This is a genomic window from Janthinobacterium amylolyticum (genome assembly GCF_051380655.1).
Lineage (GTDB): Bacteria > Pseudomonadota > Gammaproteobacteria > Burkholderiales > Burkholderiaceae_D > Janthinobacterium.
The window spans coordinates 1-56,572 of the sequence record NZ_JBNYXL010000019.1; the positions used below are offsets into that span (position 1 = coordinate 1).

General features: G+C 62.9%; 50 protein-coding genes. 21 read left to right on the forward strand and 29 right to left on the reverse strand.

The features are described 5' to 3' along the window. Window positions 1-174 precede the first annotated feature (174 nt). The 7 genes from ACQ4WR_RS27540 to ACQ4WR_RS27570 all read left to right on the forward strand — a co-directional run bounded on the left by ACQ4WR_RS27540 (window position 175) and on the right by ACQ4WR_RS27570 (window position 5,273). On the forward strand, window positions 175-1,668 hold the full coding sequence (locus ACQ4WR_RS27540) for a hypothetical protein (protein WP_436491217.1): 1,494 nt from the start codon (window positions 175-177) through the stop codon (window positions 1,666-1,668). A gap of 1 nt (window position 1,669) precedes the next feature. Continuing rightward, the gene (locus ACQ4WR_RS27545) at window positions 1,670-2,500 is read left to right on the forward strand and encodes a hypothetical protein (RefSeq protein WP_436491219.1); all 831 of its coding nucleotides are present in this window, start codon (window positions 1,670-1,672) and stop codon (window positions 2,498-2,500) included. Then, window positions 2,500-3,591 (forward strand): hypothetical protein, encoded by a 1,092-nt coding sequence (locus ACQ4WR_RS27550; RefSeq protein WP_436491221.1) that lies wholly within the window; start codon window positions 2,500-2,502, stop codon window positions 3,589-3,591. The genes ACQ4WR_RS27545 and ACQ4WR_RS27550 overlap by 1 nt, the downstream gene beginning before the upstream one ends. A gap of 263 nt (window positions 3,592-3,854) precedes the next feature. Next, a complete protein-coding gene (locus tag ACQ4WR_RS27555; protein WP_290608213.1) occupies window positions 3,855-4,184 on the forward strand; it encodes a hypothetical protein in 330 nt (109 codons plus the stop codon). Beyond that, complete coding sequence (locus ACQ4WR_RS27560; RefSeq protein ID WP_436491223.1) at window positions 4,181-4,618, forward strand: D-Ala-D-Ala carboxypeptidase family metallohydrolase; 438 nt, start codon at window positions 4,181-4,183, stop codon at window positions 4,616-4,618. Before ACQ4WR_RS27555 ends, ACQ4WR_RS27560 begins: the two co-directional genes overlap by 4 nt. Next, complete coding sequence (locus tag ACQ4WR_RS27565; protein WP_436491225.1) at window positions 4,615-5,010, forward strand: hypothetical protein; 396 nt, start codon at window positions 4,615-4,617, stop codon at window positions 5,008-5,010. The genes ACQ4WR_RS27560 and ACQ4WR_RS27565 overlap by 4 nt, the downstream gene beginning before the upstream one ends. Continuing rightward, window positions 5,007-5,273 (forward strand): hypothetical protein, encoded by a 267-nt coding sequence (locus ACQ4WR_RS27570; protein WP_436491227.1) that lies wholly within the window; start codon window positions 5,007-5,009, stop codon window positions 5,271-5,273. The genes ACQ4WR_RS27565 and ACQ4WR_RS27570 overlap by 4 nt, the downstream gene beginning before the upstream one ends. 238 nt (window positions 5,274-5,511) lie before the next feature. Here the strand turns inward: ACQ4WR_RS27570 and ACQ4WR_RS27575 are convergent, their stop codons facing one another. Next, complete coding sequence (locus tag ACQ4WR_RS27575) at window positions 5,512-5,994, reverse strand: hypothetical protein (protein WP_436491229.1); 483 nt, start codon at window positions 5,992-5,994, stop codon at window positions 5,512-5,514. After that, window positions 5,991-6,749 carry a hypothetical protein gene (locus tag ACQ4WR_RS27580; RefSeq protein WP_436491231.1) on the reverse strand — a complete coding sequence of 253 codons (759 nt, stop codon included), beginning with the start codon at window positions 6,747-6,749 and terminating at the stop codon, window positions 5,991-5,993. The genes ACQ4WR_RS27575 and ACQ4WR_RS27580 overlap by 4 nt, the downstream gene beginning before the upstream one ends. A 195-nt stretch (window positions 6,750-6,944) precedes the next feature. On the opposite strand from ACQ4WR_RS27580, the gene ACQ4WR_RS27585 reads away from it, so the two are divergent. The 5 genes from ACQ4WR_RS27585 to ACQ4WR_RS27605 all read left to right on the forward strand — a co-directional run bounded on the left by ACQ4WR_RS27585 (window position 6,945) and on the right by ACQ4WR_RS27605 (window position 12,772). Next, entirely contained in the window at window positions 6,945-7,628 is a 684-nt protein-coding gene (locus ACQ4WR_RS27585) for an SOS response-associated peptidase (protein ID WP_436491232.1), read from the forward strand. 122 nt (window positions 7,629-7,750) lie between these two features. Next, window positions 7,751-8,173, forward strand: coding sequence for a LexA family protein (locus ACQ4WR_RS27590; RefSeq protein WP_436491234.1), 423 nt, complete (start codon window positions 7,751-7,753; stop codon window positions 8,171-8,173). Window position 8,174: 1 nt separating this feature from the next. Beyond that, on the forward strand, window positions 8,175-9,476 hold the full coding sequence (locus ACQ4WR_RS27595; protein WP_436491236.1) for a Y-family DNA polymerase: 1,302 nt from the start codon (window positions 8,175-8,177) through the stop codon (window positions 9,474-9,476). Window positions 9,477-10,334: 858 nt separating this feature from the next. After that, window positions 10,335-11,516: a hypothetical protein gene (locus ACQ4WR_RS27600; protein WP_436491238.1), complete on the forward strand. Its 1,182-nt coding sequence runs from the start codon at window positions 10,335-10,337 to the stop codon at window positions 11,514-11,516. Then, a complete protein-coding gene (locus ACQ4WR_RS27605; protein ID WP_436491240.1) occupies window positions 11,513-12,772 on the forward strand; it encodes a hypothetical protein in 1,260 nt (419 codons plus the stop codon). The genes ACQ4WR_RS27600 and ACQ4WR_RS27605 overlap by 4 nt, the downstream gene beginning before the upstream one ends. A gap of 170 nt (window positions 12,773-12,942) precedes the next feature. Here ACQ4WR_RS27605 and ACQ4WR_RS27610 read toward each other — a convergent pair whose 3' ends face one another. After that, complete coding sequence (locus ACQ4WR_RS27610; RefSeq protein WP_436491298.1) at window positions 12,943-15,234, reverse strand: TonB-dependent receptor; 2,292 nt, start codon at window positions 15,232-15,234, stop codon at window positions 12,943-12,945. Window positions 15,235-15,728: 494 nt separating this feature from the next. Here ACQ4WR_RS27610 and ACQ4WR_RS27615 point away from each other — a divergent pair, with 494 nt between their 5' ends. After that, window positions 15,729-17,126 (forward strand): HD-GYP domain-containing protein, encoded by a 1,398-nt coding sequence (locus tag ACQ4WR_RS27615; RefSeq protein WP_436491242.1) that lies wholly within the window; start codon window positions 15,729-15,731, stop codon window positions 17,124-17,126. Window positions 17,127-17,138: 12 nt separating this feature from the next. Here ACQ4WR_RS27615 and ACQ4WR_RS27620 read toward each other — a convergent pair whose 3' ends face one another. The 4 genes from ACQ4WR_RS27620 to ACQ4WR_RS27635 all read right to left on the reverse strand — a co-directional run bounded on the left by ACQ4WR_RS27620 (window position 17,139) and on the right by ACQ4WR_RS27635 (window position 18,883). Next, the gene (locus tag ACQ4WR_RS27620) at window positions 17,139-17,534 is read right to left on the reverse strand and encodes a nuclear transport factor 2 family protein (protein ID WP_436491244.1); all 396 of its coding nucleotides are present in this window, start codon (window positions 17,532-17,534) and stop codon (window positions 17,139-17,141) included. Continuing rightward, a complete protein-coding gene (locus ACQ4WR_RS27625; protein ID WP_436491246.1) occupies window positions 17,534-17,746 on the reverse strand; it encodes a hypothetical protein in 213 nt (70 codons plus the stop codon). Before ACQ4WR_RS27625 ends, ACQ4WR_RS27620 begins: the two co-directional genes overlap by 1 nt. A 51-nt stretch (window positions 17,747-17,797) precedes the next feature. After that, window positions 17,798-18,301 (reverse strand): DUF2939 domain-containing protein, encoded by a 504-nt coding sequence (locus ACQ4WR_RS27630; protein ID WP_436491248.1) that lies wholly within the window; start codon window positions 18,299-18,301, stop codon window positions 17,798-17,800. A 135-nt stretch (window positions 18,302-18,436) separates the two neighbouring features. Beyond that, window positions 18,437-18,883, reverse strand: coding sequence for a DUF2939 domain-containing protein (locus ACQ4WR_RS27635; protein WP_102292922.1), 447 nt, complete (start codon window positions 18,881-18,883; stop codon window positions 18,437-18,439). Between the two features lie 112 nt (window positions 18,884-18,995). On the opposite strand from ACQ4WR_RS27635, the gene ACQ4WR_RS27640 reads away from it, so the two are divergent. Then, window positions 18,996-19,835: a hypothetical protein gene (locus tag ACQ4WR_RS27640; RefSeq protein WP_102292921.1), complete on the forward strand. Its 840-nt coding sequence runs from the start codon at window positions 18,996-18,998 to the stop codon at window positions 19,833-19,835. 26 nt (window positions 19,836-19,861) lie between these two features. After that, window positions 19,862-22,093: an acylase gene (locus tag ACQ4WR_RS27645; protein WP_436491250.1), complete on the forward strand. Its 2,232-nt coding sequence runs from the start codon at window positions 19,862-19,864 to the stop codon at window positions 22,091-22,093. 84 nt (window positions 22,094-22,177) lie between these two features. Here ACQ4WR_RS27645 and ACQ4WR_RS27650 read toward each other — a convergent pair whose 3' ends face one another. Both ACQ4WR_RS27650 and ACQ4WR_RS27655 read right to left on the reverse strand, forming a co-directional pair. Continuing rightward, the gene (locus ACQ4WR_RS27650; protein WP_102292919.1) at window positions 22,178-23,359 is read right to left on the reverse strand and encodes a trans-sulfuration enzyme family protein; all 1,182 of its coding nucleotides are present in this window, start codon (window positions 23,357-23,359) and stop codon (window positions 22,178-22,180) included. After that, window positions 23,356-24,747, reverse strand: coding sequence for a pyridoxal-phosphate dependent enzyme (locus ACQ4WR_RS27655; RefSeq protein WP_436491252.1), 1,392 nt, complete (start codon window positions 24,745-24,747; stop codon window positions 23,356-23,358). Before ACQ4WR_RS27655 ends, ACQ4WR_RS27650 begins: the two co-directional genes overlap by 4 nt. 299 nt (window positions 24,748-25,046) lie before the next feature. Between ACQ4WR_RS27655 and ACQ4WR_RS27660 the strand changes: the two genes are divergently transcribed. After that, window positions 25,047-25,595, forward strand: a complete 549-nt coding sequence (locus ACQ4WR_RS27660) for a thymidine kinase (protein WP_092799945.1) — start codon at window positions 25,047-25,049, stop codon at window positions 25,593-25,595. Between the two features lies 1 nt (window position 25,596). Here the strand turns inward: ACQ4WR_RS27660 and ACQ4WR_RS27665 are convergent, their stop codons facing one another. Then, entirely contained in the window at window positions 25,597-25,869 is a 273-nt protein-coding gene (locus ACQ4WR_RS27665; protein WP_102292917.1) for a putative signal transducing protein, read from the reverse strand. 50 nt (window positions 25,870-25,919) lie between these two features. Beyond that, window positions 25,920-27,890 (reverse strand): methyl-accepting chemotaxis protein, encoded by a 1,971-nt coding sequence (locus tag ACQ4WR_RS27670; RefSeq protein WP_436491255.1) that lies wholly within the window; start codon window positions 27,888-27,890, stop codon window positions 25,920-25,922. Window positions 27,891-28,437: 547 nt separating this feature from the next. On the opposite strand from ACQ4WR_RS27670, the gene ACQ4WR_RS27675 reads away from it, so the two are divergent. Further along, window positions 28,438-30,708, forward strand: coding sequence for a carboxy terminal-processing peptidase (locus tag ACQ4WR_RS27675; protein ID WP_102292916.1), 2,271 nt, complete (start codon window positions 28,438-28,440; stop codon window positions 30,706-30,708). Between the two features lie 74 nt (window positions 30,709-30,782). Here the strand turns inward: ACQ4WR_RS27675 and ACQ4WR_RS27680 are convergent, their stop codons facing one another. Then, complete coding sequence (locus ACQ4WR_RS27680; protein WP_436491257.1) at window positions 30,783-31,751, reverse strand: IS1595 family transposase; 969 nt, start codon at window positions 31,749-31,751, stop codon at window positions 30,783-30,785. 257 nt (window positions 31,752-32,008) lie between these two features. Continuing rightward, window positions 32,009-32,935 carry a LysR family transcriptional regulator gene (locus tag ACQ4WR_RS27685; RefSeq protein WP_436491259.1) on the reverse strand — a complete coding sequence of 309 codons (927 nt, stop codon included), beginning with the start codon at window positions 32,933-32,935 and terminating at the stop codon, window positions 32,009-32,011. A 106-nt stretch (window positions 32,936-33,041) separates the two neighbouring features. Between ACQ4WR_RS27685 and ACQ4WR_RS27690 the strand changes: the two genes are divergently transcribed. Further along, complete coding sequence (locus ACQ4WR_RS27690; RefSeq protein ID WP_436491260.1) at window positions 33,042-34,268, forward strand: MFS transporter; 1,227 nt, start codon at window positions 33,042-33,044, stop codon at window positions 34,266-34,268. Window positions 34,269-34,431: 163 nt separating this feature from the next. Here ACQ4WR_RS27690 and ACQ4WR_RS27695 read toward each other — a convergent pair whose 3' ends face one another. Further along, window positions 34,432-35,124 carry a pentapeptide repeat-containing protein gene (locus tag ACQ4WR_RS27695; RefSeq protein ID WP_436491262.1) on the reverse strand — a complete coding sequence of 231 codons (693 nt, stop codon included), beginning with the start codon at window positions 35,122-35,124 and terminating at the stop codon, window positions 34,432-34,434. Between the two features lie 461 nt (window positions 35,125-35,585). Between ACQ4WR_RS27695 and alaC the strand changes: the two genes are divergently transcribed. The 3 genes from alaC (at window position 35,586) to ACQ4WR_RS27710 (ending at window position 37,705) form a co-directional block, all read left to right on the forward strand. After that, window positions 35,586-36,803 carry an alanine transaminase gene (gene alaC, locus ACQ4WR_RS27700; protein WP_436491264.1) on the forward strand — a complete coding sequence of 406 codons (1,218 nt, stop codon included), beginning with the start codon at window positions 35,586-35,588 and terminating at the stop codon, window positions 36,801-36,803. Between the two features lie 287 nt (window positions 36,804-37,090). Continuing rightward, on the forward strand, window positions 37,091-37,267 hold the full coding sequence (locus tag ACQ4WR_RS27705) for a hypothetical protein (RefSeq protein ID WP_436491265.1): 177 nt from the start codon (window positions 37,091-37,093) through the stop codon (window positions 37,265-37,267). Window positions 37,268-37,576: 309 nt separating this feature from the next. Next, window positions 37,577-37,705, forward strand: a complete 129-nt coding sequence (locus ACQ4WR_RS27710) for a hypothetical protein (protein WP_436491267.1) — start codon at window positions 37,577-37,579, stop codon at window positions 37,703-37,705. 72 nt (window positions 37,706-37,777) lie between these two features. Here the strand turns inward: ACQ4WR_RS27710 and glpK are convergent, their stop codons facing one another. From glpK to araD, 15 genes are all read right to left on the reverse strand, one after another. Beyond that, window positions 37,778-39,268 carry a glycerol kinase GlpK gene (glpK, locus tag ACQ4WR_RS27715; RefSeq protein ID WP_436491268.1) on the reverse strand — a complete coding sequence of 497 codons (1,491 nt, stop codon included), beginning with the start codon at window positions 39,266-39,268 and terminating at the stop codon, window positions 37,778-37,780. Then, entirely contained in the window at window positions 39,265-40,824 is a 1,560-nt protein-coding gene (gene glpD / locus ACQ4WR_RS27720) for a glycerol-3-phosphate dehydrogenase (protein ID WP_436491270.1), read from the reverse strand. Before glpD ends, glpK begins: the two co-directional genes overlap by 4 nt. A gap of 31 nt (window positions 40,825-40,855) precedes the next feature. After that, entirely contained in the window at window positions 40,856-41,635 is a 780-nt protein-coding gene (locus ACQ4WR_RS27725; protein ID WP_436491272.1) for a TSUP family transporter, read from the reverse strand. 7 nt (window positions 41,636-41,642) lie between these two features. Further along, entirely contained in the window at window positions 41,643-43,664 is a 2,022-nt protein-coding gene (locus tag ACQ4WR_RS27730) for an alpha-glucosidase (RefSeq protein WP_436491274.1), read from the reverse strand. Between the two features lie 69 nt (window positions 43,665-43,733). Continuing rightward, window positions 43,734-45,149 carry a porin gene (locus ACQ4WR_RS27735; protein WP_436491276.1) on the reverse strand — a complete coding sequence of 472 codons (1,416 nt, stop codon included), beginning with the start codon at window positions 45,147-45,149 and terminating at the stop codon, window positions 43,734-43,736. Between the two features lie 115 nt (window positions 45,150-45,264). Further along, window positions 45,265-46,719, reverse strand: coding sequence for an NAD-dependent succinate-semialdehyde dehydrogenase (locus ACQ4WR_RS27740; protein WP_436491278.1), 1,455 nt, complete (start codon window positions 46,717-46,719; stop codon window positions 45,265-45,267). Window positions 46,720-46,868: 149 nt separating this feature from the next. Beyond that, a complete protein-coding gene (locus ACQ4WR_RS27745; protein WP_436491280.1) occupies window positions 46,869-47,657 on the reverse strand; it encodes an SDR family NAD(P)-dependent oxidoreductase in 789 nt (262 codons plus the stop codon). Window positions 47,658-47,685: 28 nt separating this feature from the next. After that, complete coding sequence (locus tag ACQ4WR_RS27750; protein WP_436491282.1) at window positions 47,686-48,606, reverse strand: SMP-30/gluconolactonase/LRE family protein; 921 nt, start codon at window positions 48,604-48,606, stop codon at window positions 47,686-47,688. Beyond that, window positions 48,599-49,495 carry an aldose 1-epimerase gene (locus tag ACQ4WR_RS27755; RefSeq protein WP_436491284.1) on the reverse strand — a complete coding sequence of 299 codons (897 nt, stop codon included), beginning with the start codon at window positions 49,493-49,495 and terminating at the stop codon, window positions 48,599-48,601. The genes ACQ4WR_RS27750 and ACQ4WR_RS27755 overlap by 8 nt, the downstream gene beginning before the upstream one ends. A gap of 8 nt (window positions 49,496-49,503) precedes the next feature. Next, a complete protein-coding gene (locus tag ACQ4WR_RS27760) occupies window positions 49,504-50,334 on the reverse strand; it encodes a carbohydrate ABC transporter permease (RefSeq protein WP_102298452.1) in 831 nt (276 codons plus the stop codon). Then, the gene (locus ACQ4WR_RS27765; RefSeq protein WP_102298450.1) at window positions 50,331-51,245 is read right to left on the reverse strand and encodes a carbohydrate ABC transporter permease; all 915 of its coding nucleotides are present in this window, start codon (window positions 51,243-51,245) and stop codon (window positions 50,331-50,333) included. Before ACQ4WR_RS27765 ends, ACQ4WR_RS27760 begins: the two co-directional genes overlap by 4 nt. A gap of 105 nt (window positions 51,246-51,350) precedes the next feature. Further along, window positions 51,351-52,601 carry an ABC transporter substrate-binding protein gene (locus tag ACQ4WR_RS27770; protein WP_436491286.1) on the reverse strand — a complete coding sequence of 417 codons (1,251 nt, stop codon included), beginning with the start codon at window positions 52,599-52,601 and terminating at the stop codon, window positions 51,351-51,353. 47 nt (window positions 52,602-52,648) lie between these two features. Continuing rightward, window positions 52,649-53,752, reverse strand: coding sequence for an ABC transporter ATP-binding protein (locus ACQ4WR_RS27775; protein WP_436491288.1), 1,104 nt, complete (start codon window positions 53,750-53,752; stop codon window positions 52,649-52,651). Window positions 53,753-53,827: 75 nt separating this feature from the next. Continuing rightward, complete coding sequence (locus tag ACQ4WR_RS27780; RefSeq protein ID WP_436491290.1) at window positions 53,828-54,640, reverse strand: HpcH/HpaI aldolase family protein; 813 nt, start codon at window positions 54,638-54,640, stop codon at window positions 53,828-53,830. 42 nt (window positions 54,641-54,682) lie between these two features. Next, window positions 54,683-56,419 (reverse strand): L-arabinonate dehydratase, encoded by a 1,737-nt coding sequence (gene araD, locus ACQ4WR_RS27785; RefSeq protein WP_436491292.1) that lies wholly within the window; start codon window positions 56,417-56,419, stop codon window positions 54,683-54,685. Window positions 56,420-56,572: the final 153 nt, after the last annotated feature.

Consider the following 56,572-nt stretch of genomic DNA (forward strand, 5'->3'; position numbering starts at 1 on the left):
GGTGCCGCGCACCATTTATGAACTGGACGGGGAGCCTGAATTGATGATGCTGGAACTGGGGCAGCCCGTACTGCTGCGTGATGTGCGCTTCGGCCTGCAGGATGGCTTGCCGGGCGTAGTGGTACTGCTGTCGCGCTACTGGCTGACAGGCCGCGTCACCGTGGGAGTGCTGGTATGAGGCTCGTTGCGGGTGAGCGCGACAATCTCATCATGAATACCGTGCCGCGCTTCCAGCCGGCCAACGACCGCGTGCTGCTGCTGGCGGCCACGGCGCAGTCCTTCAAGGTGCCCGCCACGGGCGTAGCCAGCCCGGCTGCCATCACGTTCACGGCGGCGCTGCTGAACATGGTGGGGGTGGTTGATATCAGCACCAGCGACGGCAGTGTACTGGAACTGGACGGTAACACCGCCACGCTACGCTATGCGGCCATGGCCAGCAACACGACCACGATCACCGCCCGCATCGTGGCCGATGGCTTGACCTACACCGCCAGCCAGACGGTGAGCAAGATTTTCGACGGCGTGACCGGCAACTCCTCGCGCGTCTGCTACAGCAAGACGAGCCTGTCATCGCTGGCCAGCGCGCCGGCAACGATCAGCACGGCGGGGAATGCATCGTTCCCGCCACTCAACACCTGGGGTGCGGGCACCGTATGGGAAGGCTCGCCGCAAGAGTTCGCCGCGGGCGAATCGCTGTACCGGTCTGACGGGATTTTCAATCCGGCCAGCGGTACCACCAAGTGGAGCGCGCCATACCTGAATGCCTTGAAAGTGGGGAGGCTGAGCGCGATCAGCGCGGATATCGGCGAGATCACGGCCGGCACCTTGAGGGCCGTCACGATTTTTGGCGGGCCCGGCTATCTCACCAAGGACTATGCCTGGCCAAGCAATGGCCTGGGCGGGTTCCATTTGAGCGCGGCGGGCCTGCTGATGGGGTGCTACAGCACAGGCAAGTACTTCCAAGCCACGGCCGATGGGAACGTCTACATGCCCGGCGTGAAGGTAGAGAACGGTCTGGCCACCTTCTCGGGCAACATTACCACCGGCACCGGTACTGGCTTTCGCATCGAGATGGGGCCGACCGATCCCATCTATGCAATGTGGGCGGGCGCAGGCGCAAAAAACGACGTCAATGCCGTTTTCTACTTGAAGCGAGATGGCGCAGGATACTTCGGCGGGGCGTTGACGGCCGGGACGTTGAGAACTGCCGTTACCAGCCCTGAGATAAACCCGAATGCCCAACTGGTCAACGGGCCTTTTGGCTCGAATGGCGGGTTGATCACGGTGATCTGCAGCTTTGCGTGGAGCCGCACCCTCGGCTCTACGCGCGCCACGTACACGGCGGGCGCCGGAAATACCCAGGCAGTGGTCAGGCTGTACCGGGGGCTTGCAGGTGGCCCAACGGATACCTTGCTGGCAACCTCTACTTTTACAGGCCCGCCGGCGGCTATCGAAAACACGATCATTTTTGAAGAGATGTCTACGTGCAGCCTGGGCGTGTCCGGCTCTTTTACTTTTACAGATGATGCGCGCAGTAATGCTGACCATACCTACCGTGTAACGGTGGCCATGGTGGAGCAAGCCGTAACGATCGGCAGTCGTCCTGGCGCTGATCGCCCCCCGTTGAATGCAGTGTTTCAGCGTTTATCCAATACCACTGCGGAATAGCATGACTAGTTTACGCATCATCCACGACAATGCGGCCGACCGCGCGGCGCTTGCCGCATCAAGTCAGGCCGGCGCGCTGGGCCCGGCCAATCTGCAGCGCGAGCGCAAGTCGGCGGTGCTGCGCTCGGTAGGCACGGCGCAGACCATCACCGCCACACTGCCGCTGGGCGAGATTGTAGGCGGCGTGGTGCTGCCGTTCTGCAATCTCACCTCGAACGCCACAATCCGCGTGCGCGGCTTTGCCGAGCCTGGCGACGCGGTGCCGGTGATCGATACCGGCAAGGTGCTGGCATGCGCCTATGCGCCGCTGGGCGGCTGGGACTGGGGTGCCACCGCGTTGGCCGTCAACGCCTTTTCGTTCGGCGGCGGCACCTATGCGCGCGCCTGGTTCCCACGTCGGACGGCGCGCCACTTCGTTATCGATCTTGCCGATCCGGGCAACCCGACCGGTTACATCGAGTGCTCGCGCCTGGTGATGGGCAACTACTGGGAGCCTGACGTTAACGCCAGCTACGGCGCCAGCGTGACGCCCGTCGATACATCGAGCCAATACCGCAAGGGGTCAGGAGAGCAAGGCGTGGAGGCCGGCAGCGCGTATCGCAAGCTGACGCTCGCGCTTGAGCACATGACGCCGCTTGATCGCGCCGCCGTGTGGCGCCTGGTGCGCGGCAGCGGCAAGCGCAGACCGATCCTGGTGAGCCTGTTTCCAGATAATGCCGATCCCGAACTGGAGCAAACCCACCAGCTGTATGGCCGCCTCAGCGACCTGGCCGCCATTTCGACGCCGTATTTTGACACCTATGCAACATCGCTTGATATCGAGGAATTGTGATGGAAGACATTTTTTACCCAGGCATGCCCGATTGGCTCAACGCGCTCAATCAGCTGGCGAAGGGGCAGTTGGCTCCAATTCAGGTCGATTGGAATGCAATGCCTGGCTCCATCAAGGCGATCTTGAACAAGCCGGATCTGACGTTGAAGGTAGATTCCCGAAACCCAGTCCTGAGCGGCGTGATTGGCGGGGACATGTCGAACGTGGTGCACGATGCTAGGGTGCTGTTTCGGACGACAGCAGCTAACGCTGCAACAACACTGGGTGTGGCCCCGAATGGCACCGGGCTGGCGGCTAGCATCAACTTATATGCCGAAGATCATCCGGCAAACTGCTCTGTGGCCCAGGTGTCCATGATCGCCGGTGACTGCATGCGCCTTAGTTCCGCGATGGTGGGAGCAGGGGCATATTTGCCGATGAAGTTTTTTACCAGCGGCGTAGAGCGCGCCCGCTTCGGGATCAATGGTGAATTTCTGTTTGGCACAACGGTCAGTGGCGCCCCTATCTCCAACAGGACAAACGGATACCGGATCGATCCAACGACAAAAGCGATGTCCATTCGGGCGACGTCATCGCACGAATTCGGAGTTCCAGGCAGTAGCGGTTCGCATATCCAGTTTTACACCGACAACGGTACGGCATTCGTCGGTGCCGGCAACATTTTCTCCAGCGGAAACACGACCAGCTACGCCTCCACCTCGGATTATCGCTTGAAGAGTGGTGTATATCGTCTAATTAATTGCCGAGAGTCGATGCGCAACCTTCCGCCCGAAGGCTGGACATGGCCAGATGGATCTCCTGGTGAAGGATGGCTGGCACATAAGGCACAGGAGTTCTGCCCTCAAGCTGTTATCGGCGTGAAAGACGCCATGAAGGAGGTAACGCGGTACGACGCGGAGGGCAACCCAGTCGTGTCGCTTGAACCAGATTATCAGTCAATGGACAAAACTTTTTTCATCCCGCGCATGTACGGAGCGCAGCTTGAAATGGATGCCGCCCTGCTGGCGGCCGAGCTGGCGATCGAGCAAATGCGTGCGCTGCTGGATGCGGCCTTGGCGCGCATTGATGCGCTGGAAGCCCGGACCGCGTAAATGCAGCACCGCACCACAGGCCGCCTTCGGGCGGCTTTTTTATTTCCTGCAATTGCAAAAATACTGTCTCACTTTTCCCTAGAAATGAGACGGCCATGCTCGTACTGTCAGCAATAGATATTCCTCCACACCTAAGAATTAAACCCACTACCTGAAAGGCATCCATGGCCATCGAAACAACCGCCGCCGGCGGCGCACTGATCAAAATTTTTGGTATTCCGGTTCTGGCCGGCGCTGCCGCAACCTCACTGGGATTCATGTTCATGTGGCCAAAAACTGCCAAGGAAGCGGGCGTGCGCTTCTTCGTCACCATTCTTTTTTCCGCCCTGATGGGCCCGGCCTTGGTCGTGGTCGTGCGCAACTGGATGCCGGGCCTGTTCGACAGCGCGCGCGCCGTCGCCGTGCTGTACGGCAGCGACCCGGCCCTGGGCTTCCTGTTCATTGCCGCGCCGCTGATGGTGGCCGCCGGCTTGCCTGCCTGGTGGGTGCTGGGCGCCACGGTGCGCTGGCTGGACAAGCGCCGCGACAAGGACATCGGCGAGCTGGCGCGCGACGCGGCCGCGATCGTCAAGGATGTGCGAGGTGGCCTGTGAACCTGAGCACACATTTCAGCCTGGCAGAATTGGTTGCCTCACAGGTGGCCACCCGCAAAGGCATCGACAATACGCCGACGGCGGCCGTTGTCGCGAACCTCACGCGCCTGGCCGCGCTGCTGGAGCAGGTGCGCATGCTGGTCGGTGCGCCCATTGCAATTTCCAGCGGCTACCGCTCGCCCGCGCTTAACAAGGCGGTGGGCGGCGCGGGCAATAGCGCACACGTGCTGGGCTTGGCCGCCGATATCAGCACGGCCAAACTCGCGCCCAAGGCGCTGGCCTTGCTGATCCGGCAAAGCGGCATCGCCTTCGACCAGCTGATCTATGAGGGCACCTGGGTGCACATCGCGTTGTCGGCCGGCGCGCCGCGGCGCCAGGTGCTGACGGCCAAGTTTGCCGGTGGTGGTGTCAGCTACGTGGCGGGCATCGTATGAGCGCATTGGGCACGCTGGCAGGCGCTGCAGTCAGCGGCATCTGGAAGGCGGCCGCCATCGTGCTGGCCACCGCGCTGCTGCTCGTGGCCAGTTCCACTTGCACCGGTTGGTGGCTGGCCGCCGGCGACCGTGACGCCGCGCGCGCTGCGCTGGTGCAGGAGCAGGGCGTCAGCGCTGCGTTGCGCTACTCGATCAGCGAGCAAAACCGCGCCATCGATGGCATGGCCAAGGCAACCCTGGTGGCGCAGGAGCGTGGCGCGGCGGCGCAGGCGGCATCTGCTGCCAAGGGCAAGAAGTATGACGCGGCCCTGGCGCAGATCGCTAGCGCGCGTGCGACGACCTGCGATGAGGCTATGCCGGCCGTCAGGCTGCTGCTGGAGGGCGTGCGATGAAATGGATGCTTGTATTGGTGCTGGTCGGCTGCGGCAGCGCGCCGCCGGCGCCGCAGCACGTCGACGTTCCCGTCTTTACACCATGTGTTAAGACGATGTCGCAGCGGCCGGCCTATGAGTTCGACCAGTTGACGCCAGCGGCAACGGATGGCGAGATCGTCTTGGCGCTGGCACGGGACTGGACGCGCGGCCGGAAGTATGAAATGGAACTGGAGGCAGTAATTGCGGGTTGCGTTTTGCTAGGGGAAAAAGCAGAGCGCTGAGTGCATATTTAACCCCGCCTTCTGTGCAAGTGCTGGACCTGCCGCCCCGGCCGGACCCAGTGGCGCCGAAGGAGGCGCTGCAGCCGATTCCGCCGGCGGGCTACTTCCTGACGCGGTGGCGCGAGCTATTCAAGCCTTGATCCTGTAGACGGAGGAAGTTGCCGTGACGGGGCTGGCATGCCAGGCGGTCTTGACCGCAGTGGGATGATAAAAATGCCCGCATTTGCGGGCATTTTAACTACTTGATGCGCGTCAGCGTTGGCCTGCATCCCTTTTCTGGGGAAGTTGGTGGCAACGTGCCATGTTCAACTGGGGCTTCTGGAATGTGCGCTCCGAGGAGTTCGTTAAGTACGCCTTTGGCATGTGCAATGCAGTTGTCTGCATCAATCCGAGCGATTGCCTTGGCGCGAAAATAGTCTGCCTTAATGCGCTGATCATGCAATGTTTTCATCAGGTAACCGATTTTCATAGACTTTAGGAAATCCGGGTCGGTTCTTTTGAGGCTCGGCTTACAAAGTTGTTCAATCAGATCGCGGTGCATTCCGCCTTTGCTCTCTGCTCGTAGTGTGCCAGGTGCCGTAAGTCCTTCGTGAAATCCTTTCCCGTCTTCATAAATCGCATAGTACGAGCGGGAGCAAACGCCACGCCAATCAGCTTCATTTGTCGAAAGGGTATGATTTTTTTCAACTGAGACAATGATTTCTTGCGACGTGACGGTCATGAAGTCGCCCCGCCAAAACTTACGTGAAAACCGTCCGGCATGTCAATCTCACGATAAAACAACCGTTCAACGAACTTCATGTACACGTTTACCGCATCAGTCGCACTTGATGCGATCCGATAGGTTAGGTGCACTGCGCGTTCTTCCCCACCGCTATTGACGATCGCGACCTCTGGTCCAGTACCGAGGAACAAGAAGCCATGTTCTGCAAGTACGTCGCCTGCAACTTCCATAACTTTACCCGCACTGGCATCAGAAATGCCTAGTTCGTTAAGCACGTCGTCGATCATGAATATCTCCTCTAAAGTTAAGGAGGCAGCATCGGTGCTCCCACTGACGAGGTGCATACGTTCAGCCTCGCGAGCAAAGCTCGCGACCTTACGAAACGCGCCAATAGGTTGCGCAAACTCTGTGTGTGCCCAAAACATCCCGTTTCGGGGGTCTCCCAGCTGCGCGTAAATTTCTTGCGCCGCTGCACATCGACTATAGTTTGCCAAAAGATTTAAGTTCTTGGTTAAGTTTTTGTGAGTGCGTTGATCTAGCGCATCAAGCGCGCTATCCAGGTCCCCACAAAGGTGAAGCAATATTGCCCGCAACTCTAGCCCTTTGTCTCGATCTGAGCTATCGAGCTTGTCAATTTCAGCGAAGATATCTAAGGCTACTTGTGAAGTATGGTCAAGAAATTTACCTTCATCCACAGATGCAAGAATCATTTCAAGTATTTCGTTGCAAGTGGTCTGCGGTTTGAGTGTCATTTTTGTACTATATTTGCTTAGGTTCTTGAAGTATTCTACGCGTATTCGTAGAAAGTGCTTGCAAATCTTAACATTTTTGAGCAAGGATCACTGTTTTTGCCACGCCAGTGTTGAGATTGCAAGAGGTTCGACAAAAATTTAAACGACCTCCTTGCCTGTAGTTTTTGTGCCCATCCATCGAAATTTGGAGGTCAAATGTGCGCTGACTACACCCCAAGCCGTAAAGAGCAGATCGAAGAAAGCTTTCGGACGGGATACCCGCTGCTCGACTTGCCGCCCGAAGCATGGCCCGGCTACATGGCGCCCATCCTTCGCGGCTCCTATGACGCGCCCGGCGAGCTGGAAATCGCTCCCGCCATGTTCGGCATGGTGCCGCATTGGGCAGACCACAAGCTGGCCCATCAGACTTACAACGCGCGCACCGAGACAGTGGCCAGCAAACCATCCTTCCGCAGCGCCTGGAAGCGCAAGCAGTTCTGCATCATCCCGGCCGCCAATTTTTTCGAGCCCAATTACGAAACCGGCAAACCCGTGCGTTGGCGTATCGAGCGCGCCGACGGTGGCCCGGTGGCCATTGCCGGCATCTGGGAATATCGGCCGGCCAACCAGCTGCTCTCGTTTTCAATGCTGACGATCAATGCCGACGGGCATCCGCTGATGAAGCGCTTTCACAAGCCGGACGACGAAAAACGCATGGTGATGATCCTGGACCCGGACCAATATCAGGGCTGGCTGAACGGCTCGCTGGTGTCCGAAGAGGATGTTTATCGGCAGTATCCAGCGGAGCTGCTTGTCGCGCAGCCCGACCCGTTGCCACCTCGGACAAGAGCGAAACCGACCGCGAAGGCTGACTCGGCGCCGCCCGACTCACTTTTCTAGAAACAATTTTATCCTTCCTGTTTCTTGCTTCGGTCGATATACTGTATAAAAACACAGTATATTGGCCAGCCATGAATGCAACATTATTAATACTTCAATCTAGCCAGCCCGGCGTGTCGCAGGTGCCTTCGCCGCTTGCGCAGTACCCGATCCCCAGTGCGCGGCCGGAGATTTCGCACCGCATATCAGCCGGGTTCCCGTCGCCGGCCGCCGACTATACAGAGGACGGCCTGGACCTGAATGCGCTGCTGGTGCAGCACAAGGCCGCCTCGTTCTTTTTCACGGTCGAGGGCGACTCGATGCGCGATGCCGGCATACTGGACGGCGACAAGGTAGTGGTCGACCGCTCCGTCGCGCCATTGCACGGCCATATTGTTATTGCCGTCATCGATGCCGAATACACTCTCAAGCGCCTGTATTGCCAGCGGGGCAGGGTAGAACTGCGTCCAGACAACCCTGCATACAAGTCGATCTGCCTGGCTGAAGGTAGCGAGCTGCAGATCTGGGGCGTGGTGACCGGCGTCGTGCGCAAGCTGCGGGTCTGAAATGGGCGACCCGACTAAGCAGATTTTTGCGCTTGTCGACGTCAACAATATGTACGTCAGCTGTGAGCGTGCTTTCAATCCCCGTTTGCGCGACCGCCCGGTGGTGGTCCTATCTAACAACGACGGCTGTGCGGTGGCCAGGTCGAACGAGGTGAAGGCCTTGGGCGTTGCGATGGGAGCACCCTGGTTCCAGATGCGCGACCTGGCGCACCAGCACGGAATTGTGGGGCTTTCCTCAAATTACACACTCTACGCGGACATGAGCAACCGCATCATGACCATCCTGCGGACCTATAGCCCTAATGTCGAGGTCTATTCGATCGATGAATCGTTTCTCAGCCTGAACGGCCTGGGCGGCCTGTGGGCTTCGCCGGCAGCCATGGGGCAGGATATCCGCGCCAAGGTGGCGCAGTGGACCGGCCTTCCCGTATGTGTGGGTGTGGGCGAGTCGAAAACCTTGGCCAAGCTGGCCAACCATGTGGCAAAGAAGTTCCCGCTGTTCGACAGCGTTGCCGACTTCACGACCATGTCGGAGGCCCGTACCGCCTGGCTGCTGCAGCGTATTGACGTCGGGGAGGTGTGGGGTGTCGGCCGGCGCATTAGCGCCAAGCTGCGCGCCATGGGAATCAACACGGTGCAGGATTTGAAGGACGCACCACCCAGCATCATGCGGGCCCACTTCGGCGTCGTGCTCGAGCGCACGTGTAATGAGCTGCGCGGAATTTCCTGCCTGGAGCTGGAAGAGGTGGCACCGCCGCGCAAGGAAATTGTGTCGTCGCGCTCCTTCGGCACAATGGTCATGACGTGCGCCGAGCTGGGCGAATCGATATCCACCTACGCCGCGCGCGCCGGCGAGAAGCTACGCGGCCAGCACTCCCTGTGCGGTGCCGTGCATGTTTTCGTGCAAACGAATCGGTTCCGTGAAAAGGACGAGCAGTACAGCAATGGCATTACGATTCCCTTGGTTGAGCCCAGCGCGGATAACCGCGTGCTGGCCGGAGCGGCGCTGCACGGCCTGGCCATGATTTTCCGCGAGGGCTTCAAGTACAAGAAAGCTGGAATTATGCTGATGGATCTGCAGGCGGACACGCGGCGCCAAGGCGTCTTGTTTGATGCTGCCCCGGATCGTGCGCGTTCAGTACGCGCCATGGCGGCGCTTGATGCCCTGAATGAACGGTTCGGGCGCGATACGGTACACCTGGGCTCGGCCGGCCTAATACGGCGCTGGGCTATGTTGTCGGAAAACCGGACGCCGCGGTACACCACGAACTGGATGGAGTTGCCGAAAGTGAAGGCGCAGTAAGGTCCGGACTATAGATTCGATTGGTTTGACTTTTGGTAGATGATGTCCGAATGTTTCGGGCGAACCGGAATGCGATTACTATCTTGCTTGGTGAAAATTCGACCTTCTCTCGATGGCGTGTATAGTGGGTATCCTCGCGTGTATGTAACACGTTTGATTTATTGGAATCGAATCTGCGCCTCCCCGAAATGTCCCCATGATGCGCTGTAAGTCGCATTATTGCGGGTGATTGGATTCCGGCTCCGGGCACCAAGCGCGCATACAGATTGCAACGATCATGGCCACTTTTTCAAGTGGCTATTTTTTTGCGTGTCAGCAGCCTTGCCGCGAAATTCACCGGTGTCTGCCTGTATTCCTGGCCGCCATTTCCAGCGGCGCGCGGAGCGCTGCATCACGTCTGCTGGCCGCACGGACGACCTGCTTGCGCTGTGCCGTAACGTATCGATTTGGATGCGATCTGCCGCCGAAATATTTCCATGTCGGCAGCGAAAAATTGCCCTACCGGCGATGTTGATTTACATCAATATTAAATGTTCGCTGCGTGACAAAGCGTGTGTATGCACAAAAACTCAGGTGCTATATTGAGTTGCGTGTTAGCCAAACAGCCAAGCACGGCTTTCAATTTTAAGTGTTATTAGAATTGCGGAGTCACGGCTTTTCCAACCCTTGAACAACGTTTTTTCCGAACAGTTACTCGTACGGTGCCTTCGTTCGCCCCTACGCCGCAGACAGGAGCGCCAACGGCCAATGCATGGGGGCTGACAGGGGGATGAGCAGCAATTCCTTAGCATGTAATTCGACAAGATGACGAACTGGTTTGTGCAGATTCTTTCTAAACATTTTATGGAGAAATCGAACATGAGTACGTATCTCGACTTGCAGAATGGTTTTTATAACGCTTTCAGCCAAGGCCTGGGTTTTGCCCCTGGCATCCCGTTTCAAATGGTGCAGCCATCGCCGCCGCTGGTTGACGGTGCGAAAGCCGATCAGATGCTGTGGAATTACTTCAATAATATTCCGCCATATTCCTTGACTCAAAACTATATCGCCAGCGGCGGCAACCAGTTCACTTCCGACTACAGTGGCCTGTTTTCAGCCCTGCAGGGGGCACCCAACAGCTTTGAGCAGGACATCGGACCCAAGTGCAATACGGCCTGGAACGCCTACACGGCCGTGTTGCCGATTACAACGCCGCTGTCGCAATTTCCCGTCATCTTCCGCAGCTGGGCCATGCGCAATGGCTATTCCAGCGTGGCCAATGTGGGCGCCTCCGATCTGGCGCAGCTGCTGCTCGATCCGATCAGCAGCGCGCAGATGGCGCTGATGCTCTACAAGCCTAACGGCGCAAATACGCCGACCTGGGACGTCGGTTTTGCCGACATGACGCAGCAGTTGAGCGTGGCGCCTACGCGCAAATTCCTGCTGAACAGCTCGACGATGAATTCGGATGTTTCCAACAGCTGGAGCAAAAGTTCGAACAGCGGCTTCTTCGGTTTGTGGGGCGGCAGCAGCAGTTCCTCGTCGCAAAGTGCGACCTTCGCCGCGAGCGGCGTCACCGTCGATGCCAGCTTTGACCATGTGATGCAATTTAGCGCCGTGCCGGGCGACTGGTACAACTCGTCGGCCATGAGCCTGGCCTTCTCGAACAAGGACGGCGCACCGTGGGATAGTTCCAAGCCCATTAATTGGAACAATACCTTCGGCCAGAACGGCAACATGCAGCGCTTCGCCGCCAACCTGGTCATTGCTTCCGGCATGAAGGTGCTCGTGACCTCCGCCGCCAGTTTCAGCAAGGATGACCAGACGGCGATCAACAACAACTCCGGTGCGGGCATGTGGCCTTTCTACAATACCAACTCGTCCTCGGGTTCCAGCACCGATGTCACCTTCAACAACCAGGGCAACATGACGGTGACCATCACCAGCCTGCCGAATGTGCCGATCGTGCTCGGCGTCATTGTCGAACCTGCCGCCGTCTTTGTCGGACAGGAAGGCGCGCAAGCGTACAAGCAGCATCTGGCCCGCCTGCTCAAGGCTTGATCCACGTTTCACCCGGTATTCCCCGCAAGGAGATTGCCGGGTGCCTGGATGCCCGCGGCCGCGTCTGGCCGCTGCGGGCAGTCCTCTTCTTTGCTGGAAGCCGTGCCATGACTACTTCGAATTTACCATTGCCACAGTCTCCGATGTGCCAGCTTCAGGGACGCTGGTACCAGCGGGCCGCCGTGTGCCTGCGGCAAAATGCGCCGCAGTTTCAGCTTGCCCAGCCTGCGCACCCGGTGGCAAGTGACACCCAGCTATGGGCTTGCCTCAATACCGTTCCGCCGCATACCGAGACGTTCAATTCGGTGTTGCGGCGCGCGGAGCCTTTTTTTGATGAATACGCCAGCATTGTCGGCCAGTTCAATTTTCCCACATCGCAGTTCGCCAGCGATATCGGCCAGGCCAATTACACTGCCTGGAACGCCTATGTGAACGGCTTGACGCCGCCGCCGACGCCGCAGCAATTGCCGGCGTTGTTCCATATGTGGGCCATCCGCAACGGCGCCGGCGCCGTTGCCGCGAAGGGCGTGGCCGACTTGACGGTGATGGCCATGTGTAATACCGCAAAGCAGGCGCTGGAACCCTACCAGGGGAGCCATCCACTGCCCGTCGACTACATGGAAGGCATCGACGAAGTGCGTCAGCTGCTGGCCTATGCGCCCGCTGCGCAGATCGATTTTGACGGCAGCGCGCCACCGCCGTCGATGCCCGCCTGGTCGCGCGACAGCGACGACTATCTGTTCGGCCTGTGGCGTGGCAATGATCCCCGTTCGCGTATCAGCCAGCTTTTTTCCCGTTCCAACGTCACCGTGCAAGCGGATTTCGGCGCGCACCTGCAATGGACGTCGCCCGCAGGCGCCTGGTATGACTCTGCGCTGCTGCAAAATGCCTATGCGAACACGGCGTCGCCGCCATGGACCGAGGGCGGAACGCCGGGCTGGGGCGATATGTTTGGTCCGTTCGGCGCACTACGGCGCGCCGTGGCCAACCTGACGATCGTCGATGCCATGCATTGTGTCGTCGAGTGCGATGCGCATTTCAATTGGCAGGACCAGCTGCGCATCGCCTTCAATGTTGCCCGCGGAACCTGGCCATTCTTTCAGCCGGCGGGTGCTGGCGTCAGCACCACGGCGACGTTTGACAGCCATGGCCGCCTGAAGCTGGAGACGCATACGCAGGCAGGCAGCCCGATCGTGATCGCTGCGAATGTGCTGGATATTTCCGCTTTCCTGGGTATGGGCGGGCAGTCTGAATAGCAAGCCGTTGTTTGGCTTGTGCTGAACGCGTCCGGAAATGCCTGTGCAGGCAGGCGCATGGGGGATGCGCACAGGCAAGCGGCTGCGCCGCGAGTTGCCCATGCGACGCAGTGCAAACACTGCCTTCGATGGGCGACTCGCGGCGTACCGCTCAGGACTGCGGGAACGTGTCAGAACGTCGCCTTGAACTGCACCCCATACGTGCGCGGCTCGTTGACGATGCCGGTCAGGTTGTCGAAATCAATTGCGCCCAGCGACTGGATCTGGTTGGTGATGTTGCGGCCGTAGGCGGCGATTTCGTATTTGTCCCATTTGTAGCCAACGCGCAGGCCGCCTTCCAGCAATTCCTTGGCCTTGTATTCCTTCGCTTGGTACAGGAAGAAATTGTAGCTGGTGCGGTAGGACCAGTCCGTGTAGGCGAAGAATTCGCCGTTGGCCACGGGGATGCTGTACTTCAGGGTGAAGTTGCCTTGCCATTCCGGCGCGCGCGGCAGCGGGTTGCCGTCGATGTAGGCCGTGCCTTTGAAAGGGCCCAGCGGGTCGGTGACGGTGCAGCCGCTGGCCGGCTTGTTCTGCGCATTGCCGCAGCTTTGCACGAACAGGCTCTTGTCCTTGATTTCCGTATGGTTGTAGCTGCCGCCCAGGGTCATGCTGAGCGAGTCGCTGAGGTTGGCCTGGAAGTCCAGTTCCACGCCCTGGCCCACGGCCTTGTCGGCGTTGATCAACTGGTTCATGTTGACGGCGCCGCTGCCGGCCGTCAATTGCTTGTCTTTTACCCGGTACTGGAACACGGCCAGGCTGAGGCGGGCGCGCTTGTCGAACAGGTCTTGCTTGATGCCCGCTTCGACGGACAGCACTTTTTCGGCGCCGGCAAAGGAAGGGCGGTCGGCCAGGCCGTTCAGGCGGCCCTGCATCGACGGCGCGCGGTAGCCGGTGGCGATGCGCGCGTAGGCGTTGGTCTGCGGCGTCAGCACATAGGTGCCGCTCAAGTCCCAGCTGACGTTGTGCGACGTATCGTTCAGCTTGAACGGGCCGGCCGTGGTCGCCTCCACGCGCTTGGCCGAGAAATCCTTCTTGTCCGTTGTGTAGCGCAGGCCGGCGCGCAGTTTCAGGGCATCCGACACCGTGTAGTTCAGCGAGCCGAAGGCCGCGTACGATTTTGAACTCTGGTTTTGCGTCGCATAGTTCGGGCTTTGCGGGTTGCCCGGCGCCAGGCTGTCGAAGCTGATGCTGTCGATCTGGATGTCTTCCTTGAAATAGAACAGGCCGCCTATCCATTGCAGCGGGCCCTTAGCGCTCGATTCGGCGCGGAATTCCTGCGAAATCTGTTTATGGTTGGGAATCACGTCAGCTGTTTCCACGACGAAGGGGATGAAGCCCGGGCCCATCGGCGGCGCATACACGGCGCCATAGCCGCCATCGACGTCGGCGCGGCTGTAGAAATCGAGTTTTTCGTAGCCGGTGATCGAGTGCAGGGTCACGCCGGGCAAGTCCCATTTCAGGCGCATGCTGCCGCCCTTGGTTTTCAGGTGCTGGCGATTGATGCCGTCCGTCGGGTAGTTATCGTAATCAAAGCCGTCGACCAGGTCGTTCGTGCCCTGCTTGAGGATGTTGGCGCGGAAGAGGGTGGCCGTGCCATCGAGGTTGCGCGCGTGCACGTTGAACAGGGCGGTCAGGTCGCGCGTGGGCTTGACCAGCACCTGCAGGCGGGCGGCGCTGTCTTCATAGCCTTCGAAGTCGCGCGTGCCGGTGGCGCGTGGATTGTGCACGCGGTCGTCGCGGCGTTGCGTCTGGCCGGAAAAGCGCAGGGCCAGCGTATCGCTGACGGGCACGTTGAAAGCGCCTTCCAGGTTTTTCACGCCATCCTTGCCGAAACCTCCGCTCAGGTAGCCTTCCGTCCTGAACACGGGCTTGGCCGAATCGAACTTGATCACGCCGGCCGGCGAGTTGCGGCCGAACAGGGTGCCTTGCGGGCCGCGCAGCACTTCCACCTGGTCCACGTCAAACACGGGAAAACCTTTCAGCATGGCGTTTTCCTGCACCACGTCGTCCATCACCAGGCCCACCGGCTGCGAGGCATTCAAGTCGAAGTCGGTATTGCCCAAGCCGCGAATATAGAAGCGCGGGAAAGTGCGGCCATAGTCCGATTCGACGGAAACGCTGGGCGAGCGGCTATTGAGAAAGCGGATGTCGGCGCCGCCGGCCGTCAGGGTTTCGAGCTTGTCACCCTTCAGGGTGGCGATCGACATGGGCACGTCCTTGATGTTTTCCGCGCGCCGCTGCGCCGTGACGATGACGGTTTCCAGCTGGCCGGGGCCCGCTTGCGCGGCGGATGCCGGCGGGGCTTCGGCGGCCGTTGCAGCAGCGCTTTCCTGCGTCTGCGCCAGCGCCTGCAAGGGGAATGCGGCCGTAACGGCCAGGGCGATCAGGGTGCGGCGTACTGTGCTGGCATGCGGTGTCATCATGAAACGGCTCCTTGGTATGGGTGCTACGGCAGGTACTGGCGGCTGTTTTCGGCCAGGCGAAAAATCATGCTAGCACGACATTTTTTGCCATTCATGCCATTTCTGTGTGTCGTCAATTCATATCAATTTCCTCTGAATCAGCTAGTAAAATCGTATTTGTCGTCAATATCGTGCAGGCGCATAGTGGAGTGCCGGCAGGCTTGCGATCGCGCGAGCGAGTACGCCGACGCTGCCGCCTTTCCCTGTAGCAGCGCAAACGGGAGAGCGCCAGGGGCAAGTAACGCTGCCGCGTCCTGCTGAAAATACAACAGCTGCCGTGTTTTTTTGCGCTACCGCGATGTTGTTGCAGCACCACACGACTGTGCCGCTGTGCATGCGTCAGCGCATGATGCGCGGCCCCGCCGCCGTTGAATTATTGCCTTGAGGCATATGCCAACGTCCAGTTCGCGTAGAATATAAATTATTCCAAATGGGAAATGTATATTTCTATCATGTCAATATTATCTACAGACGTGCCAGCCGTTGACGGCATCAAGTTATCCGAGCTGATCGCCGCCCTGAGCCAGGCGCTCGACATCACCGAAGGCCAGCCGGAAGGCCACTGCATCCGCTGCTGCTGGATTGGCATGCATGTGGGGCGCGAGCTGGGCATGCCGGAGGACGACTTGTGGAAGCTGTATTACACCTTGCTGCTCAAGGACCTGGGCTGCAGCAGCAATGCGGCGCGCATCTGCGAGCTGTACCTGACGGACGACCTGGCGTTCAAGCAAGGTTTCAAGACGGTGGGCGACAGTTTGCCGCAGGTGCTCAAATTCGTGCTCAAGCACACGGGCCTGAAGGCGGGCCTGGCCGAGCGCTTCCGCGCCGTGATGACGATCTTGCGCGACGGTCCGCACATCGCGCAGGAGCTGATCGCCACGCGCTGCCAGCGCGGCGCCGACATCGCTCGCCTGCTGCGCTTCCCGGAAGCGGTGGCGCAAGGCATCTACAGCCTCGACGAACACCACAACGGGCAGGGCAAGCCGGAAAAGCTGGCCGGCCAGGCAATTCCCCTGTTTTCGCGCATCGCCTTGCTGACGCAGGTGATCGACGTGTTCCATACGGCCGATGGCGCGCGCGCCGCGCAGGCCGAAGTGCGCCAGCGCAGCGGCACCTGGTTCGATCCGCAGCTGGTGCAGGCCTTCGAGCGGGTGGCGCAGTCGGGCGCCTTCTGGTCCATGCTGCGCGCGCAGGACATCGGCGCGGCCGTGGCGGCGCTGGAGCCGGCAAGCCGTTGCGTGCCGGTGGACGAGGATTATCTTGACGATATCGCCGCCGCGTTCGGCCAGGTGGTCGACTCGAAAAGCCCGTACACCAGCGGCCACAGCGAGCGCGTGGCGCTGTACACGGACATGATCGCCGAGTCCATGGGCGTGACGCCGGAACGGCGCCGCTGGCTCAAGCGGGGCGCCTTGCTGCATGACGTGGGAAAACTCGGGGTCAGCAATAGCGTGCTGGACAAGGCAGGCAAGCTCGATGCGGAAGAATGGCTGGCGGTGCAGCAGCATGCGCGCTACACGGAAACGATCTTGTCGCGCATCGATGCGTTTGCGGAACTGGCGATCGTCGCGGCCGCGCACCACGAACGGCTCGACGGCAAGGGCTATCCGCGCGGCTTGACGGCGGACGATATCAGCCTGGAAACGCGCATCATCACCACGGCCGATATTTTCGACGCCATCACGGCTGACCGCCCTTACCGTGGGCCGATCCCGATCCCCAAGGCGCTCGAGATCATGGCCGAAACGGTGGGCACGGCCATCGATGCCGAGTGTTTTGCTGCCCTACAAGATGCGCTGGCGCGCCTGCCGGCACTGACGCAGCAGGGCACCGAGCGCCAGGCTGCCTGAGCGGGCGCAGCCTCAGCCGACAATAGGCGTGCCCTGGTGAAACGCCATTTGCCAGCGGCCGTCGCGCCGTTTCCATAGCGAACTGCGCAGGCTGGCGCCGGCGGGCAGGGCGCCCACGGCAAGCCGCTGCGAACGGTAAGTGACCAAGGCGACATCCTCGGCCAGCAGTTGCGCCTGGAAGTCCTCGATGCCGCGCGGGCAAAATACGTCATCGGGCAGGTCGGCCAGGGTGGCCGCGCGCGTCCAGACATTGCCGGAACTGCCGAATTCGAAGAACTCGTCAGCCAGCAGCGCCCCCAGCCTGGCGCTGTCGGCGCGCACGGCCTGACTTTGCAGGGCCGCTTCCAGCGCCTGCAAATGCGCCGCCAGCGCCGTGCTGTCCTGCACGCCGTCAGCTGTGCGATCCATCAGATAGGAAACGCACCCGCGCCCGAGACATTCAGGCTGGCCACCTTGTCGCTGGCAAAGTACTTGATTTGCCCCAGGCCGATGGCGTAGCAGCCGTCGGCCAGCACGGTGATGGGCCCTGTCAGCTTCTCGCCGCTGACGAGGGTGACGACCCAGGGCGTGGTGGCCGGTTTGCCCGCATGGGCCAGTGCGTGGTGTACCAGGTCAGACATGCTGCCTCCGTAGGAATGGGGATGGGCAGATGATAGCAGCGCGCAGGCGTTTCAGGCGTCGGCCAGCAGATTCCTGGGCAAGGCCACCGAGGTCAGCTTCCAGCCCCATACGCCATCGCGGGTCAGGGTCAGTTCGCCGATATGGCTCTTGCTATGGGCGCGCTGGACGACAACGCTGTCCCAGGAGGTGTAGTGGAGCTTGTATTCGGGCTTGGTGTTGCGCTTGCGGCCGCTGATGTCGCTGACCTTGGCAATGGGTTTTTCGTAGCGGTCGTTGAGTTTCATCAAGGCGACGATGCCTTCAGGCATCAGCATGGTGTCGAGCAGGGGCGCGATGACGTCCGGGCTGATGTCCTCGGCCACTTCCGGCGCGGAAAATAGCGTTTGCAACTGGCTGCCCAGGCTGGCACGCAGCTGGGCCTGGTCGATATGCGGCGCCAGCGCTTGCGTATCCTCGTCCATGGTGGCCGTGCGGATCTTGTTCATGGTGAAATACGGGCTGCCATAGAAGAGCCCGGCCAAGGCGACCAGTGCCACTACGGCGAGAAGCATCATTTTTTTCATCGTGCAATCTCTTGGATACCTGGCGACCCGCTGCGCCTGAAGTGTTGGCATTCTACATAATATTTCCAAAAATCAATATAGCGGTTTAGCCAAGATGGCATAAATGTTGTTTTAGATCAATTTTCCTTACAGCAGTTCCGGTGGCAGGATGATTTCCGTCAGCTGCCAGTCCCAGATGCCATGGCGTCGCAGCACGAACTGGCTGGCGGCCGGGCCGGCTCCCTTGCGCCGCAGCACCACCTCGTTCCATGAGCGGTAAGCCATGCCGAAATCGTGGCGCTGGCCGTCCGCGCCTTGCTTGCCATGCAGGATCAGCACCGTGATGCCGGGCGGCGAGAGGATGGTGTCGAGCGTCTCCTTGAGTTCTTCCGCGTTGCCTGCTTCACCGGCTGCCAGCAGCTGGCGCGTCACGCTGGCGCGCACGGCGGGCAGGTTGGCATGCTGCGCCAGGTTTTCCAGGCGCACCGACTTGGCCGCGATGCTGATGCGGTACATGGCGATATACGGGCTGACCCAGGTAAAGCCGATGGCGGCAACGGCGAAGATGATGGCGGTGGCGTACTTTCTTTTCATGGTCTCGGAGTGGGAGTGGGCTGTGCCGCCGTGATTTTACCCGGCCATGGCGGGCAGATGGTGTAGCATTCGTGCCGGCGCGGACCATCGCGCCGCAATATTGAGGACAACCATGAATATCACTATCAATCAGGTGCTGCAGTCGTACATCGACCCGCTCACCGCCAGCGAGTACGCGGCGCTCGAGCGCAGCCTGCTGGCCGAGGGCTGCCGCGACGCGCTGGTGCTGTGGAACGACGTGCTGATCGACGGGCACAACCGCTACGCCATCTGCCGCCAGCACGGCATCGAATTCAAGACCATCCAGAACACCAGCTTTAGCTCGCTCGACGACGTCATGCTGTGGATGATCGACAATCATCTGGCGCGCCGCAGCGTGTCGGACTTCCAGCGCGGCGTGCTGGCCTTGCGCAAGAAGGAAATCGTCGCCTCGCGCAGCCCGGCACCTGTCAGTGCCGCCGATGCGCCCGAAGGCGAGAACGCGCCGAAGCCCCCCATGAGCACGCGCGAAGAAGTGGCCAAGGCGGCGCGCCTGAGCAGCAACCAGATCAGCCAGATCGAGAAGATCCAGAAAGCGGCATCGCCGGAACTGGTGGAAGCCGTCCGCTCGGGCACGATTTCCATCAATGCGGCGGCCACCGTGGCGTCCTTGCCGCCGGAAGAGCAGGTGGCGGCTGTCGCCGGCGGCAAGAAGCTGCTGCGCCAGGCAGCCAAGGAAATCCGCGAACAGCGCGCCGCCACGCGCACGCCGCGCGAGCCGAAGACGCCCCACGTGCCGCAGGATACGCCGGAAACGGGCAACGAGCCGTGGGCCGAGAATGCGGCCCAGGCGCCATCCGAGACGGAACGCCTGCGCGGCGAGATCGCCAGCCTGAAACAGAAGGTGGCGCAGCTGCAGGCGGAAAACGTGGAACTCAACCAGCGTATCGCCACGCTGATCGACGCTTCCTGACTGTTGACCTGATTCTGGAGTAGTGCATGCTGCACAGCCGTACCCTGTTCGCCGCCATCGCCTGCGGCATCGTTGCCAGCACGCCCGCGCTGGCAACGCCCGCCGTTTCCGCCTCGGCGTCTGCCGTCGACCTGGCCCGCTGGCGGGCGCAGGCCGCCAATGTCAGCATCGCCCGCGATACCTGGGGCGTGCCCCACGTGACGGGCAACAGCGATGCGGACGCCGTTTTTGGCCTGATGTACGCGCAGGCGGAAGACGATTTCCCGCGCGTGGAACGCAATTACATCAACGCCATGGGACGGCTGGCGGAAGTGGAGGGCGAGGGGGAGCTGTACCGCGACCTGCGCATGAAGCTCTTCATTGATCCGGCCGACCTGCAGGCGCAGTACCGCGCCAGCCCGCCATGGCTGCAAAAGCTGATGGATGCCTTTGCCGATGGCCTGAACTTTTACCTGGCCACGCACCCGCAAGTCAAACCCAAGTTGATCACGCATTTCGAGCCGTGGATGGCCTTGAGCTTCAGCGAGGGCAGCATCGGCGGCGATATCGAGTCGGTCAACCTGGCGCAGCTCGAAGCGTTCTATGGCCAGCAGATCAAGCCTGCCAAGGTGGCGCTGGCCAGCCTGGAGGCGGGATTGGCGTCGGGACTGGATCCCGAGCCGAGCGGCTCGAACGGCTTTGCCATCGCGCCCGCCATCACGAAAAATGGCCACGCGCTGCTGATGATCAATCCGCATACCTCGTTCTACTTCCGCCCCGAAGTGCACATGACGAGCGGCGAAGGCCTGAACGCGTATGGCGCCGTTACGTGGGGCCAGTTCTTTGTCTACCAGGGCTTCAATGAGCGCCTCGGCTGGATGCATACCTCGGGCGGCGGCGACGTCATCGACGAATACCTGGAAAGCATCGTGGAACACGATGGCGCCTGGTTCTACCGCTATGACGGCGCCCTGCGTCCCCTGAAGGCCGTGCCCATCGCCTTGCCCTACAAGCTGGCGAACGGCGCTATGGGCCAGAAAACCGTCACCGTCTACTACAGCCATCACGGCCCCATCGTGCGCGCGCAGGATGGAAAGTGGGTGGCCGTGCGCCTGATGAACGAACCGTTGAAGGCACTGACGCAATCGTACACGCGCACCAAGGCGCGCGATTACGCGGCCTTTTACAAGACCATGGAGCTGCGCACGAATTCGTCGAACAATACGGTGTACGCGGATGCGGATGGCAATATCGCTTATTTTCACGGTAATTTCATCCCCGTGCGCGACCCGCGCTTCAACTGGAAGCAGCCCGTCGACGGCAGCGACCCCGCCACCGAGTGGCAAGGGCTGCACACGGTGGCGCAAACCATCACCTTGTTCAATCCGAAGAATGGCTGGATCCAGAATACGAATAACTGGCCGTATTCGGCGGCCGGCGCCAACAGCCCGCGCGAGCAGGATTATCCCGCCTACATGTCCGTGTATGGCGAAAACGCGCGCGGCCTGCATGCGGTGAAAGTCTTCCAGAACAGGACAGGATTCACGCTCGACAGCCTGATCGCCGCCTCGTATGACAGCGAGCTGACGGCGTTTGAATCCTTGCTGCCGCCGCTGTTCGCGGCGTACGATGCGCTGCCGGCGGCCACGCCGCAAAAGCGGGCGCTGGCCGAGAAAATCGCGTTGCTGCGGGCGTGGGACTTGCGCTATGCGCTCGATTCCACCGCTACCACGCTGGCTGTTTTCTGGGGCCAGGAACTGGCCGAGCTGACAGGCAAACCGGCGCGGGAACTGGGCGTGCCGGTGGTCGACTTCATGGCCACCGACAAGGTCAGCGCGGACCAGCGCCTGGCCGCGCTGGCGACGGCGGCGGATAAACTGCAGCGCGACTTCGGCAACTGGCAAACCCCATGGGGCGAGATCAACCGCTTCCAGCGCCTGACGGGCGACGTGGTGCAGCTGTTCGACGACGCCAAGCCCAGCTTGCCCGTGCCGTATGCGTCGGGGAACTGGGGTGCGCTGGCCGCGTATGGCCAGAGCAGCAAGAGCACCACGCGCAGGATATACGGCGAACGTGGCAACAGCTTTGTCGCGGCCGTGGAGTTCGGTCCGCGCATCAAGGCAAAAAGTATTCTTGCCGGTGGCCAGAGCGGCGACCCGACATCGCCGCATTTCAACGACCAGGCGGCCATGTATGCGCGCGGCGCGTTCAAGGAGGTGCTGTTTTATCCCGAGGATGTGAGCAAGCACCTGGAACGCAGGTACCGGCCGGGGGACTGAGGGCACCCCCCAGCAAAAGCCGGGGCCGTACCCTCCGGCATGCCGCAGGTCGGATTAGCGCAGCGTAATCCGACAATCACCTCTTCAAATCGCGTCCAGCGCCGTGCGCAAATCGTGGCGCAGATCCTCGATATCCTCGATCCCCACCGACAGGCGGATCAAGCCATCGCCGATGCCCAGTTTTGCCCGCTGTTCCGGCGGGATGCTGGCGTGCGTCATCAGGGCCGGATGCTCGATCAGGCTTTCCACGCCGCCCAGGCTTTCGGCCAGGGCGAATACTTCGCAGCGCTCCAGGAAACGGCGCGCACCGGCCAGATCCGTGTCCAGGTCGATCGAGATGATGCCGCCGAAACCGTCCATCTGGCGCTGCGCCAGCGCGTGCTGCGGGTGCGATGCCAGTCCCGGATAAAACACTTTCTTCACTTCCTTTTGCTGCTCCAGCCACTGCGCCAGCGCCAGGGCGCTCTGGCAGTGGCGCTGCATGCGGATGGCCAGGGTTTTCACGCCGCGCAGCGCCAGGAAGCTGTCGAACGGACCGGCGATCGCGCCCACCGAGTTTTGCAAAAAGCCCAGCTGCTCGCGCCATTCCGCCTGGCGTGCTTCCGCGCCGACGATGGCAATGCCTCCGATGATGTCCGAGTGGCCGTTCAGATACTTGGTGGTCGAGTGCACGACGATATCGAAGCCATGCTCCAGCGGGCGCTGCACCAGCGGGCTGGCGAAGGTGTTGTCGGCCACGGCGATGATGCCCCGTGCGCGGCAGATGTCGGCGATGGCCCGCAAGTCGGCCAGCTTGAGCATGGGATTCGTCGGCGTTTCGACCCACACCATCTTCGTTTCCGGGCGCAGCGCGGCCAGCAGGTTCTCGGGATTGGTCAGATCCACGTAGGTGAACTGGTGGCCGGCCGAGCGGCGGCGCACGCGCTCGAACAGACGGTAGGTGCCGCCGTACATATCGTCGCCAGCGACGATATGGCTGCCCGCGTCCAGCAGTTCCAGCACGGACGAAATGGCGGCCAGGCCGGAGGCGAAGGCAAAGGCCGCGCTGCCGCCTTCCAGGTCGGCCACGCAGCGCTCGAGCGCCCAGCGCGTGGGGTTGTGCGAGCGGCCATAGTCGAGGCCCTTGTGCACGCCGGGACTGTCCTGCACGAAGGTGGAGGTGGCGTAAATGGGCGGCATGATGGCGCCCGTCGACGGGTCGGGCGACTGGCCGGCGTGGATGACGCGCGTGGCGAGGTGGTTCTTGCGGGTGGTTTCCTGGCTCAAGATAGTGTCCTGCGTAAGTGGTTGAGAAGGTCGAATCGGGTGATCAGGCCATAAAAGGCGTCAGCGTCGGCGACGACGGCGGTCAGGCCCCGGTCCAGGGTGGCGCGCAGGGCGGGCAGGCCGCTGGACGGCGCCAGGGTTTCCAGTTGCGTCGTCATGGTGGCGCCCACCAGGCCGGCGAAATGCGCGGCGTCGCTGGAGACATGCAGCAGCAGGTCCGATTCGTCGAGGATGCCGACCAGTTTTCCGCCATCGATGACGGGCAGTTGCGCCAGGTCGCTGGCACGCATGCGGTTGAAGGCCGTGAGCAGGGTGTCGCCTGGCGCCACGCTGACCACGTCGCCCTCGTCGTAGCGGCGTCCGATCAAGTCGCGCAAGTCGCCCGACACGGCGCGCTGCAACAGGCCCTGGTCGCGCATCCAGCCATCGTTGTAGACTTTCGACAGGTAGCGCGTGCCCGTGTCGCAGACGAAGGTGACGACGCGCTTGGGTGTCGTCTGTTCGCGGCAGTATTTGAGGGCGGCGGCCAGCAGGGTGCCGGTGGACGAGCCGCCCAGGATGCCTTCCGCGCGCAAGAGGGCGCGCGCGGAATCAAAACTTTCCTGGTCGCTGATGCTGTAGGCACGGGTGACGCTGTCCATGTCGGCGATCGAGGGAATGAAGTCTTCGCCGATGCCTTCCACGGCCCAGGAGCCGCTTGTATCCGACACTTTGCCGGACTCGATGTATGCGGTGAGGATGGAGCCTTGCGGGTCGGCCAGCACGAATTCCAGTTTCGGCTGGGCCTTGCGGAAGTAGCGCGTCAGGCCCGTCAGGGTGCCGGACGAACCGACGCCGACGACGATGGCGTCGACGTCATGGCCGCTCTGCTCCCAGATTTCAGGGGCCGTCGTCGTTTCGTGGGCAAGCGGGTTGGCGGGATTGTTGAACTGGTCGGCGAAGAAGGCGCCCGGCAGTTCGCGCGCCAGGCGCGCCGCGTAATCCTGGTAATACTCGGGATGGCCCTTGCCCACGTCCGAGCGCGTGGTGCGCACGTCGGCGCCCAGGGCTTTCAGGTGCAGCACTTTTTCCGTCGACATCTTGTCGGGCACGACGAGAATCACATGGTAGCCCTTGATGCGGCCCACCAGCGCCAGGCCGATGCCGGTATTGCCGGCCGTCGCCTCGATGATGGTGCCGCCCGGCTGCAGGCGGCCATCGGCTTCGGCCGCTTCGATGATGGACAGGCCGATGCGGTCCTTGATGGAACCGCCCGGATTCTGCGATTCCAGTTTCAGGAACAGCTGGCACAGGCCCGTGTCGAGCCTGGTCACTTCGACCAGTGGGGTATTGCCGATCAGCTTGTATAGCGCCGGCGGCGAGGGTGGGGTTGGCATTCGGTCATTCATGGTGGCTCCTGTCAGCGAAACAGCCGCTCCGGATTGTGTCCCGAGCCGCTTTCCGTGCAAAAGGGCGGAGTGTAGGCTTGAGGACATGGCCTGCGAACGAATGTTTTAATGCTTGCATATGCGGCTTTTGCATATGGCTGGAAGTGTGCATCGTCCCAGTATGCGCTGTTTTCCCCCGTTTTGCCTCGGCAATGGCGCATGTATTAAGCTGCCGCAAGCCTGCCATTGCGATTTATAATCACGCCTCGAAAAGGTGCTGAAGAGTATCCTGAAAAACCAGACAAACAGGGCAGGCGGCAGTGGCAAAACTTTATTTCCGGTATTCCGCGATGAACGCGGGCAAGTCGACGGCCTTGTTGCAGGTCGCGCACAACTATGAAGAGCAGGGCCAGCAGGTGCGCCTGTACACGGCCGCCATCGACAGCCGCTACGGCGTGGGCCGCGTCACTTCGCGCCTGGGTCCGCAGCGCCAGGTCGACATCTTCCATGCCGACACGAATTTTCTCGATGAGATTCCCCAAGTGGCCTGCCTGCTGGTGGACGAGGCGCAGTTTCTCAGCACGGCCCAGGTGCAGCAGCTGCACCAGCTGGCGCAGGTGAAGGGCGTGCCCGTCATCTGCTACGGCTTGCGCACGGATTTCAAGGGCGAACCGTTCCCCGGCTCGGCCTATCTGCTGGCGCTGGCCGATGATATCGAAGAGTTGAAGAATATTTGTACGTGCGGCAAGAAGGCCACGATGAACATCCGCGTGGATGAACAGGGCCGCCGCATCAAGGAAGGCGAGCAGATCAGTATCGGCGGCAACGAAGCGTACCGCCAGGCGTGCGGGCGCTGTTTCTACTCCTGATTTACTCCACGACCGGCACGCCCACGTCGGCATCGTCCGACAGCGCCAGGTCGCCCCGCTCGAAGGCGGCCAGGATCTCGTTGGCGCGCGCCACATCGTGTTCGCGCACCATCACGCGGGCGCCGCCGATGGCGGCCGCCAGCAGCATGTCGGCCTGCATGTGCTGGTCGTCAGTCAGCAGCACGTCGATGCCGGCGGCGGCAAGGCAGCCACGGATCACGTGCGCGTCCGTGGGGATCATCAGCCGGGCAATCAAAACATAGTCGTCGTGCATGGTCTCTCCTGGAGAGGTGGATTCTTCCCCATCTTAGCACCCGTCACCACTTAGAGCTTGAACACGCCCACCACCTGCGTCAGTTCATGCGCCTGCTCCTGCAGGGCGTCGGCGGCCGCGGCCGCTTCTTCCACCAGGGCCGCATTCTGCTGGGTCACCTGGTCCATCTGGGCGATGGCCTGGTTGACTTGCTCGATGCCGCTGCGCTGCTCTTCGCTCGCTTGCGCGATCTCGGCCATGATGCCGCTCACCTGCTGCACGCTGGCCACCACCGTATCCATGGTGGCGCTGGCCTGGCTCACTTGCGCGTGGCCCAGGTCCACCGTGCTGGCGGACGCCTGGATCAGGTCCTTGATGTCTTTCGCCGCTGCCGTCGAGCGCTGCGCCAGGGTGCGCACTTCCGTGGCAACGACGGCAAAGCCGCGTCCCTGCTCGCCGGCGCGGGCCGCTTCCACGGCCGCGTTCAAGGCCAGGATGTTGGTCTGGAAGGCGATGCCGTCGATGACGCCGATGATGTCGGCGATCTTGCCCGACGAACTGCGGATGGCGTCCATGGTGCTGGCCACCTGCGTCACAGCCGCGCCGCCCTTGGCTGCCAGGCCGGATGATTCGTGCGCAAGGCGGCTCGCCTGCTGGGCGTGCTCGACGTTCTGGCGCACGGTGGAGCTGAGTTCTTCCATCGAGGCGGCCGTTTCTTCCAGCGAGCTGGCCTGCTGCTCCGTGCGGCTCGACAGATCCAGGTTGCCGCTGGCGATTTCGCCCGAGGCCGTGGCGATCTGCCCGGCGCTGCCGCGCACATTGCTGACCACTTGCGACAGGTTGTCGCTGATGCGGTTCATGGCGCGCAGCAGGCGGCCGATTTCATCCAGGCTGGTCGTGTCGAGGTGCACGGTCAGGTCGCCTGCAGCGATCTGCTCGGCGGCGGCCTCGGCGCCGGCCAGCGGGCGCGACACGAGGGTGCGCACCAGCCAGTACAGCAGCAGGGCGAAGACGAGCAGGGAGACGAAGCCGGCGATGGCCAGCTGGTTGCGCAGCTGGCGCGCCTCCGCCGTGATTTCATCTGTAAACGTGCCGCCGGCGATGATCCATTGCCAATCCTTGAACTGGCGGTAATACAGCTGCTTTTCGCGCGCGCTGGCAGCCGTTTCGCCCGGTGCCGTCCACGTATAGCGCATGGCGCCGTTCTTTTGCGCCAGCATGTCCTGGATGAACAGGCGGCCGTCGCTGGCCTTGAAGTCGAGCGCGCTCTTGCCTTCGCTGTTCGGGTGCAGCACCAGATGGCCGTAGTTGGCGCCCGGCGCCGTGTCGACAATGTAGATGTAGCCCGTCTGGCCGATCTTGACCTGGCGAATCTTCTCTTTCAGCATGGCCAAATTCTTGCTGATGTCGAGGCCAATGAACAGAACGCCCACCACCTTGCCGCCCGCGTCGCGCACGGGGTCGTACTGCGTGATGTATTGCTTGCCAAACAAGGTTGCCATGCCGATGAAGCGCTGGCCGGCGCGCAGCGGCGCATAGCTGGGGTGGCTGTGGTCGAGCTGGGTGCCGATGGCGCGCGTGCCATCCTGTTTTTTCAGCGAGGTGCTGATGCGGATGAATTCATCGCCGTCGGCGGCAAAGATGGTGGCGATCACGCCCGTTTGCGCCGTGTAGCGGTCGACCAGGGCCGTGTCCAGGTTCAGGACCTTGCCGCCGTTGGCCAGGGCGGGCGTGGCCTTGCCGGCGACGGCCACCATGCTGCCATGGTCGACCGTGAATGGACCGGGAAATTCGGCCGCGAACAGGCGCGCGAAGCTGCCTGCCTCGTTGACCATGGCCGTATGGAACACTTCCGTCGTCGTCATGACGCTGTTGAGTTCACTGGTGACGGCCGCTTCGGCACGCTGTTCCAGCACGCGGCTGGTGGTGATGCTGATCATTGCCGTCAGGCTGGCGAGGATCAGGCTGACGAGCGCGAACGTGAAAATGGTGATCTTGCCGCCGACACTCCAGTGGCGGGGGGAGAACGAGATTGTAGGCATATCGGTTATTGAGTCTGGCTAAGGGTAATCAGCTCGGCCATTCCTGGTCATGACATGACACGCGGGGAGGAGATCTGGTGGAGGAATGCGCTTGCAACGGCGGCGTGCTGGCTGGGTGACTGCATGCGGGCACGCTGAATTTCAGGGGGCGATGATAACATGTAGCTTGCGTTTCGCTACTAAGTATTTCCCGCAGGAATCATTTTTTCGCTTAAAAACATCATCCATATCAAGGAATCCGCAGATGCTCTATTGACTTTTTGGATTCTGCCAAGACGATTGATTTTGTGATGCCGTTGCCAGCCTTCGGCGCGGTGCCTGAGCCGCAGCAAATTCTCACGGATGTTTCACTTTGTAATGAATGAAACGCCATCCTTAATCCGCGTTTAAGCTTCCAGGAAGAAACTGATATTCCATGGGAGACTGCCTGCCCGTATCCTGTAGAATAATATGCAGACCAGTCGTGTATTCCCCTTACTGTCTTGCTGGCTGGCGCGAGGTTCGCTGCGCCGCCTGGAATTGATTTAACTAATTTTCGGAGAAGCCGATGAAGAAGCAAATGATGCTGGTCACCCTGGTGCTTGCCCTGTCAGCCCAAGCTGGCGCAGCCCAGACGGACAAGAGCGCCGCTCCTCCGCCCCCCATGAAGCCGCTGGCCCAGCAAACGCAGGCTGCCCTGTGGGCATCGCGCGTGTTGACGCGCGTCCATTACAAGGCCGTGCCGCTCGATGATGCCATGTCGGAAAAGATCTTTGACCGCTACTTCAAGTCGCTGGACGCGGAAAAGCTGTTCTTCGTGCAGGCCGACATCGACCGTTTCGCGCCGCTGCGCACCAAGCTCGATGACGCCATCACCAATGAAGACCTGACGGCGCCGTTCGCCATCTACAATCTGTACCAGCAGCGTTTCGACGAGCGCATGGCGTATGCACGTGAATTGCTGAAGACCAAATTCGACTTCACGGCCGACGAGAGCTATCAGCTGGACCGCGAAAAAGCTGCCTGGCCAAAGAACGACGACGAGGTGCGCGACCTGTGGCGCAAGCGCGTCAAGAATGACTGGCTGCGCCTGAAGCTGGCGGGCAAGGAAGACAAGGCCATCCGCGAAACGCTGGACAAGCGCTATGAAAGCTACACCACCCGTTCGCGCAAGCTCAACAGCGAGGACGTGTTCCAGATCTTCATGAATGCGTACGCCATGTCGATCGAACCGCATACCAACTACCTGGGTCCGCGCGCCTCGGAAAATTTCGATATCGCCATGCGCTTGTCGCTGGAGGGCATCGGCGCCGTGCTGCAGACGCGCGACGAATACACGGTGGTGCGCGAAGTCGTGCCAGGCAGCCCGGCCGGCTTGTCGGGCAAGCTGAAAGTGGGCGACCGCATCGTCGGCGTGGGGCAGGGCGACAGCGGCCCCATCACCGAAGTGCTGGGCATGCGCATCGACGACGTCGTGCAGCTGATCCGAGGCGCCAAGGATTCGGTGGTGCGCCTGGATATCCTGCCGGCCGATGCGGGTCCGGACGCCAAGCACGTGATCCTGCCGCTGGTGCGCAAGAAAATCAGCATGGAAGAACAGGCGGCGAAGAAATCCATCATCGAAGTGCGCGATAACGGCGTCAAGCGCCGCATCGGCGTCATTTCCCTGCCCACCTTCTACCAGGACTTCGAGGCGCGCCGCCGTGGCGACAAGGATTTCAAGAGCGCCACGCGCGACGTGAACCGCCTGCTGGGCGAATTGAAAAAGGACAAGGTTGACAACGTCCTCATCGACTTGCGCAACAACGGCGGCGGGTCGCTGAACGAAGCCGTCGAGCTGACAGGCCTGTTCATCGACAAGGGCCCGGTGGTGATGCAGCGCAATGCCGAAGGCAAGGTAGACGTGGAAAGCGATACCAATGCCGGCCTGGCCTGGGATGGTCCGATGGGCGTGCTGATCAATCGCGGCTCCGCTTCCGCTTCCGAGATTTTCGCCGCCGCCATCCAGGACTACGGCCGTGGCCTGGTCATCGGCGAAGGCAGTTTCGGCAAGGGCACGGTGCAGACCTTGTTCAGCCTCGACCGCTTTGGCGGCAGCGAGAAAGCCCGTTTCGGCGAGCTGAAAATGACCATCGCGCAATTTTTCCGCATTAATGGCGGCACCACGCAATTGCGCGGCGTCACGCCCGACATCAAGCTGCCGACCATGTCGGACACGGAAAACTTCGGCGAGTCGAGCTACGACAATGCCTTGCCGTGGGTGGCCATCAAGCCGGCGTCCTATATGCCAACGGGTGACCTGAAGGATATCGTGCCGCTGCTGGACAAGAAGCATGAAGCGCGTGTGGCCAAGGACAAGGATTTCCAGTACTTGCAGGATGACATCGCCCTGGTGCTCAAGCAGCGCAAGGAAAACCAGATCTCGCTGAACGAAGCCGTGCGCCGCAAGGAGCGCGATGCCCAGGAAGCGCGCGCCAAGGCCCGTGAAAAACGCCTGATCGCGCAGATCTCGAATCCATCCGACGACCTGGTGGTGATCCCCGACCCGAAAGACGTGCTCAAGGGCGCGAAAGCGGCCAGCAAGACGGCCAAGCAGATCGCCGCCGTGAAGGGCGCCTTGCGCACCGATGACGGCTTGCAGGGCGACGAGCGCGCGCTGAGCGCCGAACTCGACGCCGAGACGGCCGCGAAGAGCGCCAAGGACGTGCTGCTGAACGAAACGGCGCGCATCCTGGCCGATGAAGTGGCGCTGATCAAGGCCGATACCCGCCTGGCGGCGAAAGTGCTGCCATATGGCGCCGATGCCAAGGCGGCGCCGGTGGCGGCGACGGCGAAGTAAGCTGCCGGCAGGCGGCCGCTTCAGGCAGAAGCCGGGACTGGACCTTTCGGGTCTGGCCCCGGCTTTTTTATTGGCTATGTCCTCGTCAGGTGTGGGAAATCACCGAGCGTGGCTTTCAGCAAGGTTTCTGCTGAGCGGATGCGTTTGGCATCGAGTATCCAGCGCCAGCCCAGATAATGGTGCAGGTAGCGCGTCGCCACGCCTTGAAACGGACGCAGCCATTGCCTGAGACGGCTGTGATAGGCGTTGACGTTTTGCACGTGGGCCGCGCCCCGCACGCGCATGCCGGCACGCAGATTGACGGCCTGATGGCTGATGCCCGCCTCGCGGGCAAAAGCGGCATAGGCCGCATGGCCATCCGTAACCAGCAGCACATCCTGGTCCATGACGGGCGGCAAACAGCGATGCAGCTGCGCCTTCGTCAATGCCCCCATGCCGGTAACGAAATCGAGGGTTTGTCCCGTGCGGTCGCGCGCCACCAGGATGCAGACCTGTTCATGCGACATGCCGCGCAAGGTCGCGTGGCCTCCGCGGCGGCGTGCCGGACGCGTCATCGTGCGCGCGCCCTTTTGCGATTCCAGCACATACAGTTCGTCGGCCTCGGCAATGCCATGCAGGCAGTGCGGCCGGTCCGTTTTTGCCAGGCTTAAAAACCGGTGGCGCCAGCGAAACGTGGTGTTGCGGTGCAGGCCCAGTCGGCTGGCCGCGCGGCGCACCGAGACAGAGTCGAGCAGGCAGTCGGCATATTCGAGCCATTGCGCCTTGTGGCGCAGGCGCGCCAGCGGCGTGCCCGTCAAGGCATTGAAGGTGCGGCCGCAGGGCACGCAGCGGTAGCGCTGCAGGCCCTGCGCATGGCCATGCCGGTGCACATGCGCCGAATGGCAGGCTGGGCAGGCCAGGCGCTGGCGCGCCACCTCCTCGATCAGGGCGATGGTTGCCTGCTGCGGCGCGCTGCCACGCAGCAGGGCAATACCGGCCTGGCGCTGGCGTGCGCTCAGGCAGGAAAACTGCGCGATAAAGATCGTCCATTCGGCTGACAACATGATCGGCTCCCTGCATGGTGAATATGCAGAGTCAGACCACGCGACCACAGGAAAATTCCGGCCTGTCCCCCACTTGCCGATGACAGAGCCTTTTTATTTTCCGGCCAGTTTCGATAGTTATCTGTTTCGCTTATTTCTATTATTCCAACAATCAATTGGCATGATATGCCGCGATGCAGCATAATTCACTTGTCTCCTCTATTCTCCTCCAAGAAAATAGATTTAGCCCGCTCTCCGTAGCGGGCTTTTTTTTTGCCTTACAGCTGGCGTGGCGGCAATTGCACGTCCGGTTGCGCCGCCAGCAGGGCTGTCAGCCAGCCCGCAAAGGCCTGCAGCTTGGGCGTGGCCAGCCGGCCTTGCGGCGTCAGCAGGGACATCGGCATGGGCGTGGGCGGGCAATCCGGCAGTACGGCCACCAGCGCGCCGCTGTCGAGATGCGCGCGCACCTGGTACTGGGCCGCCTGCGCCACGCCCAGCCCTTGCAGGGCGCAATCGACGCTGGCGTCCGCGTCGTTGACGGCGATGGGGCCGGCCATCTGCACGCGCACCACTTCCTTGCCTTCTTGAAAATCCCAGTCAAAGGCGCGCCCCGTACGGCCCGAGTAATGCATGATGCCCTGGTGCGCGGCCAGGTCGGCCAGCGTGTGCGGCGTGCCGTGCCGCGCCAGATAGGCGGGCGCGGCGCACGTCATGAAGCGCATCAGGCCGATCTGTCTGCCGATAAAGGCGGAGTCTTGCAAGGTGCCGACGCGCAAGGCGCAATCGATGCCTTCCTGCGTCAGGTCGACCAGGCGGTCAGTCAGGCTCAGCTGTAACTGCACTTCCGGATAGGCGGCGTGAAATTGCGCGATATGGGGAATGACGAGGCGGCGGCCAACCGTGCTGGGCAGGTTGATGCGCAACAAGCCGCGCGGCTTTTTTGCTTCCGGTCCCCGAAACGCCAGTTCCGCCGTGTCCACGGCGCGCAGGATGTCGATGCAATGGCGAAAGTAATCGGCCCCTTCCGGCGTCAGCGACAAGCGGCGCGTGGTTCGCTGTAGCAATTGCGTGCCCAGGTAGGCTTCCAGCTTTTGCAAGGTGGCCGTCAGCGCGGCGCGCGGCAGATTCAAGGTCTCGGCCGCCTTGGAAAAACTGTTGGCCTCGACGATGCGCACGAAGGTCTGCATGGCTTTGATCTTGTCCATGGGGATTGTTCATCTTATGTGAAAAGTATAGGGGGATTATGCCCTAATTATCTTTGCCGCCCCTTTGCCTAGAATAGCCACATCCCTAACGAAGCGAGGAAACAACATGAACAAGGCCTCATCCCGCGCAGTGCCATCCGCACCCGCCGACATTTCACCCGGCATGGTGCTGCTGCTCGCCATCGCCTCCGGCCTGATTGTCGCCAACCTGTATTACGCGCAAACCCTGGTTGGCCCCATCAGTGCCTCCACGGGCCTGTCGGCCAAGGCTGCCGGGCTGATCGTCACCCTGACGCAAGTGGGCTATACCCTGGGCCTGCTGTTTGTCGTGCCCCTGGGAGACTTGCTGGAAAACCGCCGCCTGATCATCACGGCCCTGCTGGTGACGGCCACGGCCTTGCTGGTGGCGGCTTTCTCCACCGGCGCCATCGTCTTCCTGGCCGCCGCGCTGGCGATCGGCCTCGGTTCCGTGGCGGCGCAAGTGATCGTGCCGTTTGCCGCCCACCTGTCGCAGGAAGCGACGCGGGGCCAGACGGTGGGCAAGGTGGTCAGTGGCTTGTTGCTGGGCATCATGCTGGCCCGTCCCGTGGCGTCGCTGGTGGCGGCCCATGCCAGCTGGCATGTGGTGTTCGGCGGCGCCGCCTTGCTGATGCTGGCGCTGGCAGCCGTGCTGCGCCGTGCCTTGCCCGTGCGCCAGCCGGTGTCGAGCATGCCGTATCCGGCCCTGATGGCTTCGCTGTGGCACTTGTTGCTGGGCACGCCCGTGCTGCGCCGCCGTGCCGCTTATCATGCTGGCTTGTTTGGCGCCTTCAGCCTGTTCTGGACTGTCACGCCGCTGGTGCTGGCCAGCCCGGCATTTGGCCTGTCGCAAACGGGCATTGCCATCTTTGCCCTGGTGGGCATGGCGGGCGCTGTCGCTTCGCCCATCGCCGGCCGCCTGGCTGATGCGGGCCATACCTTGCCGGCCACGGCCGCCGCGCTGGCGCTCGGTATCGTTGCCTTTGCCTTGCCCATGTTTGCGCCAGCGTCGAAACATGTGGCGCTGGGACTGCTGGTCATCGCTTCCATCGTGCTCGACATGGGCGTGGCGGCCAACCTGGTGCTGGGCCAGCGGGCCATTTTCAGCCTGGGCGCGGAAGTGCGGGGCCGCTTGAACGGCCTGTATTTCGCGCTGTTCTTTGCCGGCGGCGCGGCCGGCTCGGCCGTCGGCGCCTGGATGTATGCGAGCCATGGCTGGCAGGCGACCTTGCTGACCGGCATGGCCTTCCCGGGACTGGCCGCGCTGGTGTGGCTGGGAGAATTCTTGCCGCAAGCCACGCGCCGCACGGCTTGAAACCCTGATGGCGTCTCATTATCACGGATGACTATTTCTATCATCATGAATATAAAGTGGCGTGATATGCCGCAATGCCGCAAGATGCACTTGTCTCCTCTATCTCCTCCAAGGAAATAGATTCAGCCCGCTCCCGCAGCGGGCTTTTTTTTGCCTGTTGAAATCAAATCACCACCAGATCGAGCGCGCGCATGAAGTTGGCCGCCTGCGCATGCGTGATCACGGCGCCTTTCAGCAGGGCGGCGTCATTCAATTTGAAGCCGTCGATGTCGGCGCCGCGCAAGTCCGCGCCCTGGAACTTCGCCAGCTTGATGGTGGCATTGCGCAGGCTGCCGCCTTCGAAGACGGCCTCGCGGAAATCGCAGCCGGCCAGGTAGGCGTCGGAAAAATCCAGTTGTTTTAATGTCGCCTTGCGGAACGAGAATCCCCGCAAATCGGCGCCCACCAGCAGGCTGTCTTCGAAGGTCAGGCCCAGGTGCGCCGCTTCCTCGAACGAGGCGCCCGTCAGCTTGCAGCCGCAGTAGGTGACCGAGGCCAGCTTGGAACGCCGCCACTTCGTGTTGTTCAGGTCGCAGCCTTCAAACGTCGCGTCGACGGCGTCGACGGATTCGAAGTCGGCGCTGCCCGCGCGGCAGCGGCGCCAGGTGCTGCGCGCCAGTTTGCTGGCGAACAAGTTGGTTTCGGCAAAGGTACAGCGCTCGAAGGTGCAGCCTTGCAAATCCAGGCGCGACAAGTCTTCGCCATCAAACGCGCAATCGATGAAGTGGCGCAGCGATAGCGCCAGCTGCTGTTCCATGCCGGCACGGTCGAGGGTGATGCCAGTTACTGCGGTGTCGTGTGTTGCCATCCGTCTCATTCCTAAAGTAAAAAAACAGGGGAGGGATGGCGCGGCGGAAAAGCAGCACGAACCAGACCGCCTCCCCGGCTGGTGGTACAGCCAAGGGTCAGCGCCGTGGGTCCGCGTGGGCGGGAGCATGCCGGACTGTGCCGGGCACTTACCGGGTTACCAACCGGTGCGCTCATTTTCGATCAGCGCGTATTGTAGCGTGTCCGAATCGCCCTTGCCAGTTCTTGCAAAGCCGGGTTAGTATCGTTGCAGGCACACTTGGAGCCTATCCCGGCAGATGAATACATCCTTTGCTAGCGCCCCTCAGAAGCGGGGACTGCGTTGCTCGTCGTCGCGTGGTTCGCCACGCGTCCTCCTCACGCCTAGTCCGCGCATCTGATGAACTGCTAGCAGAGGACGCTCCCTGCCGGGACAGGCTCTTGCGCCAACGTCGCTCGGACGGATCCGGGCGCTTACGTAAAGAGATAACCATGACCGACAGCCAAGCTCCGCGCAGCTTTTCGCGCATCAATCGCCTTCCCCCCTACGTTTTCAATATCACCGCCGAGCTCAAGATGGCCGCGCGCCGCCGTGGCGAGGACATCATCGACATGTCGATGGGCAATCCCGATGGCGCCACGCCGGCGCACATCGTGGACAAGCTGATCGACACCGTCAAACGTCCCGACACGCATGGCTATTCCGCTTCAAAAGGCGTACCCCGCCTGCGCCGCGCCATTTCGCACTGGTACAAGAAACGCTACGACGTCGACATCGACCCGGACAGCGAAGCCATCGTCACCATCGGCTCGAAAGAGGGCCTGGCGCATTTGATGCTGGCCACCCTGGACCGTGGCGACACGGTGCTGGTGCCGAATCCCAGCTACCCGATCCACATCTGGGGCGCCGTCATCGCGGGCGCCGACATCCGCTCCGTGCGCATGGGACCGGGCGTGGATTTCTTTGCCGAGCTGGAACGGGCGATCAGGGAAAGCTACCCGAAACCGAAAATGATGGTGCTGGGCTTCCCGTCCAACCCGACGGCGCAATGCGTGGAACTGGAATTTTTCGAGCGCGTGGTGGCGCTGGCCAAGCAGCACAATATTCTGGTGGTGCATGACCTGGCGTATGCCGACATTACCTTCGACGGCTGGAAGGCGCCGTCCATCATGCAGGTGCCGGGCGCGCGCGACGTGGCCGTCGAGTTTTTCACCATGTCGAAAAGCTACAACATGGCGGGCTGGCGCATCGGCTTCATGGTCGGCAATGCGGAACTGGTGGCGGCCCTGGCGCGCATCAAGAGCTATCACGACTACGGCAGTTTTACGCCCGTGCAAGTGGCGGCCATCGCCGCGCTGGAAGGTGATCAAAGCTGCGTGACGGACATCTGCGCGCAATACCAGCGTCGCCGCGACGTGCTGGTGAAAGGTTTGCATGAGGCAGGGTGGATGGTGGAAAAGCCGAAAGCATCGATGTACATCTGGGCGCACATCCCGGAAGCGTACCGCCACCTGGGCTCGCTGGAGTTCGCCAAGCTGCTGCTGCAAAAGGCCAAGGTCAGCGTGTCGCCGGGCATCGGTTTCGGCGAATATGGCGATGAATACGTACGCTTTGCCCTGATCGAAAACGAGGCCCGTGTGCGGCAAGCGCTGCGCGGCATCAAGAATATGTTGCGTTCTGGCGACGGGAAAATGGAAGTAGCGGCATAAAAGTTGCCGCATGGAATTGCTTGTTGCCCGTAATATCACTGCTGCGTATTTCTGACATCACGAATATAAAGTGGTTTTATATGCTGCAACGCGGCATCATGCATCTGTCTCCTCTATCTCCTCCAAGGAAATAGATTCAGCCCGCTCCCGCAGCGGGCTTTTTTTTGTGCGGCGCTGGCGCTTTCACAAGACCGCCTGCGCATGACTTTTATCAAAGTCCACTTCGTTGATACTGCCACCGTTTCAAGTTGCACATCTTGTCGCGTCAAGTGTGTCCATGGGGCGTCATGAACGACTGGCCTCTGGTGAATCTGTTTGTCCCAACCCTGTTACCCCTCGTGTTTTTGAGCGCCTTCTTTCTTTTTGACCTGTCCACAACGGAAAAGGCGCAGGCCAATCCATTGGTGGCCATCAAGGATGGCCAGTTGTCGTGGGTAGGGCATGTGCGTCAACGGACTGTATGAATTGCAGCATCCTGCGGCCGGCCAGGCGGTATCGCAGCTGTGGAGCACGAACGCCTTCCGGCTGGCGGCCGCCGTGCTGATATTTCATGCGCTGATCGCGGCGGCAGGCCCCGTTTTTCGACGAAAAAGTGCGGCTTCACCGGGTGGCTGAAATCGCTGCGGCACAATTGCGTGCTGCTTGCCTCGCCGATCCTCACCATCGCGGCCGGAGGCTTATACCCGGGCATTCACTTGACAACACAGGGATAAGGTGACTGGCCTGAAGTACAAGGAATTAAATACAAGGAATTAAGTACAAGGAGTTCGACCATGGCGCGATTGTTACATCAATTCTTGCAAGATGAAGAGCGCAGCCGCAATCTGGTCGCGGCGATCGGCATGGGCGCGGGCGTGATACTGCTTACCTTGTCGATACTCAATACCTTCCTTGCCCGTTAATTTGCCCAGCTTGCCAGGTATCGCCGCCGCCCGCGGGCGGCGTGCTGACTTGCAGGCCGCCGCAAGCGTCAATTATCCCTCCCCATTCCCCGTAAACCGCCGCACCGCCACTTCCCACTGCTGCATCAGGCTGGCAGCCTGGTCGCGTCCGATGGTGGGCAGGAAGGTTCTTTCCGCGCGCCAGTGCGATGCCAGCTCGTCGGTGCTTTGATACACGCCGATGGCCAGGCCCGCCAGGTAGGCCGCGCCCAGGGCCGTTGTTTCGATCACTTGCGGGCGCACCACGGGAATGCCCAGCAGGTCGGCCTGGAATTGCAGCAGCAGGTTGTTGGCGCAGGCGCCGCCGTCCACGCGCAGCTCGGTGATCGGTGCTTGCGCGTCGCGCGTCATGGCGCCCAGCAGGGCGGCGCTCTGGAAGGCGATCGCTTCCAATGCCGCGCGGGCGATGTGGCCCACCGTGCTGCCGCGGCTCAAGCCCAGGATGGCGCCCTTGGCGGACGGCACCCAGTAGGGCGCACCGAGTCCCGTGAACGACGGCACGAAGACCACGCCGCCCGAGTCGGGCACGGAGGCGGCCAGGCCTTCCGCTTCGCCCGCGTGGCCGATGGCACCCAGGCCGTCGCGCAGCCATTGCACCACGGCGCCGCCGATGAAGACGCTGCCTTCGAGCGCATACGCGGGCTGCGTGCCCACCTGGCAGGCGGCCGTGCTGATCAGGCCATGCTGCGATTGCGCGCATTGGTCGCCCGTATTCAGCAGCAAAAAGCAGCCGGTGCCATAGGTGTTCTTCGCCATGCCCGGCTTGAAGCAGGTCTGGCCGAACAGCGCCGCCTGCTGGTCGCCGGCGATGCCGCCGATGATGACGGGGCTGCCCAGCACCTCCGCATCCGTTTCGCCATACACGTGGCTCGACGGGTGGACGGATGGCAGCAGGCTGGCGGGAATGCCCAGCCAGTCGAGCAGCTGGGCATCCCAGCAGCCTTCATGCAGGTTCCACAGCATGGTGCGCGAAGCGTTGCTGACGTCGCTCACGTGCAGGCGGCCGCCCGTCATTTTCCACGCCAGCCAGGTATCGATGGTGCCGAAGGCCAGTTCGCCGCGCATGGCCCGCGCGCGGGCGCCGGGCACGGCGTCGAGTATCCAGCGCAGCTTGGTGCCGGAAAAATACGGATCGAGCACCAGGCCTGTTTTCGCGTGGATGGCGCCGGCCAGGCCGCGCGCGCGCAAGTCCTCGCACAGCGCTTCCGTGCGGCGGTCTTGCCAGACGATGGCGTTGTAGACGGGTTCGCCCGTGGCGCGGTCCCACACCACCGTCGTTTCGCGCTGGTTGGTGATGCCCAGCGCGCCCAGCGCATCGGCCCGCAAGCCCGTCTTGGCCAGCACTTCGCGGCAGGTCTCGATCTGGCTGTGCCAGATTTCCATCGGGTCGTGCTCGATCCAGCCCGGCTGCGGGAACAGCTGGCGAAATTCGCGCTGCGCCACGGCGACGATGGCGCCTGTTTCATCGAAGACCATGCTGCGCGAACTGGAGGTGCCCTGGTCGAGGGCCAGCAAATACGTCATGCCGCCACCTCCTGCGCCAGATGCACCGCCAGCCACTGCTGCAGGCGCGCCACGTCGGCCGGCGCGCAGCGCAAGCCCAGTTTGCTGCGCCGCCACAGGATGTCGTCGCTGCTTCTGGCCCATTCCACCTCGATCAGATAGCACGCTTCGGCCTCGTACAGGCCCGGCGCCAGCTGCGCGCCCAGGTCGGCCAGCGAGGCGGCGCCCGTCAGCAGGCGTGTGGCGCGGCTGCCGTAGGCGCGCGCATAGCGGCGCGCCAGCGCGGGCGGCAGCCACGCGTGGTCGCGCTGGAAGCGGGCGAGGAAGGCGTCGAAATCATGGCTGTCCACCAGTCGGTTCGCCTGCTGCAGGTCGCCGCCGGGCAGCGGCGCCTCGGCCGTCCATGCCGCGGCGGCATTGTCCAGCAGGGGCACCAGCAAGCCCAGTGCTTCCTCTGCCAGCTTGCGGTAGGTGGTGATCTTGCCGCCCCAGATATTGAGCAGCGGCGCGCCCGTCGCCGCCTCGCCGCGCGCCACTTCCAGCAGGTAGTCGCGCGTGACGGCCGAGGCGTTCTGCGCGCTGTCGTCGAGCAGCGGGCGCACGCCGGAATACGTCCACACGACGTCGGCGGAGCCGATCTCGCGCTTGAAATAGCGGTTCGCGGCCTGGCACAGGTAATCGATTTCCATCTGGCTGATTTTGACCTGGCTCACGTCCCCCTTGTATTCCTCGTCCGTAGTGCCGATCAGGGTAAAGTCGTCCTGGTAGGGGATGGCGAAGATGATGCGCTGGTCGGGATTCTGGAAAATGTAGGCATGCGGATGCTCGAACAGGCGCGGCACGATGATGTGGCTGCCCTTGATCAGGCGCAGGCCCTGCGTCTTGCCGCCGCCGGCCGCGCCGGCAAATTGCGCCGTCCACGGTCCTGCCGCGTTGACGATGGCGCGTGCGCGCAGGGTCTTGCGCTGGCCATCCTCGGCTTGCAGGGTGGCTTGCCAGGCGCCGCCATCGCGGCGCGCATCGACGCAGGCCGTGCGCGTGAGGATGTGCGCGCCGTGTTCCTGCGCGTCGAGCGCGTTGAGCACCACTAGGCGGGCGTCGTCGACCCAGCCGTCGGAATACACGAAGCCCTTGCGGTAGCCCGTTTTCAGGGGCGCGCCGGCCGCGTGCTTGTCCAGGGCGATGCCTTGCGAGGCAGGCAGAAATGCCCGTTTGGCCAGGTGGTCGTACAGGAACAGGCCAGCGCGTATCATCCAGGCGGGGCGCTGGGCGGCGTCGTGCGGCATGACGAAGCGCATCGGCCACATGATGTGGGGCGCGGCGCGCAGCAGCACTTCGCGTTCCTGCAGTGCCTTGCGCACCAGCTTGAATTCATAGTACTCGAGGTAGCGCAGGCCGCCGTGTATCAGCTTGGTGGACGCGGACGAGGTGTGCTGCGCCAGGTCGTGCTGTTCGCACAGCACCACGCGCAGGCCGCGGCCGGCCGCGTCGCGCGCGATGCCGGCGCCATTGATGCCGCCGCCGACGACCAGCAGGTCGCAGTCGGGGGGCAGGGAAGAAAAGCGGGAAGCGGACATGGAGGGCTCGTCTGGTAAAAGTATAAAAAGGCTAAAAAACGGCGCCGCCGCAGGCCAGCAGCGACAGCACGGGCGGCAGCACCAGGGCCAGGCCGGCGATCAGCAGCAGCACGAAGACGGTGCGGCGCACCTGTTCGATAGGCAGGCGCGAAGGGTGGCGGCGCGCCAGCCACGTCAGGCCCATCACCAGCGGCAAGGCTTCCACGGTCAGCCACACGGCCGTCATGCTGAACTGGCCATGCGCCAGCACCAGGGCCAGGCGCAGCACGGCGTTCGCCGCAAACAGCACGATGAGAAAATGGCGTATCGTCTCGGCCGCCCACGGCTGGCGGTACAGGTGGTAGACCATGGGCGGGCCGGCGCTGGCGAACAGGCCGCCCATCACGCCGGACACGCCGCTGAAGAACAGGAAGGCGGGCAGGCTGGACTGCCGCGCGCGCGCGCTGGCGCGCAGCACCAGCATGAAGGCGCAGACTACAATGGCGCAGCCTAGCAGGAAGCGCAGCAGGGTCACTTGCTGCGCGCTGAACCAGCCCAGCAGCACCACGCCCGCAGCCACGCCCAGCAAGCTGGCGGCCAGCGACGGCGCGAACACGGGCCAGGCCAGCTGCGGCCGCGAACGGCCAAACGTGATGGCCGCATTGGCCAGCACCAGCACGCTGACGACGTTGGCCACATCGGCCAGGCTGGCCAGGTGCAGCACGGCCGTCAGTCCCAGCAGGATCAGGCCGAAGGCAAAGCCCGTCAGGTTCTGCGCCACGCTGGCCAGCGCCACGCAGGCCAGGAATAGCAGGTGCGACGCCACGCTCATGCCACGCTCATTTCGCCAGCGACAGGAAAAAGTCCTGCTGCGCGCAGCCGCGCCGCACGAAGACGGGTGGCTGGCCCAGCGGCGCATCGACTTCCACGCGCTGGCCGCCGTCGAAGGCCGTGCCGCTCCACAGGTGGATCCAGGCATCGCCTTGCGGCAGGTAGGCGCTCCAGCGCGCGGCGCCGGCCGCGTGCACGGGCGCCACCAGCAGGTCGGGGCCGAACAGGTACTGGTCCTGGATGGCGTAGGTGGCGCGGTCGTGTTCATAGTGCAGGAACAGCGGGCGCTGCAGCGGCAGGCCGCGCGCCACGGCATCCTCGGCCAGCGCGCGGATGGTCGGTGCCAGCGCCACGTGCAGCCGCGTCATGCTGGCGAAGTGGCGGAACACCTGTTCATCCTGGTAGAACTGGAAGTTTTCGTCGGGGCGGTTGCCTTCGTGCGTGCGCATCATCGACGTGAAGACGGCCATTTCCGTCCAGCGCTGGAACAGTTCGGCCGTGCGCAGGTTGCCGAACAAGCTCGTATAGCCGCCGATATCGCTGTGGTGGTAGGCATTGCCCAGGAGGCCAGACGACAGGGCGCCGCAGATCACCGTTTGCAAGCCGTCATGGCGGCTGAAGTCGACCGACTGGTCGCCCGCCCACAGCAGCGGGCAGTGCGCCTGCACGCCCGTGTAGCCGGCGCGCATGAAGAAGGTGGCGTCGCCCGTCTTGCCGGCCCGCTCGATGGCGCGCGCATTGACTTCGGCCCACAGGGTCGGCCACGCATTGTGCATCAGGCGCGCGTCGGCGCCATTGTACAGGCGCAGGTCGATCGGCAGGTACTCGCCGAAATCGGCCATCCAGCCGGACAGGCCGAAATCGAGCATTTCCTGGCGCAGTATGCGTTCCTCGAACCACAGCGCGGCGGCCGGATTGGTGAAGTCGACGACGCCGCAATCGAATTCGCCGAAGTCCACCAGGTAGGCGCCGCCATCCATGGCTGTCGCCAGGAAGCCCTGTTGCATCGCTTCCTGGTACAGGGTGCCGTCGTTGCACAGATAAGGGTTGACGTAGCCGAGGAAGCGGATGTCCTGCTTGCCCAGGTCGGCGATCCAGTTCTTCAGGTCAGGGTAGCGCTGCGGCTGCCAGCGCCAGTCCCAGAACAAGCGCTTGCCGAACGAGGTCTGGCGCAAGCCGACCCAGTCCTCGCACCACAGGGCGCTGACGGGCAAGCCGTGCTGCTGCGCCTGCGCGAGGATGGCGCGCGCGTGCTCTTCGCCGCCTTTCAGGCCCAGCATGGCGCCATTTTGCAGCCAGGCGGGCAATTGCGGCTGGCGGCCGAAGCGCTGCGAGACGACGCCGACCAGGTCGGCGAAGGTCTCGGCCAGCATGAATTCCAGGCGCTCGGGCATGGCCCAGAACTGCAGTTCGTGGAAATCGGACTGGCGGAAATCGAAGTCCGCATACGCCGTCGTTTCCGCATGCAGGCAATAGCGCTGCGACGAGATGAAGCTCGGCTGCGGATAATTCGTGTGATAGTAGTCGCCGCCCGACTTGGACGTCACGTCCGCCTGCCACGTCAGGTGCGTCGACTTGTCGCGGCCCACGCCAGGCTCCGACGTCCACAGGGGGAAGTGGCGGCCGCGCAGGTCGAAATACGACATCTGCTCGCCGCAGCCCCACACATGCTCGTCCTGTTCCGCCGGCAGGCGCAGCCACAAACGGTTCCAGCCCGGCGCCGCGTAGCGCACCACCAGGTGCAGGCCATGCGGCGTCGCCTGCACGGCCAGCACCAGTTGCGCAGCGTCTCCCGCATGGCGCGCAAAGCTCAGGGTGGTGGCGCCATCGGCCTCGGTGACGGTCAGCCCGCGCAGGGCGCTGCGCTCTTCGACGTAATCCTCGATTTCGAAGTTGCCGCGGTACATTTCCATGCTTTCGCGGCCCTGGCCGACGAACACGCATGGCGCAGCGGCGCTGTGGCGCAGCAGCAAGCGGCCGGCGCAGCGCAGGGCAAGGCTGTCATTTTCCTGGTGTAGTGTGAACTGCATGGCGATCAACTCCTGTGAAAACCGGCCGCCCGCGGGGTGGCGCGTGGCGGGCCGGGGTTACTGCACTAATTAAAAGACGAGGAACATGCCGGCGGTCAGCTCGACGGGGCTGTAGCCGAAGTAGTTATTGTCCCCCCGGAACTGCAATACGCCCAGCTTGGCATGGCTGTTGTTGGCGATGCGCGTGGCGTAGGCGTAGAACGACAGGGTAGGCTGGAAGTTGTACAGGTAGCCCAGCGAGTAGGCCGTCGATTTCGGCTTGCCCACGCCATCGCCCGTGTTGGTGCCGAACGCGCCCCTGGCGTTGGCGCCGTCATAGCTGATGTGCGCCAGGCTGCCTTCGATGCGGTGCTTGCCGATGTCATACGCGCCCGAGACGCCAAAGGCGTCAGCCGCATAACCGCCCGCGTTCGACACGCGGTAGGAGGTGTAGGAGCCGCCCAGGGTAAAGTCGTGCCACTTGTAGCGCGCGCCGACGATATCGGTGACCTGGTTGCGCTTGACGAAGTTCGGCGTACCGGCCGTGCTGATATCGTTGCTCTGCTGGTAATCCATGTGCGCATAGCCGAGGAACAGGTCGCCCTTTTTGTACAGCACGTTGGCGGCCCAGCTGCGGCCATCGTTTTCCAGGTCGGTGGCGGAAGACGCCTGCTGGCCGGCCGAATACGACACTTCCGCCGAGATATTGTTCCAGGTGGGGCTGCGGTAGCGCAGGGCGTTGCCATAAAACAGGGCCGTGCCCGAGTTGTTGCCCGCCAAACTCGTCGTCTTGCTGGCGTTATTCGTCACGGGGTCCTTCAGGTAGCGGCCCAGCGATTCGGGGCGCGTGAGCGAGAACAGGGCGCTGAAGTCATTCGCGCCATAGTTGTGCGCCGAGGCCAGGTCAGCGCCCAGCGAGACCCAGAATGGCGCCATGTACATGGTGCCGCCTTCGACCGAGCCCCAGGTGGTCGACGCAAAGCCGACGGTGGAGCCGCGGTTGAACAGCACGGACGAGGTGGTGTTGTTCTGTGTGCCGCCGCCCGCGTTGCCATTGAACAGGTTCAGACCTGTCTCGACGCCGAAGATGGCCTTGTATTCATCGCTGAAGACCCAGGCGCCCGTCAGGCCCAGGCGGCTGGCCATCTCGCCCTGGTTCAGGCGGTGGTTCGTCAGCTGGCGCCCGCCGGCATCCTTGCCGCGCGAGACCGTATAGCCGATGTCGCCACGGCCGTACAGCTTCCAGTTGAAGCCAGTGGCGGACTTTATCGGGGCTGCCGCCGATGATGCCGGTGTGGCCGTCATCGCTGCCGTGGGGGCGGCTGCCGCTGGTGCAGGCTGGGCCGCCTTCGCCTCCATCTGCGCCACTCTTTCCTGCAGCTGGGCCAGCATGGCTTTCATGTCGCTCAGTTCATCGGCGCGTGCGTTAGCGCTAACAAATGACGCCGAGAAAAGCGCGCCGGTGATGGCCGCGGCCACGGTGGTCTTGCGTAATGTCGTCTGCATGATCTTGTCTCCTGTATTTTTTATATGGAATTCGTTGCTGATCCCTGCTTGCTACGGTGCTGCCAGGCTGCTGCCTGGCACTTGCACGGCAGCCTGTCTTGCTACATTAAAATAATCAAATTCCTCCCATGCACAGATATTTGATATCGAGGAAGTCGTCCATGCCGTAATGCGAACCTTCGCGGCCCATGCCCGAATGCTTGACGCCGCCGAACGGCGCCATTTCATTGGCGATCATGCCCGTGTTGATGCCGACCATGCCCACTTCCAGTTCCTCGGCCACGCGCCAGACCCTGCCCAGGTCGCGGCTGTAGAAATAGCCGGCCAGGCCGAACTGCGTGGCGTTGGCCATGGCGACGACTTCGTCTTCGCTGCCGAAGCGGAACAGCGGTGCCAGCGGGGCGAAAGTTTCCTCGGTGGCGACCAGCATGTCGCTGTTCGCTTCCAGTACCACGCTGGGCTCGAAAAAGCTGCCGCCCAGCGCGTGGCGCTTGCCGCCGATGGCCAGCTTGCCGCCCTTGGACAGCGCGTCGGCGATATGCTGCTCGATCTTGCGCACGGCGTTTTCATCGATCAGCGGGCCTTGCGTGACGCCCGCGTCCAGGCCATTGCCCAGTTTCAGCTCGGCCACCTTGGCCACCAGGCGGGCGGCGAAGTCATCGTAGATGCTGTCCTGCACGTAGATGCGGTTGGCGCACACGCAGGTCTGGCCGCTGTTGCGGTATTTCGACATCAGCACGCCTTCAACGGCCGCGTCGATGTCGGCATCGTCGAAGACGATGAAGGGCGCGTTGCCGCCCAGTTCCAGCGACAGCTTCTTGATGGTGCCGGCCGCTTCGCGCGACAGCCAGGCGCCCACTTCCGTCGACCCCGTAAACGTGATCTTGCGCACCAGGTCGTTGTGGCACAGTTCCGTGCCGATCGCTTGCGCCGCGCCCGTCACCACATTGAAGACGCCGGGCGGCACGCCGGCGCGCAGCGCCAGTTCGCCCAGGGCCAGGGCCGACAGCGGCGTTTGCGACGCCGGTTTCAGCACCATCGCGCAGCCGGCCGCCAGGGCGGGGCCGGCCTTGCGCGTGATCATGCCGTTCGGGAAATTCCACGGCGTGATGGCCGCGCACACGCCGATCGGCTGCTTGATGACGACGATGCGCTTGTCGTTCGACGGCGGCGCGATCACGTCGCCATATGCGCGCTTGCCTTCCTCGGCAAACCATTCCAGGTAGGCCGCGTTCGAGACGATCTCGCCCTTGGCTTCGGCCAGCGACTTGCCTTGCTCGCTGGTGAGGATCAGCGCCAGGTCGTCGGCGTGCTGCAAGATCAAGGCATGCCATGCGCGCAGCACCGTGGCGCGCGCCTTCACGGTCTGCTTGCGCCACAGGCGGAAGGCCGCATGCGAGGCGGCGATGGCGCGCCGCGTCTCGGCCGCGCCCATGCGCGGCACCGTGGCGAAGACTGCGCCCGTGGCCGGATTCGTGACATCGATGGTAGCGCCGTCATCGGCGTCGCACCAGGTGCCGTCGATCAGGCATTGCTGTTTCAACAGGCTTGCGTCTTGCAGGTTCAACATGAGAGTCCTCCTTGAAGATTGATATTGTTAGAACGCATAAAAAACCGTAGCGAGCGGCAGCGAGTTGTGGCCGAGAAGCGCAGCTGTGCTTTAGCACAGTGAGCATCGCAGGCCGCAAATCGCGACGCGCAGCAGGTTTTTTAGCGTTCTTAGCCAGCGACAGAGACTTGCGCCAGTCCCGCGTCGACGATGATGTTCTGGCCCGTGATGCCGTCCGAATCATCGGCCGCCAGGAACAGGGCCGTGCGCGCCACGTGGCCCGCGTCGAGCCGGTATTTCAGGCATTGCAGTTCGATGAACTTGCGGTCCTCGTCCGGGTCGCGCCACAGGGCGGTCTGGCGGTCCGTGGCGATGGCGCCCGGGGCGATGGCGTTGACGCGGATATTCTGTTCGCCCAGCTCGCGCGCCAGGGTGCGCGACAGGCCCGCGATGCCCGCCTTGGAGGTGGTGTAGCCGACCAGGTTGGGGCGCCCGCGCATCCATGAAATCGAGCCGAGGTTGATGATGGAGCCGCCGCCGGCGGCCGCCATGCCGGGCGCCACCTGCTGGATGGCGAACACGTGGTGTTTCAGGTTCAGGGCCAGGCAGTTGTCCCAGTACTCGGGCGTCAGTTCGGCCAGTGAATGGCGGTCGTCGCGGCCCGCGTTATTGAGCAGCACGCGGATGGCGCCGAAGCGCGCCTCGACATCGGCCAGGCTGGCCTGGTAGGCGGCGATGTCGCGGATGTCGCTGTACACGAAACAGGGTGCGTGGCGGCACAGGGGCGCCAGGCGCGCGGCCAGGGCGGCGCTGGCATCGCGGTCGATGTCGCAAAAAGCCACTTGCGCGCCTTGCAGGGCGAAATGCTCGACCAGCGCGGCGCCGATGCCGGAGCCGCCGCCGGAGACGAAGACCACGCGGTCCTGCAGGCTGGGGTAGAGAGTGATGTTGGCGTTCATGCTGTCCTCGGGAGGGTTGTGTGGGGGATCAATCCCGGTAAAGGGGTTCGGCGCGGCCGGCCACGTCCAGGCGCACGGCAAACAGGCCGCCGGCCTGCGGCTGGCGCGCCAGTTCGTCGTCGCCAGCGCCTTCGCGCGCGCTGGTGATGTACAGGGTGCGCAGGTCGGCGCCGCCAAAGGCGATCATGGTGGGGCGCGTGACGGGCACGCGCACGATGCCGATGATTTCGCCCTGCGGCGAAAAGCGCAGCACCCGGCCGCCTTCGTATTGCGCGCTCCAGTAGCAGCCTTCCGCATCGATGGCCGCGCCATCGGGGCGGCCGCCGTACACGGCTGCTTCGCCCTTGACGGGCAGGCGGGCAAACACCTGGCGTTCGCCCACCTGGCCGCTGGCCGCGTCGAATTCAAAACGGTAGATCACGTGGTTCGGCGTGTCGGACTGGAACAGGGATTTGCCATCTTCCGCGAAGGCCAGGCCGTTGCTGACCTTTACGCCGAAGTGTTGCTCCGGATTCTGTTGCGGCCCCCAGCCCAGGCGCGTGGCGCCCCGCTCCAGGCAAAACATGGCGGCCAGTTCCGCCTTGCGCGGTTCGTACATGGCGCCGGCCCAGAAACGCCCGGCGCTGTCGCAGCGGCCATCGTTGAAACGCATGTCGCGGCTGTCGTAGGGCGCGTCGGCCAGCTTGTCGAGCAAGCCTTCCTGCGGATAAAAACGGTAGAAGCCGTCGCGCAGGGCCGCCACCAGGCCGCCCTTTTCCGCCAGGGCGATGCAGCCCGGCTCGCACGGCACCCACCAGACGCGGTCGAGGCTTGTGGCCGGATCGTAGCGGTGCACACGGCGTCCGGCGATGTCGATCCAATATAAACACTGTTCGGCCACGCTCCACAGCGGGCATTCGCCCAGCTGGGCGCGCGCATCGAGCACGAGTTCGGCTTGCCACTCACGCATGCTGTTTCTCCTCGATTGCCAGGCGCATGGCGATGTGCAGTGTTTCGCCTGGCGCCAGCAGGCGCATGCCCGTGTCGTGCGCGCCGCGCGCGGCCAGCGCAAACGCGTTATTCGCGTGCGTGACGGGTTCGATGGCGATGAAGTTTCGCTCATCGTTGGGCGCGAAGCACACGAGGTGGCGGCAATTGTCGCTGGCCGACAGCTGCACCTTGTAGTCGCCGTAATCGAGGCTGGCGCGACCCGTCCAGCCGCTGTAGCAATGGTCGCTGTGCCAGCCGGCCACCGGCTGCGGCGCGGTGAACGGCGACGCTTGCGACACGGGTGCCAGGCCGGCCGGCAAGTGGTCATCGCCCATGCTCCACACGCCATCCCATTGCGTCTGCAGGCGCGGGCCTGGCGCCAGCGGGAAATAGGGATGAAAACCCAGGCCGGCGGGCATGGCGCGCGTGTCGTCATTGCGCACGGATAGCGTCAGGCGCAGGCCGGCGGCATCGAGCAGCACGGTTTGCCGCGCCTCGCAGGCGTATGGCCAGTCGGCGTCGGGTGCGTGGATGAGCGCCAGTTCGGCGCTGTCGTCCGCGCGCGCCAGCACCTGCCAGGCGCGCTGCCAGCCAAAGCCGTGGATGCTGTGCGGCTCGGGCGGGAAGTTGGCGCGCAGCGCATGCGTGTGGCCATCGGCCGGCAGCATGGCGTCGCCGATGCGGTTCGAGTACGGCACCAGGGGGTAGCAGGCCATCTGCCGCACGTTCGCAGTGGCCAGGCCGGCTGGCGCGGCGCGCAGGATGTCGCGCCCGCGCCAGCGGAAAGCCGCCAGCGCGCCACCTGTGGCCGGATGGACGTCGGCGCGGCAGTCGCCGTGCGCCAGGGTGAAGGGAGACTGCTGCTTCATTTTCAGCCTCAGCCTTTCAAGCCGCCGGAGGTCAGGCCGCTGACGACCTTTTCCTGGAAGATCACGATCAGCACGACGATCGGCACGATGGCCACCACCAGCGCCGCCGAAATGATCGGCCACGGGAAGGCAAACTCGCCCTGGTACAGCTGGATGCCGACGGGCAGGGTGCGGTAAGCCACGGCCGAATTCATCGACAGCGCCAGCAGGAACTCGTCCCAGGAATTGACGAACGCCAGGATGGCGGCCGTCGCCACGCCAGGCGCAGCCAGCGGCAGCACGATGCGCCACAGGGCGCTGATGCGGGTGCAGCCGTCAAGCATGGCCGCGTTCTCGATATCGCGCGGGATATCCTGGAAAAAACTCACCATCATCAGCGTGCAAATCGGCAGGTTCAGCACCGTGTACGGCAGCACCAGCGCCCAGTAGGAGTTCAGCAAGCCCAGGCTGCGCATGATCTCGAACAGCGGCACCATCAAGGTCACCAGCGGGAACATCGACACGCCGATGATGGCGGTGAGGATCAGGCCGCGGAAGCGCAGGCGCAGACGGGCGATCGCATACGCGGCCAGCGCGCTGATGAAGAGGCTGAGCAGGGTCGACAGGCCGGCCACGATCAGGCTGTTGGTCAGGAACGTCAGCAGCGGCTGGTCCTGGAAGGCCGAGATGAAATTGCCGATGGTCGGTTCGTGCGGCCAGTAGGTGATCGGCTTTTGCGTCAGTTCGCCCTCGGTCTTCAGCGAGGTGAAAAGAATCCACAGGGCGGGGAAGACGCCGTTGAGGATGACGATCGCGGCGGCGAACCAGCGCAGGCGCTTCGATGAAAACAGGCCGCTCATTCTTTGTCTCCTCTTACATATTTCAGGTATACGAACGTGGTGGCCATCGACAGCAGGAACATGAAGACCGCTAGGGTCGAGCCGTAGCCCACGTCCAGGTAGTCCACGGTATTGGACTGGATGTACATGGCCAGGGTCTTGGTTTCATCGCCAGGGCCGGGCATGTTGTACGGAATATCGAAGGACTGGATGGCCGTCAGGGTGCGGAAGATCAGCGCCACCAGCATCGATGGCACCAGCAGCGGCAGGGTCACTTCCGTAAATTGCTTCCACTTGCTGGCGCCGTCCACCTCGGCCGCTTCATACAGCGAGGCGGGGATGGTTTGCAGGCCGGCCAGCAAGATCAGGGCCATGAACGACGAGGTTTTCCAGATGGTCGTGATGCAGATGGCGGCCATCGTCAGCGCGGGCGAATTGAACCAGATCTGCGGTTCCCAGCCCAGGCCGGGGATCAGCAGGTCGATGCGGCGGATGATGTCGTTCACCAGGCCGTATTCGCTGTGGAAGAACCAGGCGAAGATCAGGCCGACGAAGGCCAGCGGCAAGGCCCACGGCAGCAGCAGCGCCAGGCGCACGGGCCAGCGGTATTTGAACGGCATGTTGGCCAGCATGGCCAGGCCCAGGCCCGCCACCAGCGCGCCCGGCACGGTGACGACGGTGATGATGATGGTGTTTTTCAGCGACTTCCAGAACAGGCTGTCTTCCAGCGCCATCTTGTAGTTGTCCAGGCCCACGAAACTGGGCAGGCCGCCGCCGGACAGGCGGATGTCGAAAAAGCTGTTGTAGATCAGTTTGCTGACCGGGTAGGCCACGATCAGCAGTAAAAACAGAATCGCCGGCGTCAGCAGGACCCAGGCCAGCGTGGATTCGCTGGGGTCCGTGATGCGGCTTTTCAGGGTGCGTTGCCTCATGATTTCCTCGTCTCTTGCTATGCGGGTACTGGTGCATCCATGGCCGCCGCTCTTGCTGGCGGCTGGGCGCGGTTCAGGCGGACGGCATGCCATCCGCCCTGTCATTTAGCGCAGGATGCGCTTGACCCGGTTTTCGATCTCGGCCACGCCGGCCGCCGGCGTTTTCACGCCCGCCATCACGGCATTCGTATTCACGCGCACGGCTTCCGACACTTCGCTGTAGCGCGGCGTGACGGGGCGCGAGCGGGCGCTTTGCACCACCGGCAGCGCATCGGCGAACCAGCCATTGGCGGCCAGCACTTCCTTGTCCTGGTAGACGGACGGATAGACGGGCAGGTTCGAGGCCTTGATGGCCAGCTGCTTCGACACTTCCGGGCTCGACAGCCAGCGCACCAGCTTGGCCGATGCTTCCTTGTTCTTCGAGTACGAAGATACGGCCCACTGCCAGCCGCCAATGCACGAGGCCGGCTTGCCGCCCGCCATGGCCGGCAGGCTGACCACGCCGACTTTGTCCTTCACGCTGCTGTCGGCGCCATCCTGGAAGTGGTTCCAGGCATAGCCCCAGTTGACGGCGAACAAGACGTTGCCGGCCTGGAATTCCTTGCGCGTATCGTCGGTGGCCACTTCGGCGATGTTTTTCTTCGCCACGCCCTGGTCGACCAGCTTGCGCCACATGGCCAGGCCCGCTTCAGCCTTGGGCTTGTCCAGGCTCAGCTTGCCGTTGGTGATCAGCTCGCCGCCCTGGCTCCAGTACGGCAGCAAAAAGGTGCAGACGGCGCCTTCGATGGCCTTGCCCTGGAAGCTGATGCCTTGCAATTCCGGATTCTTTTCGCCGGCCTGGATGGTGCGCGCCACGGTGGCCAGCTCATCCCAGGTTTTCGGCGGCGCCAGCTTGTACTTGGCCAGCAAGTCCTTGCGGTAGTAGAGGAACATGGCGTCGGCAAAGGCGGGCAGGGCCACGACCTTGTTGTCGACCATATTCGCCTGCTTGTAGGCGGGCAGGTACTGGCCCATGACCTTGTCGCGGTCGGCGCCCAGGTATTTGTCCAGGCTTTCGATCCAGCCGGCCGAGGCATATTGCGCCGGGCGGATGATGTCGATCAGGAACACGTCCAGGGTCGAGTCGCCGGCCGACAGCACGGTATTCAGGTATTTCTGCTGCAGTTCCGACGTGGCGCCGCCCGTTTCCAGGTCGATCTTGACGCCGGGATTGGCCGCCATGAACTTGGCGAACAGCTCGCGCATGACTTCGGGGCGTTCCTGGCCGCCGACAAAGACCTTGACGGTTTGCGCATGAACGCTGGTGGCAAGGACGAAGGTGGCGCCGAGCGCCAGGACGAGGGATTTGATACGCATGATGCTTGTCTCCTGTTTTTGGAATGGGTATGTCGCTGGTGCGCGGCTTATCGGGAGGGCAGAACCGCGCCCCCTTGCGGATCGAACAGATGGAATTTCTCCATGTCCAGCTGCACCGTCACTTGCTGCCCTGGCGCCAGGGCGAAGGTGGGCGGCAGGCGCGCCGTCAGTTCGCCGCCTTCGCACTGGAAGATGACCAGGGTTTCCGCGCCCAGCGGCTCGACCACCACCACCGTCGCGGCCAGGGCGGCGCTGGCGCTGCCTGCCGCTTCCAGGGTGATGTCTTCCGGGCGGATGCCGAATTCCACGGCGCGGCCGTCGAGCTTGCCGCACGCGCCCTGGCGTGCTGGCGGCAGGGCCAGGCGGGCTTGGCCCAGGACAATCTCGGCCTGGCCGGCGCCGTTGCGCGCCACCTTGGCGCCAAGGAAGTTCATCGGCGGCGAACCGGTGAAGCCGGCGACGAATTTCGACACGGGTTCGTTGTAGATCTGGTCCGGCGTGCCAACCTGCATGATATTTCCACCCGACAGCACGACGATGCGCTCGGCCAGGGTCATTGCTTCGACCTGGTCATGCGTGACGTAAATGGTGGTGGCGCCGATGCGCTGGTGCAGCTTCTTGATTTCCGTGCGCATTTCCGAGCGCAGCAGGGCGTCCAGGTTCGACAGCGGTTCGTCGAACAGGAACAGCTTGGCCTGGCGCACGATGGCGCGGCCCATGGCCACGCGCTGGCGCTGGCCGCCGGACAGGGCGCGCGGCTTGCGGTCGAGCAAGTGGTCGATTTTCAGGATGGTGGCGGCGGCACGCACGCGCTGTTCGATTTCCGCCTTCGGGAACTTGCGCAGCTTCAAGCCGAAGCCCAGGTTGTCGAACACGGACTTGTGCGGATACAGCGCATAGTCCTGGAAGACCATGGCGATGTCGCGCTCGCGCGGCGGCAAGTCGTTGACGACCTGTCCCTCGATGGAGATGGTGCCGCCCGTGATGGACTCGAGCCCCGCGACCATGCGCATGAGGGTGGACTTGCCGCAGCCCGAAGGGCCCACGAAGACGACGAATTCGCCTTGCTTGATTTCCAGGTCGATGCCATGAATGACTTCGACGCCGTTGTCGTACTTCTTGACGACCTTTTCCAGTTTTACACCTGACATGCTTGTCTCCAAAAGATGCGAATGACGCGTCTGAGCGCGCTATGTGCGTTGCAACGGTGCGTTGCAACTGAATGATTAGTAGGCGCCTGTGTCGAGGGCTTTCGCCAGCGACGGTTTCAGTGCCGTGATAAAGGCGTTGGCCTGGCGCATCATCATGCCCATGTCCGAAGCGATGGCCACGTAGTCATAGCCGTAACTAATGAAAGTGTGCACCATTTCCGGCGAAGGGCCGACAATGCCGATGGGTTTGCCGATGGCGCGCGCGCGGCGGGCCGCGTCGGCAATCGCCGCCTGCACGTCGGGATGGCCGATATTGCCGATATGGCCCATCGCAGCCGACAGGTCGCCGGGCCCCACGAACAGGGCGTCGACGCCCTCGACGGCGGCGATTTCTTCCAGCTGCGCCAGGGCGGCCGGCGTTTCCAGCTGAATAATCGAGAAGACGGCGCCGTTGGCGCGCGTGGCGTAGTCGGGCACGGTGCCATAGCGGCTGGCGCGGTGCATGGCGGCAAAACCGCGCGTGCCGGCAATAGCCTGGCCCGGCTGCGGATAGCGGGTGGCGGCCACGGCGCTGCGCGCTTCGGTGGCGTTTTCCACGAACGGGAACATCAGGGTCTGCGCGCCGATGTCGAGCGCGCGCTTGATTTGCACCAGGTCGTTCCAGGCCAGGCGCACGACGGGGCAGGCCGGCGTGCCGCCCAGCGCCTGCAGGATCTGGTAGGCGTCCTGGTAGTCGATGGGCACGTGTTCCATGTCCAGCACCAGCCAGTCGAAGCCGGCGCAGCCCATGGCTTCGGCCGTTACGGGCGTGCCGGCCATCAGCCAGCTGCCCAGCGGTACTGCTTTGTCCGCCAGCAGGGCGCGGAAGCGGTTGTCCAGGATATCCATATTTACTTTGTGCTCTCTATATATGTAGGGAAGGCGGCGGCGTCAGAAAATCGGCGGCTCGGGCGTGGCGGCGTTGCCCAGCAAGAAGTCCAGGTCGCAGCCCTGGTCGGCCTGCGTCACGTGCTCCATGTACAGCTTGGTGTAGCCGCGCGCATATTTCTGCGCCGGCGCCTGCCACTCGGCGCGGCGGCGCGCCAGTTCCTCGTCCGGCACATCCATGTTCAGGCTGCGCGCGGCAATATCGAGTTCGATCATGTCGCCGTTGCGCACCAGGGCCAGCGGGCCGCCCACGGCCGCTTCCGGCGTCACGTGCAGCACGCAGGTGCCGTAGTGGGTGCCGCTCATGCGCGCGTCGGAGATGCGCACCATGTCGCGGATGCCTTGCTGCAGCAGCTTTTTCGGCACGGGCAGATTGCCCCATTCCGGCATGCCGGGCGCGCCGATGGGGCCGCCGTTGCGCAGGATCAGCACCGTGTTTTCATCGATGTCCAGGTCAGGCGCATGGATCTGCGCCAGCATTTCCGCGTTCGAGTCGAACACGAGGGCGCGGCCCCGGTGTTTGGCGAATTTCGGATTCGCGGCCGACGGCTTGATGACGGCGCCATCCGGGCACAGGTTGCCGCGCAGCACGGCCAGCGCCGCGCCGTCGGCCAGCGGCTGCGACACCTTGCGGATCACGCTGTCGTCCAGGCAGACGGCGTCGGCGATGTTCTCGCCCAGGCTGCGGCCCGTGACCGTCAAGGCCGTCAAGTCCAGCTGCGGCGCGATTTCCTTGAGCAGGGCCGGCATGCCGCCGGCATAGAAGAAATCTTCCATCAGCTTGTCGCCGGACGGGAAGAGGTTGGCGATGACCGGTACTTTTTGCGCCATCGCATCCATTTCATCGAGCGACAGGGCCATGCCGGCGCGCCCGGCAATGGCCGTCAGGTGGATGGCCGCATTGGTCGAGCCACCGAGCGCCATATAAGCGGCCACGCCGTTCGACAGCGAAGCGCGGGTGAAGAAGCGCGACGGTTTCAAGTCTTCCCACACCATGCCCACGATGCGCTCGCCGCACTGCGATGCCATGCGCACGTGGTTGGCGTCCATGGCGGGTATGCTGGTGGCGCCCGGCAAGGTAAAACCCATGGCTTCGACGATGGACGTCATGGTCGATGCCGTGCCCATGGTGTTGCAGGTGCCGGGCGAGCGCGTCATCTTCGCTTCCAGCTTGATCCACTCTGGCTTGGCGATGTCGCCGGCGACGTAGTCGTCCCAGAATTTCTTGGTATGCGTGCCCGCGCCTACGCTCTGGCCACGGTAGCGGTCGTTGAGCATGGGGCCGGCAGGGCAGAAGATGGCGGGGATATCCATGCTGATGGCGCCCATCAGCATGCCGGGCGTGGTCTTGTCGCAGCCGCCCAGCAGCACGGCGCCGTCGATGGGCAGGGAGCGCAGCAGTTCTTCCGTTTCCATGGCGAGGAAGTTGCGGTAGATCATGGTGGTAGGCTTGACCATCACTTCGCCCAGCGACATGGCCGGCAGCTCGACGGGGAAGCCGCCGGCCAGCAGGATGCCGCGTTTGACGGCTTCGGCACGTTCGCGCAGGTGCGAGTGGCACGGCGACAGGTCGCTCCAGGTATTGATGATGGCGATGACGGGGCGCTCGAGGAATTCCTCGCGGCGCAAGCCCATCTGCTGCAGACGCTGGCGGTGGGCGAACGAGCGCATGTCGTCTGGGGCCAGCCAGCGCTGGCTGCGCAGGGATTCCAGCGTGCGGCGGGAGGTAGCGGAGCTCAATGTGTGTCCTTTTCATGTGCCTGGCACGCTGCGTATGGCGTTCCAGTGCTGCTGTCTCGGGTCTTGCCTGCTGCCTTTGTTAGCGCTAACATTGCAAGTACAGCGAAATATAATTTGAATCGCACGGGGCTGTCAACAGATTTAATGCAGGGT

Excerpts from the sequence above, each read along its gene's own strand:
- ACQ4WR_RS27780 (WP_436491290.1), bottom strand. The coding sequence starts at position 54,640 with ATGGATATCCTGGACAACCGCTTCCGCGCCCTGCTGGCGGACAAAGCA.
- ACQ4WR_RS27665 (WP_102292917.1), bottom strand. The coding sequence starts at position 25,869 with ATGCACGACGACTATGTTTTGATTGCCCGGCTGATGATCCCCACGGAC.
- ACQ4WR_RS27620 (WP_436491244.1), bottom strand. The coding sequence starts at position 17,534 with ATGGATCGCACAGCTGACGGCGTGCAGGACAGCACGGCGCTGGCGGCG.
- ACQ4WR_RS27750 (WP_436491282.1), bottom strand. The coding sequence starts at position 48,606 with ATGCGTGAGTGGCAAGCCGAACTCGTGCTCGATGCGCGCGCCCAGCTG.
- ACQ4WR_RS27710 (WP_436491267.1), top strand. The coding sequence starts at position 37,577 with ATGGCGCGATTGTTACATCAATTCTTGCAAGATGAAGAGCGCAGCCGC.
- ACQ4WR_RS27630 (WP_436491248.1), bottom strand. The coding sequence starts at position 18,301 with ATGATGCTTCTCGCCGTAGTGGCACTGGTCGCCTTGGCCGGGCTCTTC.
- ACQ4WR_RS27610 (WP_436491298.1), bottom strand. The coding sequence starts at position 15,234 with ATGACACCGCATGCCAGCACAGTACGCCGCACCCTGATCGCCCTGGCC.
- ACQ4WR_RS27550 (WP_436491221.1), top strand. The coding sequence starts at position 2,500 with ATGGAAGACATTTTTTACCCAGGCATGCCCGATTGGCTCAACGCGCTC.
- ACQ4WR_RS27655 (WP_436491252.1), bottom strand. The coding sequence starts at position 24,747 with ATGAATGACCGAATGCCAACCCCACCCTCGCCGCCGGCGCTATACAAG.
- ACQ4WR_RS27570 (WP_436491227.1), top strand. The coding sequence starts at position 5,007 with ATGAAATGGATGCTTGTATTGGTGCTGGTCGGCTGCGGCAGCGCGCCG.
- ACQ4WR_RS27755 (WP_436491284.1), bottom strand. The coding sequence starts at position 49,495 with ATGAAGCAGCAGTCTCCCTTCACCCTGGCGCACGGCGACTGCCGCGCC.
- ACQ4WR_RS27640 (WP_102292921.1), top strand. The coding sequence starts at position 18,996 with ATGAATATCACTATCAATCAGGTGCTGCAGTCGTACATCGACCCGCTC.
- ACQ4WR_RS27735 (WP_436491276.1), bottom strand. The coding sequence starts at position 45,149 with ATGCAGACGACATTACGCAAGACCACCGTGGCCGCGGCCATCACCGGC.
- glpD (WP_436491270.1), bottom strand. The coding sequence starts at position 40,824 with ATGTCCGCTTCCCGCTTTTCTTCCCTGCCCCCCGACTGCGACCTGCTG.
- ACQ4WR_RS27730 (WP_436491274.1), bottom strand. The coding sequence starts at position 43,664 with ATGCAGTTCACACTACACCAGGAAAATGACAGCCTTGCCCTGCGCTGC.
- ACQ4WR_RS27565 (WP_436491225.1), top strand. The coding sequence starts at position 4,615 with ATGAGCGCATTGGGCACGCTGGCAGGCGCTGCAGTCAGCGGCATCTGG.
- ACQ4WR_RS27760 (WP_102298452.1), bottom strand. The coding sequence starts at position 50,334 with ATGAGCGGCCTGTTTTCATCGAAGCGCCTGCGCTGGTTCGCCGCCGCG.
- ACQ4WR_RS27585 (WP_436491232.1), top strand. The coding sequence starts at position 6,945 with ATGTGCGCTGACTACACCCCAAGCCGTAAAGAGCAGATCGAAGAAAGC.
- ACQ4WR_RS27695 (WP_436491262.1), bottom strand. The coding sequence starts at position 35,124 with ATGAGACGGATGGCAACACACGACACCGCAGTAACTGGCATCACCCTC.
- ACQ4WR_RS27675 (WP_102292916.1), top strand. The coding sequence starts at position 28,438 with ATGAAGAAGCAAATGATGCTGGTCACCCTGGTGCTTGCCCTGTCAGCC.
- ACQ4WR_RS27575 (WP_436491229.1), bottom strand. The coding sequence starts at position 5,994 with ATGACCGTCACGTCGCAAGAAATCATTGTCTCAGTTGAAAAAAATCAT.
- ACQ4WR_RS27635 (WP_102292922.1), bottom strand. The coding sequence starts at position 18,883 with ATGAAAAGAAAGTACGCCACCGCCATCATCTTCGCCGTTGCCGCCATC.
- ACQ4WR_RS27625 (WP_436491246.1), bottom strand. The coding sequence starts at position 17,746 with ATGTCTGACCTGGTACACCACGCACTGGCCCATGCGGGCAAACCGGCC.
- ACQ4WR_RS27670 (WP_436491255.1), bottom strand. The coding sequence starts at position 27,890 with ATGCCTACAATCTCGTTCTCCCCCCGCCACTGGAGTGTCGGCGGCAAG.
- ACQ4WR_RS27705 (WP_436491265.1), top strand. The coding sequence starts at position 37,091 with ATGAACGACTGGCCTCTGGTGAATCTGTTTGTCCCAACCCTGTTACCC.
- ACQ4WR_RS27540 (WP_436491217.1), top strand. The coding sequence starts at position 175 with ATGAGGCTCGTTGCGGGTGAGCGCGACAATCTCATCATGAATACCGTG.
- ACQ4WR_RS27615 (WP_436491242.1), top strand. The coding sequence starts at position 15,729 with ATGTCAATATTATCTACAGACGTGCCAGCCGTTGACGGCATCAAGTTA.
- ACQ4WR_RS27595 (WP_436491236.1), top strand. The coding sequence starts at position 8,175 with ATGGGCGACCCGACTAAGCAGATTTTTGCGCTTGTCGACGTCAACAAT.
- ACQ4WR_RS27740 (WP_436491278.1), bottom strand. The coding sequence starts at position 46,719 with ATGTTGAACCTGCAAGACGCAAGCCTGTTGAAACAGCAATGCCTGATC.
- ACQ4WR_RS27600 (WP_436491238.1), top strand. The coding sequence starts at position 10,335 with ATGAGTACGTATCTCGACTTGCAGAATGGTTTTTATAACGCTTTCAGC.
- ACQ4WR_RS27580 (WP_436491231.1), bottom strand. The coding sequence starts at position 6,749 with ATGACACTCAAACCGCAGACCACTTGCAACGAAATACTTGAAATGATT.
- ACQ4WR_RS27725 (WP_436491272.1), bottom strand. The coding sequence starts at position 41,635 with ATGAGCGTGGCGTCGCACCTGCTATTCCTGGCCTGCGTGGCGCTGGCC.
- ACQ4WR_RS27775 (WP_436491288.1), bottom strand. The coding sequence starts at position 53,752 with ATGTCAGGTGTAAAACTGGAAAAGGTCGTCAAGAAGTACGACAACGGC.
- ACQ4WR_RS27685 (WP_436491259.1), bottom strand. The coding sequence starts at position 32,935 with ATGGACAAGATCAAAGCCATGCAGACCTTCGTGCGCATCGTCGAGGCC.
- ACQ4WR_RS27745 (WP_436491280.1), bottom strand. The coding sequence starts at position 47,657 with ATGAACGCCAACATCACTCTCTACCCCAGCCTGCAGGACCGCGTGGTC.
- ACQ4WR_RS27555 (WP_290608213.1), top strand. The coding sequence starts at position 3,855 with ATGTGGCCAAAAACTGCCAAGGAAGCGGGCGTGCGCTTCTTCGTCACC.
- ACQ4WR_RS27770 (WP_436491286.1), bottom strand. The coding sequence starts at position 52,601 with ATGCGTATCAAATCCCTCGTCCTGGCGCTCGGCGCCACCTTCGTCCTT.
- ACQ4WR_RS27645 (WP_436491250.1), top strand. The coding sequence starts at position 19,862 with ATGCTGCACAGCCGTACCCTGTTCGCCGCCATCGCCTGCGGCATCGTT.
- glpK (WP_436491268.1), bottom strand. The coding sequence starts at position 39,268 with ATGACGTATTTGCTGGCCCTCGACCAGGGCACCTCCAGTTCGCGCAGC.
- ACQ4WR_RS27680 (WP_436491257.1), bottom strand. The coding sequence starts at position 31,751 with ATGTTGTCAGCCGAATGGACGATCTTTATCGCGCAGTTTTCCTGCCTG.
- ACQ4WR_RS27765 (WP_102298450.1), bottom strand. The coding sequence starts at position 51,245 with ATGAGGCAACGCACCCTGAAAAGCCGCATCACGGACCCCAGCGAATCC.
- ACQ4WR_RS27545 (WP_436491219.1), top strand. The coding sequence starts at position 1,670 with ATGACTAGTTTACGCATCATCCACGACAATGCGGCCGACCGCGCGGCG.
- ACQ4WR_RS27690 (WP_436491260.1), top strand. The coding sequence starts at position 33,042 with ATGAACAAGGCCTCATCCCGCGCAGTGCCATCCGCACCCGCCGACATT.
- alaC (WP_436491264.1), top strand. The coding sequence starts at position 35,586 with ATGACCGACAGCCAAGCTCCGCGCAGCTTTTCGCGCATCAATCGCCTT.